The 57671-nt window shown below is 63.0% G+C and carries 51 protein-coding genes and 2 pseudogenes (1 of these 53 running past the window's edge); 32 read left to right on the top strand and 21 right to left on the bottom strand.

What is annotated here, in order from left to right; translation table 11 throughout:
• The 3 genes and pseudogenes from AC4D1W_RS13030 to AC4D1W_RS13040 all read left to right on the top strand — a co-directional run.
• Nucleotides 1-137 (top strand): annotated as a pseudogene (locus AC4D1W_RS13030) (2-dehydro-3-deoxyglucarate aldolase); the annotation flags it as partial.
• 18 nt (nucleotides 138-155) lie between these two features.
• Nucleotides 156-1661, top strand: coding sequence for an NAD-dependent succinate-semialdehyde dehydrogenase (locus AC4D1W_RS13035; protein WP_490899013.1), 1506 nt, complete (start codon nucleotides 156-158; stop codon nucleotides 1659-1661).
• Nucleotides 1662-1892: 231 nt separating this feature from the next.
• Nucleotides 1893-2873: an NAD(P)H-quinone oxidoreductase gene (locus AC4D1W_RS13040; protein WP_490899014.1), complete on the top strand. Its 981-nt coding sequence runs from the start codon at nucleotides 1893-1895 to the stop codon at nucleotides 2871-2873.
• 240 nt (nucleotides 2874-3113) lie between these two features.
• Here AC4D1W_RS13040 and AC4D1W_RS13045 read toward each other — a convergent pair whose 3' ends face one another.
• Both AC4D1W_RS13045 and AC4D1W_RS13050 read right to left on the bottom strand, forming a co-directional pair.
• Nucleotides 3114-4517 carry a carboxylesterase family protein gene (locus AC4D1W_RS13045; protein WP_490899015.1) on the bottom strand — a complete coding sequence of 468 codons (1404 nt, stop codon included), beginning with the start codon at nucleotides 4515-4517 and terminating at the stop codon, nucleotides 3114-3116.
• A complete protein-coding gene (locus AC4D1W_RS13050) occupies nucleotides 4514-6496 on the bottom strand; it encodes a flavin-containing monooxygenase (protein ID WP_490899016.1) in 1983 nt (660 codons plus the stop codon). The genes AC4D1W_RS13045 and AC4D1W_RS13050 overlap by 4 nt, the downstream gene beginning before the upstream one ends.
• A gap of 594 nt (nucleotides 6497-7090) precedes the next feature.
• Here AC4D1W_RS13050 and AC4D1W_RS13055 point away from each other — a divergent pair.
• The 9 genes from AC4D1W_RS13055 (at nucleotide 7091) to AC4D1W_RS13095 (ending at nucleotide 17947) form a co-directional block, all read left to right on the top strand.
• Nucleotides 7091-8338 (top strand): flavin reductase, encoded by a 1248-nt coding sequence (locus AC4D1W_RS13055; protein WP_490899017.1) that lies wholly within the window; start codon nucleotides 7091-7093, stop codon nucleotides 8336-8338.
• Between the two features lie 129 nt (nucleotides 8339-8467).
• Nucleotides 8468-9928 carry a 4-hydroxyphenylacetate 3-hydroxylase N-terminal domain-containing protein gene (locus AC4D1W_RS13060; RefSeq protein ID WP_490899018.1) on the top strand — a complete coding sequence of 487 codons (1461 nt, stop codon included), beginning with the start codon at nucleotides 8468-8470 and terminating at the stop codon, nucleotides 9926-9928.
• 9 nt (nucleotides 9929-9937) lie between these two features.
• Nucleotides 9938-11332, top strand: coding sequence for an MmgE/PrpD family protein (locus tag AC4D1W_RS13065; RefSeq protein WP_490899019.1), 1395 nt, complete (start codon nucleotides 9938-9940; stop codon nucleotides 11330-11332).
• A 169-nt stretch (nucleotides 11333-11501) separates the two neighbouring features.
• Nucleotides 11502-12794: an NtaA/DmoA family FMN-dependent monooxygenase gene (locus AC4D1W_RS13070; protein ID WP_490899020.1), complete on the top strand. Its 1293-nt coding sequence runs from the start codon at nucleotides 11502-11504 to the stop codon at nucleotides 12792-12794.
• An 861-nt stretch (nucleotides 12795-13655) separates the two neighbouring features.
• Entirely contained in the window at nucleotides 13656-13964 is a 309-nt protein-coding gene (locus tag AC4D1W_RS13075; protein WP_490899021.1) for a hypothetical protein, read from the top strand.
• Between the two features lie 470 nt (nucleotides 13965-14434).
• Nucleotides 14435-15430, top strand: a complete 996-nt coding sequence (locus AC4D1W_RS13080) for an ABC transporter substrate-binding protein (RefSeq protein ID WP_490899022.1) — start codon at nucleotides 14435-14437, stop codon at nucleotides 15428-15430.
• Between the two features lie 15 nt (nucleotides 15431-15445).
• A complete protein-coding gene (locus tag AC4D1W_RS13085; RefSeq protein ID WP_490899023.1) occupies nucleotides 15446-16252 on the top strand; it encodes an ABC transporter permease in 807 nt (268 codons plus the stop codon).
• A 75-nt stretch (nucleotides 16253-16327) separates the two neighbouring features.
• A complete protein-coding gene (locus AC4D1W_RS13090; protein WP_490899024.1) occupies nucleotides 16328-17089 on the top strand; it encodes an ABC transporter permease in 762 nt (253 codons plus the stop codon).
• Between the two features lie 45 nt (nucleotides 17090-17134).
• Nucleotides 17135-17947 (top strand): ABC transporter ATP-binding protein, encoded by an 813-nt coding sequence (locus AC4D1W_RS13095; RefSeq protein WP_490899025.1) that lies wholly within the window; start codon nucleotides 17135-17137, stop codon nucleotides 17945-17947.
• Nucleotides 17948-18782: 835 nt separating this feature from the next.
• Here the strand turns inward: AC4D1W_RS13095 and AC4D1W_RS13100 are convergent.
• The gene (locus AC4D1W_RS13100) at nucleotides 18783-19559 is read right to left on the bottom strand and encodes a GntR family transcriptional regulator (RefSeq protein WP_490899026.1); all 777 of its coding nucleotides are present in this window, start codon (nucleotides 19557-19559) and stop codon (nucleotides 18783-18785) included.
• A 566-nt stretch (nucleotides 19560-20125) separates the two neighbouring features.
• Nucleotides 20126-21667, bottom strand: coding sequence for an FAD-binding oxidoreductase (locus AC4D1W_RS13105; RefSeq protein WP_490899027.1), 1542 nt, complete (start codon nucleotides 21665-21667; stop codon nucleotides 20126-20128).
• 281 nt (nucleotides 21668-21948) lie between these two features.
• On the opposite strand from AC4D1W_RS13105, the pseudogene AC4D1W_RS13110 reads away from it, so the two are divergent.
• From AC4D1W_RS13110 to AC4D1W_RS13130, 5 genes and pseudogenes are all read left to right on the top strand, one after another.
• Nucleotides 21949-22977: pseudogene (locus AC4D1W_RS13110) on the top strand (FAD-dependent monooxygenase); the annotation flags it as partial.
• 126 nt (nucleotides 22978-23103) lie between these two features.
• The gene (locus tag AC4D1W_RS13115) at nucleotides 23104-23556 is read left to right on the top strand and encodes a hypothetical protein (RefSeq protein ID WP_490899145.1); all 453 of its coding nucleotides are present in this window, start codon (nucleotides 23104-23106) and stop codon (nucleotides 23554-23556) included.
• A gap of 36 nt (nucleotides 23557-23592) precedes the next feature.
• Complete coding sequence (locus AC4D1W_RS13120; RefSeq protein WP_490899028.1) at nucleotides 23593-24519, top strand: VOC family protein; 927 nt, start codon at nucleotides 23593-23595, stop codon at nucleotides 24517-24519.
• A gap of 28 nt (nucleotides 24520-24547) precedes the next feature.
• Nucleotides 24548-25375, top strand: a complete 828-nt coding sequence (locus AC4D1W_RS13125) for a fumarylacetoacetate hydrolase family protein (RefSeq protein WP_490899029.1) — start codon at nucleotides 24548-24550, stop codon at nucleotides 25373-25375.
• A gap of 119 nt (nucleotides 25376-25494) precedes the next feature.
• Nucleotides 25495-26286 (top strand): IclR family transcriptional regulator, encoded by a 792-nt coding sequence (locus AC4D1W_RS13130; RefSeq protein ID WP_490899030.1) that lies wholly within the window; start codon nucleotides 25495-25497, stop codon nucleotides 26284-26286.
• Between the two features lie 1014 nt (nucleotides 26287-27300).
• On the opposite strand, the gene AC4D1W_RS13135 is transcribed toward AC4D1W_RS13130, so the two are convergent.
• The 3 genes from AC4D1W_RS13135 to AC4D1W_RS13145 form a co-directional block, all read right to left on the bottom strand.
• Complete coding sequence (locus tag AC4D1W_RS13135) at nucleotides 27301-27570, bottom strand: hypothetical protein (protein WP_490899031.1); 270 nt, start codon at nucleotides 27568-27570, stop codon at nucleotides 27301-27303.
• A gap of 543 nt (nucleotides 27571-28113) precedes the next feature.
• Nucleotides 28114-28599 carry a hypothetical protein gene (locus AC4D1W_RS13140; protein WP_490899032.1) on the bottom strand — a complete coding sequence of 162 codons (486 nt, stop codon included), beginning with the start codon at nucleotides 28597-28599 and terminating at the stop codon, nucleotides 28114-28116.
• A 476-nt stretch (nucleotides 28600-29075) separates the two neighbouring features.
• On the bottom strand, nucleotides 29076-29678 hold the full coding sequence (locus AC4D1W_RS13145; protein WP_490899033.1) for a helix-turn-helix domain-containing protein: 603 nt from the start codon (nucleotides 29676-29678) through the stop codon (nucleotides 29076-29078).
• Nucleotides 29679-29768: 90 nt separating this feature from the next.
• Between AC4D1W_RS13145 and AC4D1W_RS13150 the strand changes: the two genes are divergently transcribed.
• The 7 genes from AC4D1W_RS13150 to AC4D1W_RS13180 all read left to right on the top strand — a co-directional run bounded on the left by AC4D1W_RS13150 (nucleotide 29769) and on the right by AC4D1W_RS13180 (nucleotide 39179).
• The gene (locus AC4D1W_RS13150; RefSeq protein WP_490899034.1) at nucleotides 29769-30698 is read left to right on the top strand and encodes an NAD(P)/FAD-dependent oxidoreductase; all 930 of its coding nucleotides are present in this window, start codon (nucleotides 29769-29771) and stop codon (nucleotides 30696-30698) included.
• Between the two features lie 57 nt (nucleotides 30699-30755).
• Nucleotides 30756-31010, top strand: coding sequence for a putative antibiotic biosynthesis monooxygenase (locus AC4D1W_RS13155; RefSeq protein ID WP_490899035.1), 255 nt, complete (start codon nucleotides 30756-30758; stop codon nucleotides 31008-31010).
• Nucleotides 31011-31383: 373 nt separating this feature from the next.
• The gene (locus AC4D1W_RS13160) at nucleotides 31384-32169 is read left to right on the top strand and encodes an oxygenase MpaB family protein (RefSeq protein WP_490899036.1); all 786 of its coding nucleotides are present in this window, start codon (nucleotides 31384-31386) and stop codon (nucleotides 32167-32169) included.
• 481 nt (nucleotides 32170-32650) lie between these two features.
• On the top strand, nucleotides 32651-33883 hold the full coding sequence (locus AC4D1W_RS13165; RefSeq protein WP_490899037.1) for a saccharopine dehydrogenase family protein: 1233 nt from the start codon (nucleotides 32651-32653) through the stop codon (nucleotides 33881-33883).
• Between the two features lie 281 nt (nucleotides 33884-34164).
• Nucleotides 34165-35811, top strand: coding sequence for a hypothetical protein (locus tag AC4D1W_RS13170; protein WP_490899038.1), 1647 nt, complete (start codon nucleotides 34165-34167; stop codon nucleotides 35809-35811).
• A 361-nt stretch (nucleotides 35812-36172) separates the two neighbouring features.
• Nucleotides 36173-36895 (top strand): potassium channel family protein, encoded by a 723-nt coding sequence (locus AC4D1W_RS13175; RefSeq protein ID WP_490899039.1) that lies wholly within the window; start codon nucleotides 36173-36175, stop codon nucleotides 36893-36895.
• Nucleotides 36896-37649: 754 nt separating this feature from the next.
• Entirely contained in the window at nucleotides 37650-39179 is a 1530-nt protein-coding gene (locus AC4D1W_RS13180; protein WP_490899040.1) for a molybdopterin-dependent oxidoreductase, read from the top strand.
• Between the two features lie 213 nt (nucleotides 39180-39392).
• Here the strand turns inward: AC4D1W_RS13180 and AC4D1W_RS13185 are convergent, their stop codons facing one another.
• Entirely contained in the window at nucleotides 39393-39533 is a 141-nt protein-coding gene (locus AC4D1W_RS13185; protein ID WP_490899041.1) for a hypothetical protein, read from the bottom strand.
• Between the two features lie 132 nt (nucleotides 39534-39665).
• Here AC4D1W_RS13185 and AC4D1W_RS13190 point away from each other — a divergent pair, with 132 nt between their 5' ends.
• Nucleotides 39666-39812, top strand: coding sequence for a hypothetical protein (locus tag AC4D1W_RS13190; protein ID WP_490892928.1), 147 nt, complete (start codon nucleotides 39666-39668; stop codon nucleotides 39810-39812).
• Nucleotides 39813-40404: 592 nt separating this feature from the next.
• Here the strand turns inward: AC4D1W_RS13190 and AC4D1W_RS13195 are convergent.
• Nucleotides 40405-40722 (bottom strand): hypothetical protein, encoded by a 318-nt coding sequence (locus AC4D1W_RS13195; RefSeq protein WP_490899042.1) that lies wholly within the window; start codon nucleotides 40720-40722, stop codon nucleotides 40405-40407.
• A gap of 53 nt (nucleotides 40723-40775) precedes the next feature.
• A complete protein-coding gene (locus AC4D1W_RS13200; protein WP_490899043.1) occupies nucleotides 40776-41897 on the bottom strand; it encodes an AI-2E family transporter in 1122 nt (373 codons plus the stop codon).
• 389 nt (nucleotides 41898-42286) lie between these two features.
• Here AC4D1W_RS13200 and AC4D1W_RS13205 point away from each other — a divergent pair, with 389 nt between their 5' ends.
• Genes AC4D1W_RS13205 through AC4D1W_RS13215 form a run of 3 tightly spaced genes read left to right on the top strand, consistent with a single transcriptional unit; the run spans nucleotide 42287 to nucleotide 44362 of the window.
• Nucleotides 42287-42847, top strand: coding sequence for a hypothetical protein (locus AC4D1W_RS13205; protein ID WP_490899044.1), 561 nt, complete (start codon nucleotides 42287-42289; stop codon nucleotides 42845-42847).
• A 58-nt stretch (nucleotides 42848-42905) separates the two neighbouring features.
• Complete coding sequence (locus AC4D1W_RS13210) at nucleotides 42906-43694, top strand: PRC and DUF2382 domain-containing protein (RefSeq protein WP_490899045.1); 789 nt, start codon at nucleotides 42906-42908, stop codon at nucleotides 43692-43694.
• Between the two features lie 41 nt (nucleotides 43695-43735).
• A complete protein-coding gene (locus AC4D1W_RS13215) occupies nucleotides 43736-44362 on the top strand; it encodes a hypothetical protein (protein WP_490899046.1) in 627 nt (208 codons plus the stop codon).
• 514 nt (nucleotides 44363-44876) lie between these two features.
• On the opposite strand, the gene AC4D1W_RS13220 is transcribed toward AC4D1W_RS13215, so the two are convergent.
• Together AC4D1W_RS13220 and AC4D1W_RS13225 are read right to left on the bottom strand one after the other, a co-directional pair.
• Nucleotides 44877-46229 (bottom strand): ATP-binding protein, encoded by a 1353-nt coding sequence (locus AC4D1W_RS13220; protein ID WP_490899048.1) that lies wholly within the window; start codon nucleotides 46227-46229, stop codon nucleotides 44877-44879.
• The gene (locus AC4D1W_RS13225; RefSeq protein ID WP_490899049.1) at nucleotides 46226-46900 is read right to left on the bottom strand and encodes a response regulator transcription factor; all 675 of its coding nucleotides are present in this window, start codon (nucleotides 46898-46900) and stop codon (nucleotides 46226-46228) included. The genes AC4D1W_RS13220 and AC4D1W_RS13225 overlap by 4 nt, the downstream gene beginning before the upstream one ends.
• 141 nt (nucleotides 46901-47041) lie before the next feature.
• Between AC4D1W_RS13225 and AC4D1W_RS13230 the strand changes: the two genes are divergently transcribed.
• Nucleotides 47042-47377 (top strand): PepSY domain-containing protein, encoded by a 336-nt coding sequence (locus AC4D1W_RS13230; protein WP_490890958.1) that lies wholly within the window; start codon nucleotides 47042-47044, stop codon nucleotides 47375-47377.
• A 166-nt stretch (nucleotides 47378-47543) separates the two neighbouring features.
• Here the strand turns inward: AC4D1W_RS13230 and AC4D1W_RS13235 are convergent, their stop codons facing one another.
• Nucleotides 47544-48491, bottom strand: a complete 948-nt coding sequence (locus AC4D1W_RS13235) for a DUF4031 domain-containing protein (protein ID WP_490899050.1) — start codon at nucleotides 48489-48491, stop codon at nucleotides 47544-47546.
• A 186-nt stretch (nucleotides 48492-48677) separates the two neighbouring features.
• Between AC4D1W_RS13235 and AC4D1W_RS13240 the strand changes: the two genes are divergently transcribed.
• On the top strand, nucleotides 48678-49787 hold the full coding sequence (locus AC4D1W_RS13240; protein WP_490899051.1) for a WD40/YVTN/BNR-like repeat-containing protein: 1110 nt from the start codon (nucleotides 48678-48680) through the stop codon (nucleotides 49785-49787).
• A complete protein-coding gene (locus AC4D1W_RS13245) occupies nucleotides 49784-50071 on the top strand; it encodes a MoaD/ThiS family protein (RefSeq protein WP_490899052.1) in 288 nt (95 codons plus the stop codon). The genes AC4D1W_RS13240 and AC4D1W_RS13245 overlap by 4 nt, the downstream gene beginning before the upstream one ends.
• 5 nt (nucleotides 50072-50076) lie before the next feature.
• On the opposite strand, the gene AC4D1W_RS13250 is transcribed toward AC4D1W_RS13245, so the two are convergent.
• Nucleotides 50077-51276 (bottom strand): CHAD domain-containing protein, encoded by a 1200-nt coding sequence (locus AC4D1W_RS13250; protein WP_490899053.1) that lies wholly within the window; start codon nucleotides 51274-51276, stop codon nucleotides 50077-50079.
• Nucleotides 51277-51372: 96 nt separating this feature from the next.
• Between AC4D1W_RS13250 and AC4D1W_RS13255 the strand changes: the two genes are divergently transcribed.
• Entirely contained in the window at nucleotides 51373-51942 is a 570-nt protein-coding gene (locus tag AC4D1W_RS13255) for an MOSC domain-containing protein (protein ID WP_490899054.1), read from the top strand.
• Nucleotides 51943-51957: 15 nt separating this feature from the next.
• On the opposite strand, the gene dnaB is transcribed toward AC4D1W_RS13255, so the two are convergent.
• The 7 genes from dnaB to AC4D1W_RS13290 all read right to left on the bottom strand — a co-directional run.
• Entirely contained in the window at nucleotides 51958-53334 is a 1377-nt protein-coding gene (dnaB, locus tag AC4D1W_RS13260; RefSeq protein ID WP_490890965.1) for a replicative DNA helicase, read from the bottom strand.
• A 644-nt stretch (nucleotides 53335-53978) separates the two neighbouring features.
• Nucleotides 53979-54428 carry a 50S ribosomal protein L9 gene (gene rplI / locus AC4D1W_RS13265; RefSeq protein WP_490899055.1) on the bottom strand — a complete coding sequence of 150 codons (450 nt, stop codon included), beginning with the start codon at nucleotides 54426-54428 and terminating at the stop codon, nucleotides 53979-53981.
• Between the two features lie 15 nt (nucleotides 54429-54443).
• Nucleotides 54444-54683 (bottom strand): 30S ribosomal protein S18, encoded by a 240-nt coding sequence (rpsR, locus tag AC4D1W_RS13270; protein WP_026543915.1) that lies wholly within the window; start codon nucleotides 54681-54683, stop codon nucleotides 54444-54446.
• A 100-nt stretch (nucleotides 54684-54783) separates the two neighbouring features.
• A complete protein-coding gene (locus AC4D1W_RS13275; protein ID WP_490899056.1) occupies nucleotides 54784-55338 on the bottom strand; it encodes a single-stranded DNA-binding protein in 555 nt (184 codons plus the stop codon).
• A 54-nt stretch (nucleotides 55339-55392) separates the two neighbouring features.
• A complete protein-coding gene (gene rpsF / locus AC4D1W_RS13280) occupies nucleotides 55393-55698 on the bottom strand; it encodes a 30S ribosomal protein S6 (protein ID WP_490890968.1) in 306 nt (101 codons plus the stop codon).
• 179 nt (nucleotides 55699-55877) lie between these two features.
• Nucleotides 55878-57158, bottom strand: coding sequence for a M18 family aminopeptidase (locus AC4D1W_RS13285; RefSeq protein ID WP_490899057.1), 1281 nt, complete (start codon nucleotides 57156-57158; stop codon nucleotides 55878-55880).
• A 32-nt stretch (nucleotides 57159-57190) separates the two neighbouring features.
• On the bottom strand, nucleotides 57191-57671 hold the 3' portion of the coding sequence (locus AC4D1W_RS13290) for a response regulator (RefSeq protein WP_490899146.1). It continues 209 nt past the right edge of the window; 481 of the gene's 690 nt are visible here — the last part of the coding sequence; its start codon lies beyond the right edge, outside the window; its stop codon occupies nucleotides 57191-57193.

Genomic DNA, 57671 nt, shown 5'->3' on the forward strand with positions numbered 1-57671 from the left:
CCGCCCGCCACTACCTGGACGCCGGGGCCGGCTTCATCCTGGTCGGTGCCGACGTCGCACTCCTGGCTCGGGGCTCCGAAGCCCTCGCCGCCCAGTACATCCCGGCACCCGACGGCGATACCCCCACCAGCTACTGACCTTCCGAAGGGCAACCCATGACAGTTTCTCCAGCGCACTCCCCCGCCATCTCCCCTGAACGCGAAGCCCAGCTTCTCTCCACCGTGCCCACCGGCCTGCTGATCAATGGCCAGTGGCGGGACGCGTCCGACGCCGGCACCTTCGACGTGCATGACCCCGCCACCGGCGAGGTACTTGCGGCTCTCGCTTCGGCGACCAGCCAGGACGCCGTGGCCGCACTCGACGCCGCCGACGCAGTTCAGACGTCCTGGGCGCGGACCGCCCCACGCGAACGCGCCGAGATCCTGCGCCGCGCATTCGACCTGGTCACCGAGCGTGCCGAGGACTTCGCACTGCTGATGACACTGGAAATGGGCAAGCCGCTGGCCGAAGCACGCGGCGAAGTGACCTACGGCGCCGAATTCCTGCGCTGGTTCTCGGAGGAGGCCGTCCGCGACCATGGCCGCTACCTCACCACCCCCGAGGGCAAGAACAAAATCCTCGTCCAGCACAAACCAGTCGGCCCGTGCCTGCTCATCACACCGTGGAACTTCCCCCTGGCAATGGCCACCCGCAAAGTTGCACCCGCCGTCGCAGCCGGCTGCACCATGGTGCTCAAGCCCGCCAAGCTCACCCCGCTCACCGCCCAGTACTTCGCCCAAACCATGCTCGACGCCGGACTGCCCGCCGGAGTGCTCAACGTCGTCGCCTCCTCCAGCGCCTCCGGCATCTCCGGGCCGCTCCTGAAAGACTCCCGGCTGCGCAAGATCTCCTTCACCGGCTCAACACCAGTAGGCAAACGCCTCATCGCCGACGCCGCACAGAACGTACTGCGCACCTCCATGGAACTGGGCGGGAATGCGCCGTTCATCGTGTTCGACGACGCCGACCTCGACAAGGCCGTCGAAGGGGCCATCGCCGCGAAAATGCGGAACATGGGCGAAGCCTGCACCGCCGCGAACCGCTTCCTCGTCCACGAATCCATCGCCAAGGAATTCACCGCCCGGTTCGCCGCCGCCATGGAGACACTGACCACCGGGCGCGGCACCGAACCCGGAACCCAAGTCGGCCCCCTCATCGACGGGAACGCCCGAGACGACATACACGCCCTCGTCAGCGCCGCCGTCGACGCCGGAGCCACCGCCGTCACCGGCGGCTCACCCCTGGACAGGGCCGGCTACTTCTACCCACCAACAGTCCTGGACAACGTACCCAACAACGCCGACATCCTCCGTCAGGAAATCTTCGGACCCGTAGCCCCCGTCACCACCTTCACCACCGAAGAAGACGCCATCCGCCTCGCCAACGCCACCGAATACGGCCTGGCCTCCTACCTCTACAGCAAAGACTTCAACCGCCTCCTGCGCGTAGCCGAACAAATCGAATTCGGCATGATCGGATTCAACGCCGGCGTCATCTCCAACGCCGCCGCACCCTTCGGCGGCGTCAAACACTCCGGCCTCGGCCGCGAAGGCGGCACCGAAGGAATCACCGAATACACCACCACCCAATACATCGGACTCGCCGACCCCTACGCCAACTAACCGGACCTTCATGGATCCACCGCAACAGTAACTGGGAATGCTGGCGCGAAGCGGGGAACTGTTTGACCTCATGAAGGCAGTTCCAACTCATGTTCGAATAATCTGCTTCGTCGCAGCTGCCGCGGCCACCACTGAAGAAGGCGGCAGATGAATCAGGATGCGCCCACATCCACTTGTTTGGGCCCGTCTGTGATGACCACCCGAAGCTTCTAAACACCAGGAATACGAATCATGAAAGCTGTTCGATTTAGAACACCCGGCGGTCCAGAAACCCTCGTTGTGGAAGAACTCCCGGACCCGAGACCACAGACCGGAGAGGTTCTCATCCGCGTAGCAGGGGCGGGTCTGAACCGGGCCGACTCACTGCAACGGCTGGGACGACACAACCTTCCCCCAGGTGCCTCAGAAATCTTCGGAATGGAAATCTCTGGAACCATCGTAGAAGCGGGCCCAGCTATTGACGGCTTCATCCCCGGCGACCAAGTCATGGCACTTCTTGCTTCCGGTGGATACGCCGAATATGTCGCCGTCAACGCGGGCCATGTCCTCCCGATCCCGAAAGGAATTGGGTTGATCGAAGCCGCTGGGGTACCAGAGGTTGCAGCCACACTGGTTTCGAATATTTGCGACACAGGGCGTTTCACTCCCGGTGAGACCGTTCTGATCCACGGAGCCACGGGGGGTATCGGAGTCTTCGGCATCCAGTTCATCAAGGCCCTAGGAGGGCGGGTAGCAGTCACCGCATCCAGCGACGCGAAGCTCGAGGTGGCCCGTCGCCTTGGCGCGGACGTCTTGATTAACTACGAGGACGAGGACTTCGCAAAAAGGATGCTTGCTGAAGGCGGCGCAGACATCGTCCTCGATACTGTCGGAGGACAGTATCTGGTCAGAAATGTTGAGGCCCTGGCGCCATTCGGACGGATCGTGACCATCGGCATGCAAGGCGGGCCCGAAGGCACTTTGAACTTCGCGGCCCTGATGAGGAAAAAGGCATCCGTGTCAGGGACCCTGCTGCGAGACCGCTCCTCCGCACAGAAGACAGCCATCATGGCAGGCGTGAAACGACTTGTCCTCCCGTTCCTGACAGCCGGGGCCATCAGGCCGGTAACAGAAAGGGTTTACCCACTTTCTGAAGTAGCCACGGCGCACGCCCATTTTGAAACCAAGTCCCACATTGGCAAGATCCTGCTTGACTGCCGACAAACTGATTAGAGCAGTGGAGGGTGTCGCATGTATTCGGTATCCGAAGACGGCCCTTGCTTGTATTTGCCGCCGGCGCCTCGGACGCTTCATCTCGACGACCGACCCCAGATCCTTGCCCTACCCGACGCGGCATGGATCATCAACCCCATCCCCAACCCTATGCCTGTCGGCGGCGTAGAAGGTCACGTAGGGTAGTCCCGGGTCTTGCCGGCTTTCGGAACTCACGGACAGGGCGGCGGGGGCCCTCTTTCAGCGACGAGCCACCAACCCCAGTTCGGAGGGAACCTCGTAGTAGGGTTGGCCGCCGTCGAACTCCAGACGGCGGGGGTCGGAGGCGGTGAAAGGATTCCCATATCCATTGCCCACCCGGATGCGGCCGTCATGGACGAACCCGGCGAACCAGCCCCTCAAGGCCTCCGAGGTGGTGGCAAATGTCTCCGGCTCCAGCCCCTCCAGCATGGGTGCGTCGGTCCACTGCCGGAGACAATCGAACAGGAATGGCATTGGCATGCAGTGGGGACTGCCTGCGCCCGGCAGCGGGCTCTGCACTGAGAATCCAGCCAGGTGCACTGTGATGCCGGCAACTGCAGCGGCCTTGGCCAGCTCCAGGTGCGCTAGCCGAAACTGGTGTAGGGTCATCAGTTCCACCATCCGGGCCTTGCCCGACGCCCCCGGGACTTTGAGGTCGACCCAGGCTCGGACCGCCGCCGGGTCCTCGAACCGGATCTGGGCGAAGCCATCGGCGGCCTCATCCGAGAAGGCCGTCTCAGGGGCAGAGAGCAGGAAAGCTGCGGATTCCTCTGACGTCGAGAGCAGCGCCAAAGACTCCACGTGTAGCTTCGATGCAGTGGCGGCGTAATTGTGCAGGTCCTCATCCAGCTCGCCGCCGACCGCCGGCATTAATGGCATCCCCCGACCGGCGTAGGCTTGAGCGATGCCGGCTTGGGCACCAAGGACCGATTCCCACGAGGCCTCAGCGAGTCCGCCGCAGTCGGACAGCGAGGTGGTCGCCAGTGCCCACCTGTCCCGGTACTGTTCGGCTGTCAACGCTGGCTCCCATGGGAGACTGATCAGTGCCGCGCGACGGAACAAGCCCCGGGTCTCCTCAAGAGTGGATAGCGCATACGCATACCATGCGCCGGCCGAGTCGCCCGCGAGAGTGATCTTTTCTGGATCCCCGCCGCACAGGATGATGTTCTTCTTTACCCAGCGCAGAGCCACGGTCAGGTCGCGCAACGGCCGCTGGGAGTCCAGCGGGTTTCCATCGATTCCCAGATGTCCCAGGATGCCGATCCGGTAGTTGACGGTTACCAACACGCACCGGTCCTCGTGGACTAGCGAAGGGGCAGTGAACCAGCGGGCGTTGCCCGTCCCCGTGGTGAACCCGCCACCGGGAATAAACACCACCACAGGCAGCCCCTCCGCCATCTCCGGAGCCTGCACGCGCAGCTGGAAGGCATCGTGCGACTGTGCGGCCTCGCTGTTGGCTTCCCCCAGCAGGGCGTTCAATCCGCCTGACAGTTGCGGGAAGGCCAGAGGCTCAACGGGAGCCGGTAGACCTTCTGCCGTCGCCAGGACAGGCTCGGCTTCGGAGAACCTGTCATCCGGGTCGGACAGCCGGGCATACTGGAGTGTCACATCCAGAGCGGTCATTTCAGGAACTCGTAGTCATCACTGTTCACATTCTCCGTAATACGCCAGTACTCATTAGTCTGGAACGGCCACACTTGGGATACCCGATTGAACCTGTTTTTATACCATGTCTTAACGTACGGCTGACCCCAGGTCATCTTCTCGCTCTCCGCGTCGACCCAGGCCATGTGCTCGTCCAGGGCTTCCTGCTTCAGATCCACGGCACGCACGTCACGTTTCAGGATCTGATGGATGGCCTCGACGGCGTACTCCGCCGCACGTTCGATCATGAAATGCAGTCCACCGGCGACCACTCCGCCGGTGTTGGGACCGAGCAGCATGAACAGGTTCGGGAAGCCGGGAACGGTGATGCCGGCGAAGCCCTTGGCGTCTCCGCCCCAGTAGTCATGGATCTCCAGGCCGCCGCGGCCCACGATTTTGATGGGGTCCAAGTAATCGGACGGACGGAACCCGGTCGCGTAGATGACAACATCGACATCGAGCTCTCGTCCGTCGCCGGTGACCACGCCGGTCTCTGTGAAGGATGCCAAACCTTCTGTGATGACCTCCGTCTGCGGCTCGCGCAGGGCTGCGGCCCACACGCCGTTGTCGCGGAGCATGCGCTTGGCCGAGGGCGGGTAATTCGGGATGGCCTTCTCCAGCAGATCAGGGCGGCCTTCATACTGCTCGCGCATCCGTTCGATGATGGCCTGCCGGAACCGCTCGTTGGCCCTTGAAACGCTCAGTGGTGCACCGTCCCAGCCCTCCTCAGCCGTTGCGATGTGGATGCGCCCTTCAATACCGCCGGCTGTGACGAAGAGACGGAACAGCTGTCCGTAGGCCGGGACCTTCTCGTGCAGCCACTGGGCAGCGTCGGACATCCGCTCGTGGTAAGTCGGTGCCGGCAACATCCAGGGAGCACTGCGTTGGAACAAGTACATCTTGTCCACATCCCCGATGACGGCCGGGACGATCTGGTAGGCGGAGGCGCCTGTGCCGATCACGGCCACCTTCTTGCCCTTCAGGTCCACCGAGTGGTCCCACTCCTGGGAGTGCATCTGGACTCCACTGAAGTCAGCCTGTCCTGGCCATTCGGGAATGAAAGGATGGTCCAGCTGCCCCACACCAGTGATGATCGCGTTGTAGCTCTCGGTGGTCTCGTGGCCGGCCTTGGTGCGCGTGGTGGCCTTCCAAGTGGCCGATTCCTCAACCCACACGGCGCGCATCAGCGACGTGTTCAGCTCGATGGACTCTGTGAAGTCGGCCTTCTCCGCCAGTGACTCCAAGTAATCCAGAACCTCCGCGCCGGTGGCGAACTGGTTTGGCCAGTCGACCCGCTGTGCGAAGGAGAAGCTGTAGCCGTAGGTGGGGGTGTCCAAACGCACGCCCGGGTAGTGGTTCTTCCACCAGGTGCCGCCTATCCGGTGGGAAGCCTCGATCCAGCGGTACGGCAGCCCGGCCTCCTGCAGGCGATAGGCGGCGGCGATGCCGGAGATGCCTGCCCCAACGATCAGGGTCGTGAATGGCGCCTCGGCCCGGTGGTCGGGGTAGTCAGCATAGTTCCACTCTGCCGAGCCGTTGCGATCAGCAGCAGGGGCGAATTCATGCTTCATTTGTCCCATCCACGACCGGTCCCGGGCGGCGCGTCCGCCGGTGAACCAGTCCAGGATCGCGGACGCGTCTTCGGCGCTCAACTGCTGCACGCTGCGGATTCCCTCATCTCTAAGCCGCTTTAGTCCGGTCAGCGCCAGATCCCGCGCACGTTGGACCTGTTCGGGGGACATCCCTCCATGGGGCAGCAGCGCCGTGCCCAGCGGGGGAAGCGGCGGGGATAGTTCGGCCGGCACATAGGACAGATCCTGCAGGGTGGTGGCCAACGCGGCCAGCAGCACGGGAGCTTCAGCCCCTGCGACGTACTCCTGCAGAAATTGATCCGACTCGGTGATTGTCGGGTACTCCTCGGTCCAGTACAGGTCACCGTTGGTGGGCTTGCTTACCATAAGATCTCCTCGAAATGAAACATGATTAGGGTCATAAAGCGCGGTCGGACGGCGCGAAGCCGTCGATTTGGGAGCCGCTCGTCGAGGAAAGTGCGTCGTCCCCGGGCAGTCTGCTCTTACTTCTCAGAACGCGGCAGGGACATAGGGATCCGGTTAAAGACTCCCGGGCCGGTGGCTTTGATCGCTGTGGTCCGGATGCCGGCATAGGCTGACCGCAGGGCTCCGTGATGGCGATCAGTGGGGTCCCGATCGCCCTCACGGAGCCCAGTTGGGATGCTGTTCACTGTGTCTCCTTGTGTCGAAAAATCCCGAGGCGCGACGTGGTGAGGAACACCGGCGCGGTAAGGCTTAGTCCTCCGCACCACATGCACGTGAACAGTATGCCATCAAGGATACATACTGTAAATGATAATGCATTATCTGGCCCCACACCGAGCGTTGATCTCCCACGAAAAAATTGGTGGTGGACTCCCCCGGGGTGGACAGTCTATTGTCATAAGGGTCAGAAATATATTCTCGGCTACGTATTGCAAACATCTTCGTCAGACCAACGGGCGAAGCCGAGAGAACCGAGCACTCTCCCAGGAGGACGCCATGAGCAATGCAACGGTGGACCAGAAACCACAATTCGACCCCCGCGCATTCCGCGAGGTTATGGGGCATTACCCGACCGGCGTCGTCGTGGTCTCCGCCATGGTCAACGACGCCCCCGTGGGTATGGTCGTGGGCACCTTCAGCTCAGTCTCACTGGAGCCGCCGCTGGTCTCGTTCATGCCCATGACCACGTCATCGACCTACCCGAAGCTGCGTGGAGCAGACCATGTCTGCATTTCCGTGTTCGCCCACGACCAGATGCAGGCCTGCCGCACTCTGGCTTCGAAGGATCCGGAGAAATTCGACAAGGTCGGATGGACTCTCTCGCCCTCTGGCGCCCCCATGATCGACGACGCCGTCGCGCACATCCATGGGCGCATCACCGAGGAAATGGAGGCCGGTGACCACTTCGTCACCCTGGTCTCGGTCGACGACTTGGCCATCGACCGAGGTGTGACGCCGCTGCTGTTCTTCCAAGGCGGCTACGGCGGCTTCTCGACCACCGGCCTGTCCGCTCACGTGGACGAGTCGTTGATTTCGGCGGTCCGGCTGGCTGAGGCCACTCGCCCGCAGCTCGATGCACTTGCCCAGAGGTTCGGCTGCTCTGCCGCAGCCCTGGTCCAGATCAGTTCCCTGGACCAGACGATCGGTGCCACATCGTACGGCGGCAACACCGACGCTGACGAGCGCATCGGCGTCCGGATCCCTTTGATCCCGCCGTTGGGCGAGGCGGCGGTGGCATGGAGCCCAGACCAGGTCGATGCCTGGCTGGGCCGGATCTTCCCACGGGACGAGGACGTCGTAACCTTTTATCGCGAGGCTCTCGCCCGCGTGCGCGAGCAGGGATACGCCATCTCCCGCATCGACCAGGATCCGGCCGGCTATGACGAACTCAGTGAGGCCTTGGCCGAGTGGGCCGACGCTGAGCTGACGCCCGCCCGTGATCGCGCGGTGCGCACCACCATCGCACAGAGCCGCCAGTACTTCGGATGCTCGGTGGACGAGGGAGACACCGATATCGACCTTGCATCTGTGGTCGTACCGGTCTTAGCCCCGGAGGCTGACGAGCCTACCAACTCCGGACTTGTTATTAGGCTCGGCAACCTGCCATCGGGTGTCGATGCGGCCACGGTCCGGGAATGGGCCTCGGCCCTTCAGGAGGCAGCGGCAGAAGTCAGTCGCACCCTGGCGGGTCCGGCTGCCAAAGACTATCGCCGGTACGCCGCAGCCGGCCTGCGCTCGGCCTGAGTCATCGCAAGGCCGGCGAGGACAGCCGGCCAGATGCCCCCAGCATCAGAACAACCACACATGAGAACGATCGGGGTGCTCGCTATGCGCTCTGTGTCTCAGTCAACGTCAGAGATGAAGGAGAGCTCAGTGGGAGCACGACGTGGATATGAATACGTAAAGGGACTGAAGGACGGACGCAAGGTCTGGTACGGAAGCGAGCAGATCGATGTCACTGAACATCCGGATTTCGCTGGGTCCCTTGCCGGAATGGCTGAGTACTTCGACTACCAGTGGGAGCATTGGGGCGACTGCCTGTTCGAGAGTCCCGACAGCGGCGACCTGATCTCGGTATCTCACCTGCGTCCCGTCAACCAAGAGGACATCGAGCGGCGGCACCGTGCCTTCGACCGGTTCGCCCGCTATTCCATGGGCATGCTGGGCCGCACTCCCGACTACGTGAACGTGGTGTTGGCTGGTCACGTCTCGCGCACAGATTTATGGGAGAAGACCGCCTCCGCCCCGGTCTACTTCGAGCGTATCAAGGCGTACCAGAAGTACGTGGCCGAGAACGATCTAGCCCTGACGCACACCATCGTCCACGCCAACATCGACAAATCGATCGGTGAGCTGGACGGGGCCAACGCCGACCTCACCCTTCAGGTAGTGGATCGCACCGATGAGGGTGTGATCGTACGCGGCGCGAAGGTCCTGGCGACCCTTGGCCCGATCGCCGATGAGATCTATGTTTACCCGGCAACTCCCATCAAGCCCGGCTACGAGAAGTACGCCTTGTCCTTCGCCATCCCCGTGGAGGCCGAGGGCATTGCAATTATCTGCCGTGATCACTACGGTGTGGATGCCTCCCGCGAGGACCGGCCGTTCTCGTCCCGGTTTGACGAGCAGGACGGAGTGGTCATATTCAACGACGTGCTGATCCCGCATGACCGCATCTTCATCGATGGCGAGCTGGATCTCTACAACTCGGTAAATCAAGGAACCGCTACCGGATGTACACAGCAGCAGACGGCGATCCGTGCCGCGGTGAAGCTGGAGTTTGCCTATGATCTGCTCGCCGAGATGGTCCGGGTCACCGGGTCGAATGCGCGTCAGGACGTGATCACCATGCTCGGTGAGGTCCACAGCTTCCTGGTGATGACCCGGGCGATCATCGACTCCGCTGAGCGTCGAGCCCATGACTGGGGCGGTGGTGCCTACTTCGTGCACGATGACATCGGTGTAGTGCGCACGATCATGCCGGAGTGGATGATCCGGGTGAACGACATCATCAAAACCATCGGTTCGCACAATCTGCTGGCCACCCCCTCCCTAGCGGCGTTCGACAATCCGGAGCTCGCTCCGATGCTTGAGAAGTACCTTCCGGGAGCGGGCGACATCAGCGCCCAGGAGCGTTCTCGGATCTTCCGAACCGCCTGGGATTTCGCCGGTTCGGCCCTGGGCTCGCGCATCGAGCTGTATGAGCGGTTCTACCTCGGTTCGGTCGGGCGTGCGCGCATGCTCGAGCACATCAAGGGACAACGCAATGGAGATAAGGGAACCGTGTGGGAGTTCCTCGATCGCCAGAAGATTCCCACCGCAGGCCAGGCGTGATCCAAGGCCATGGACAAGACACTTACGGCAGTCCTGACCGACCATCTGGCGGCAGCGGACTTCAAATCGCTGCCCTCGGAAGCGGTTGACCGGGCCAAGACACGCGTTCTGGATGCTCTGGGGCTGATCGCCGCCGGGGCGCAGGCTGAGGGCAGCTCCTCATTGATCGACCTGGTCACCGGCTGGGGTGGGCGCCCAGAGGCGACCGTGCTGACCACGGGCGCCAAGGTGCCCGCGATGCATGCCGCGCTGTCCAACGCTGCGCTGATGAGGTCATACGACTTCGAACCGGTCGGGGCCGACCACGCCGGGGGAGTGCAGATCCCCTCGCACATCACCGGCACTACCGTCTCGGTGGCGCTCGCCGTGGCGGAGGCCCGCCGACGCGGCGGCCGGGACCTGCTCGCGGCGCTGATCTATGGTGACGATCTGGCCGCCAGGCTCGGTCATGCCACCGGCTTCGACGTCTACGGCGGCGGAGACAACACCGGGACGATCAATGCTCTGGGCGGCGTGGCCACGGCCGGTCTGCTGATGAAGCAGGACGCTGCCACCTTGCACCACGGACTCGGTCTGGCCATCAACCAAGTCTCCGGGACCATCGACAACATCAGCGACAAGACCCTGGCGTTCAAGCTGCCGATCTCCCTGTCCGCTCGCAACGCCGTCTTCTCCGCTGAGCTGGCCGGAACGGGTTTCGGGGGACCAGACGACCCAATCGGGGGACGTTTCGGCTTCCTGGCCCAGTGGAGCGCCGCGCCGCAACCGGAGAAGATCACCGATGGTCTAGGTCACGAGTTCTACGCCGATGCCGTCATCAAGCCGTGGCCGACGTGCCGGGCGAGCCAGGCATCGCTGGATGCCACGGTGCAACTGGTGGAGGCCTATGGACTCACTCCCGACGACGTGGAGAGAATCGAGATCCTTGTGAATCCGCGGACCAAGGCCGGGTTCGTCGGGCAGGAGTTTACCGTTGGAAGCTGTCCGGAGGTCTCCGGCGCCTTCAGCATCAGGTTCGCTGTCGCCACGGCGCTGATGTACGGAACCGTTGGGCTGGAGCACATGAACGAGGCGCACATGCGCGATCCAGCGCTGCAGAGGATGCTGGACAAGATCGAGATCATCGACTCCCTGCCCCGGGAACAGGCTCGGACGGCTGAAGTAGAGGCGCGGCTCGTCTCAGGTGATCGCCACCGGATTCGTGTGGACCAGGTCCTTGGGGACATCCACTTCGCCCCGTTGTCCCGTGAGCGCATCGAGGCGAAGTTCCGTAGCAACATCGCGTGGAACGGAACTCTGGAGGACTCCGTTGCCGACCGCGTGCTGGAGTTGGTCCACCATTTGGAACAGCTGGAGGACATGTCCGAGTTAGTCGCGCAGCTGAAGCCGACCGGGCACCGCTGACCACGAACGAACCATGGTCAGCGAATGGTGTCCACTGATCTGAGGGTCTGCAGGACCGTTGGCGGCCCACTCCATACTGAGTACTTATCCAGGTGTTCGCCTCCTGGCAGACACCACCGACGTCAAGAGAAAGGCCTACCGCACAATGACTGCGAAGCCCACTCGCCGCATGGCGCTGACAACATTCCTCATCCCGGCAGGCCACCACAAAGACTCGTGGCGTAGGGAAGGGAGCCGAATCGAGGAGGTCCCCAATCTGGACTTCATCGTCGAGCTTGCACAGATGGCCGAGAAGGCCAAGATCGATGCCGTCTTCTTGGGTGACATCGCCAATGCCAACCCGACACTGCGCGGAGACATCAAGACCAACGGTTACTTCGAACCGATCTCCACGTTGTCCGCCATCGCCGCCCGGACCACCGACATCGGCCTGATTGGCACCATGTCGACTTCCTTCGAAAGCCCGTACACGGTGGCCCGCCAGATCGCAGGCGTTGACCACATGTCCGGGGGACGTGCCGGGTGGAACCTGGTCACCTCCTTCGACGGATTCCAGAACTATGGATTCGACGCGATCCCCGAACCGGCCGAACGCTACCGTCGAGCCCGAGAGTTTGCGGATGTTGTGAAAGCCCTATGGGACTCCTGGGGCGATTATGCCGTCATCGCGGACCGGGCCTCTGGCAACTTCATCGATCCCACCAACGTCCGTCGAATCAATCACAAGGGCGAGTACTTCCAGGTGGAGGGTCCGGCCCCCGGACCACGGTCTCCCCAAGGCCACCCGGTGATCGTCCAGGCAGGATCCTCTGGCCCTGGGTTGGAGCTGGGAAGCTCGGTTGCCGATGCGATCTACACCGCCCAGCCAGTGAAGGAACGCTCGGTCGAGTTCTACGCCCAGGTAAAGAAGATGCTGGTGGACAAGGGACGGAATCCTGACCACACCAAGATACTGCCCGGCATCCTTCCGATCATCGGAAAGACGACGAAGGAGGCAGAGGAGCTGGCCGAAGAGCTGGGCAGCTATGTCAATCTGGAGTACGGGCGACAGCAGGTCTCCTCCGGTCTCGCCGGACTGGACCTGTCCTCGTTGGACTATGACGACACGATCCCTTCCGAATGGTTGAGAGATGAGCCGGAACTGGGAAGCCGTTACCACGTGTACCGGCGCAAGGTCGTCGACCAGAATATGACCCTGCGCGAACTGATCATCGACATGGCACGTTCTGCCGGTCACCAGTGGATCATCGGCACACCCCAGACGATCGCGGACAACATGGTGGACTGGTTCGAGTCCGGAGCCTGTGACGGTTTCAATCTAAACTCGCCATACAATCCGGGAGGTATGCGTCAGATGTGCGACCTGCTGATTCCGGAGCTGCAGGACCGCGGCTACGTCCGGACTGAGTACGAGGGAACTACCTTGCGCGAGCACTTTGGCCTACCTCATCCTGCTGCCTGATTTGCTCTGATGGAAACTACCGCCCTCCAGCCACCTGGTGTCGTACTCTGTCTGTGGCCCGGGCGGGCTTATTGGTAAATGAGCAGCCTCTCCAGCAGCAGATAAGCGCTGCAGCCGTTTGTGCGTGTACCACCAGGGTTGGCCGGGCTTGAGCCACGCCGGTGTCGAGGCCTTCGACCTTCGTTTTCCTCCCAGCATCCACGTTACTAATGGTCCCGCAAGCCGTGCCTCTATCAGCGATCAACCCCCGCCGGGCCGGGCCCGGCGGCAACGCCCCAACGCCCCGTGTGAGTCTTGATATGGCTCCGGAACCCGCTGGCAGAGTAGGTACTGGCCGCCTCTTCTTGACTCTGGCTCAACACCCCTGCCCGTTGGCGGGCCTTGGATCCGAATTGCCCTTTTTGGGGATGGCCGCCGGCGCCTGCTCGGCCCACACCGACAGCTTGATCAGAAGGCTGCCCAGACCTGATTCGGGACTGTGACCCATCACAAGAGTGCCTCGGACTGACCTTCGCCCGGGAGACACCGACCGTACCGCGGCCAGAAGGATCTACCCGTTCGCGCGGAAGGAACCTTTTATCACGATGACCACTATTGCCCACAACTAGCCCACTCGTCATCGGCCTGCAGTTACGGCGCGCTGCTCGCCGGCACCGCCATACGATCCGACTACCCGGTTGTGGAGGCTCCCAGGGTCAGGGTGTACGCCAGGGCCCGGCGCGATGCCGGGAAATCTGATCCGCTGGACGTGGCTGCAATCGCTGTCGCTACCCTGCCGCTTGAGGATTCCCAGCTGCGCATCCCGCGCCAGGACGAAGGAGTTCGAGCCTCATCAGCGTTTTCGTGGCCTCCAAGGAATAGATGAAGGTGGAGCACACAGCGAAGGCCAACGCCCTCATCACCCTCCTGCGCAGTGTCGACACCCGCATGCCCTTGGCAGAAAGCCAGTTCGTGGAGAGCTCGCACTGGCGCAGACGTGAAAAGGACCCGGCTAAAGCGACCGCCCCTTCGGAGTCGGTCCGTCTCGTCAAGCACATCGTTGCCCTTGACACAGAACTCAAGGACAACGAGACACGTACCATCAAGCTCCTGGGCGCCAGTCCCGCTGCAGCCCTGCCGGAGGAAACCGGCCTCCGCCCGATCACCGGCGCAGTGGTCTGCACCACATGATCCCATCTACTAGGTCAGTTCCCAGGCCGCATTCGCCACCCTCGTCAGTCGGTGCAAATCCCATCCCCGCCTCGTCCGGGAACACGGTCCGGCACGGGCTGGATTGGGGGAGCGTCAGGCACCTCAACAGCGCTCCGCACATGGCCACCGTCGCCAGAATGGTCTACGATCCAGCAACCCGAGCCTATGCCGAGCGCCGGAAGGCCGAAGGCAAGATCTAGTGTGAGACCCGCTGCCTCAAGCGCTACCCCACCCGGCGTCTTTACCGCACGCCAAACCTCGCTCTGTCCACCGTCACGCGAAGCAGGCCGCTTCGATTACCCACTTTTTGCTATCGCCCACAGCACGCACTATGACGTGCCTCACGAAAAGTGCTGTGCAATAGGTCTCATTTACGTTATGGTGTGGTTTATGCATTCTTCCCCTTAGAGTGTCATATCGAGCCAGATTCGAATGAGGAGTAAAGGCGCATGAAGAAGATGACCCGTATGCTGCCCCGTTGGGCCGCTCTTGCCATGGCGTGCACAAGTGTCATGGCGGTCACAGCCTGCGGCGGCGGCGACGCCGCTGAGTCCGCTGAGTCCGCCGAGGCGGAGACGATCACCGTGCTGCATGCACCCATCAACTACGAGCCGCTGTACATCGCCGAACAGGAGGGCTACTTCGATGAGGTCGGCCTGGACGTGGATATCCGCCCCGGTGGCACGGCCCAGGACAACCTGAGCCAGCTCGTAGGAGGATCGGCTGACGTCAGCACGGTCTCTTGGGACGCGGCCGTGACCGCTACCGCTGAGGACCTGCCTGTCAAGCTGATCTCCGGTGCGGGTCTCATCTCGGATGCGGTCGACACCTCCGGAGTCGTTGTGCGCAAGGACAGCGGCATCACCGACCTGTCCGACTTGGAAGGCAAGACGATCGCCTTCAACTCTCTCGGTTCCGGAGGCAACGTCCCGGTACTGCAGGCTCTCACTGACGCTGGCGTGAACCTGGACAGCGTCGAGCAGGTCGCACTGCCCTATGCCTCGATGCGTACCTCGCTGTCGAGTTCCCAGGTGGATGCCATCTTCCCGTCGGACAGCTTCTACAACCAGGTCATCTCTGATGACTCGTTTCAGGTGATCGCCAATCCCTCCCGCGAGTATCGCGCCGGGCTCGGCATCACGCTGTGGGCAGTCACAGACGCATGGCTACAGGAGAATGGGGAGACCGCCGAGAAGTTCAATGAAGCCATGGCCAAGGCTGTGGAATTTTACAACGACGATGCGAACGTGGACGCCGTCTACGAGGTGCGCAGCGAGGTGACCGGAAACTCCATTGAAGATGTCAAGAGCCCGCTGGTCGAACAGCGGTCAGCGATCGACCCAGAGGTGTCACAGAACACAACTGACGCTTTGGAGGAGTTCGGCATGGTCTCCAACCCCAAGAGCGTGGACGAGATCTTGTGGGAAGGAGCTCCGCGCACCTAAGCGGAGATGTGACATATGGCTACAACGACAACCACTCCGCTGGCGCTCAGCCGCCAACCCAGGATCGACTGGACGCTGACCCTCCAGCGGGTGATCGCCCTGGCAGTGATCCTGCTCATCTGGCAGTTCGCCGTGATGAGCGGGATCCTGCCCAAGATCACCCCCGGCATCCCCGAGATCCTGACCTCCATCTTCACCGTGGTCACTACGTCGAACTTCTGGAGCGGCTTCGGCCACACGCTCTTCGCCGCGTCGGCGGGCTGGCTAATCTCCTGTGCGATCGGCATCGTCTTGGGACTGCTGATCGGCACGATCCGTCCGTTAGACCGCTCAACCTCGATGATCGTTGAGTTCGGCCGCGCCTTCCCGACCATCGCGCTTATGCCGGTGATGATGCTGTTGCTGGGTGCCACGACGAACATGGAGATCACCATGGTGGTGCTGGCCGCGGTCTGGCCCGTGTTGGTGCAGTCGATCCTCGGATCACGACGACTGGATCCTGGCATCGTTTCCACCGCGAAGATCTTCCAGATTCCGAGGGGTTTGTGGTTCCGCAGAGTGTTGCTGCCGGCAGCCATGCCGTTCATCGCCACCGGCGTGCGCATCTCAGCATCCATCGCGATCCTGGCCGCGGTCGGTGTCGAGGTCCTGACCCAGGTGCCAGGGTTGGGACGACTAATCACCCTGGCCCAAGAGGCAGAGCGCTGGGATAACGCGTTCGCCTACTTGTTCTTCGCGGGCATCTTCGGCTGGCTCGTGGCCTCTTTGCTCGGCCGGGCGGAAGATCGCCTGCTCCGATGGAACAGGCAGAGTGATGACTGATCCCTCTGCGACCTGCACATCCGTCCCCTTCGATAATCTCCGATGCATTGAGCTCGAACCGTCCGGGAGCGTCACATGAGAACTCTGACAAACACGTTGTGGTGGCTCTGGCTGCCCGTCCTACTGATCGTCCTCTGGTGGTTCGGCTCGGCGAACAGCACCAACCTCTTCATTCCCCCGCTCTCGCGGATCCTCGACGTGATGGTCCGGGATCTTACCAACGGTGTACTGCTGCAGGCCATGAGCGTGAGTCTCTCCAACCTGGCGATCGGCCTGTTCATCGCGGTGGTGGCGGGCGTGCCGCTAGGGCTCATCCTGGGCGAGACAAAACGACTACGGCTGATCCTCGACCCCTACATCCACTTCGTGCGCTCCGTGCCACAGTCAGCCTTGGTTCCGCTGATCATCGGCATCTTCGGGTTGGGCTCTACCTCAAAGATCTACGCCGTGGCCTTCGCCTGCGTCTGGCCGATCCTGCTGAACGCGATCGATGGAAGTTTGGGCGTGGAGGTCGGGGCGCGACGGGTGTCCCGCGTCTTCGGTATCCCGCGGATGCTCTACTACCGTCGCGTGGTGCTGCCCGGTGCCATGCCACAAATCATCGCCGGCATCCGCGTCGCCCTGCCAATCGGCATTGTCGTCATGGTAGTGAGCGAGCTCTTTGCCTCAAACGTCGGGCTGGGCTTCTACATCCTGAACGCCTCCAGCACTTTCCAGATCCCGGAGACTTGGAGTGGGGCACTGCTGGTGGGTGTCATCGGCTACATCCTCGTGATCGGCTTCAGCCTGATCGATAAGCAGATACTGGCCTGGTATTACAAATCCGGCGCCCACTGATGCGCCCCACGTCTTTTACGACGTCTTTTACAAGGAGTCTGAATCATGTCTAACACCGAAAGCGTCCAAACCGGTACGCTGACAAGCATCAACGGAGATGTCCTGCTGCGCGTCACAGATCTCTCATTGGGCTACGGGGAGGGTGCTGACGAGAAGCGCATTATCGATGACCTGAGCCTCACTGTCGGCAACGGGGAGTTCGTCTCGATCGTCGGCCCGTCCGGCGTCGGCAAAACCACTCTGCTCAAAGGCCTGTCTGGGCTGCTTAAGCCCAAGGCCGGTCAAGTTCTGGTGAGCGGGGGTCCCCTCGAGGGACCGCACCGTGATGTGGCAGTGGTCTTCCAAGACTACTCTCGATCCCTGATGCCCTGGATGACCACCCGCGACAACATCGCCTTCCCGCTGCAGGGGCGTGGCCAGAAGAAGCCCTCGCGCAACAAGGCTGCAGACGAGGCCCTGAATGCCGTGGGGCTGGGAGGCCAGGGGGACAAGTACCCGTGGGAGATGTCCGGTGGTATGCAGCAGCGTGTGGCCATCGCCCGGGCACTGGCGTACAACGCCAAGGTGTTGCTGATGGATGAGCCGTTCGCCTCCGTCGATGCGCAGACACGCTTCGACCTCGAAGATCTGGTGATCGACCTCCGGGAGAAGCTCGGGGTGACGATTATGCTCGTCACTCACGACGTGGACGAGGCCATCTATCTGGCTGACAGGGTGATCGTCATCGCCGAGAATCCGGCGACCATCGTGGATGTGATCGAGACCGGATTCGGCACGCACCGCGATCAAGTCGCCACCAAGGCGGACCCGCGGTTCCATGACGCCCGCGGGCGCATCCTGACCCGTCTCCGCAAGTAGCAACCTGGCTCCGGACGCTTCCGTCGGGGCGTGAGATCGGCCGTCAGAACAGGTGCGATGCGGGCAGGTGAGGAGGTTGTCTTCAGTGTGAGCAGCCATCTCACCTGACCGTGATGGCCTCGTTGACCGGACGATGCCATGCGAGCGAGACTCAGTGAGATCTAGATCGATCACTTCCTGGCCTAGGCCCGGTCGTCGGCCGGCCAGATAGATGGGCGGGGGCTCCTCGTCGTAGTCGTAGATGTGGTCCAAGTCCGTGTAGAGCTCCACGAAAGCGTCGGCGCGCTCGACTCACTGTGGGCCGATGTTGTGCATGGCACTGTGGGCATCGGACACGTCAGCAGGCAGGGTCTGTGCTTGTGCCGGCGATCACCCTAGGCGACCTAAGTCGGCAACCGACTGGACGTGACCTAATGTACATCCTGCCCTTGCCCTGATCGATTCGACCCCTTAATGCCTACGTGGCAGACAGGAAGAATGGAAGTCATCCCCGATTATGTGCCGATTCTGGGTTCAACGTATCCACGAAGGAGAGCATGGGTTGCAGGCCCTTCGCATGCGGCTTGACGTGGCCGAAGGCCCGGCGCATGGCTGCTAGGAGGGACTTCGGTGCATGCCGGATCGATGTAGAGCTCAAAGATGAAGCCTCCGCCCCAGTGACGGCGAAGCCGTGCTAGACGCCAGCATCAGCGGTGTGTCGCTGATCAGCAGATATCCGGCATCGATGGCGTGCTGACGAGCGATATTCATGCCGCGTTTCCTTCCGCCGATCACGGGTTCAGGCACGGACGGTGTCTCTCTAGAGCATGATGATGAGGATGACAAGAATGCACCATCAAGCCGAGGCCTGCGTCACATCCAACAAACTGTCAGACTGGGGTATTCGCTGTGCCTCCGGAAGGAACCCCACCTCGAGGATGTTATTCATGGACTTCGTGTAGTGCTCTCGCAGTAGCCGTCCTGCTAACTGGGCGTCCCGATCCACCACGGCCTGCAGGATGTCTCGGTGCTCCTGGTCCATGTCGCGGCTCGCCGACTTTTGTGAAGGCGCCGACCAGCGTCGGTGCAGGGAGTTCTCATCGGCCAGCACGGAGGTCAGGTCGATCAGTACGGGCAGCCCACACGCCGAAAGCATCTTCTTGTGGAAGTTGTCATGGGCCTCGACCCACTCGGGGTTTAGCTCCAGGATCCCGTCCGAGAAGCGTGGAATGCGCTCCAGCATATGATGGGCGGCGAAGACTTCAGACTCCCAGTGCAGGTCGCCGCGTTCGATGGCGAGCTGGATGCCGAACTCCTCGGCGCGGCACCTCAGCTCGTTGAAGTCCCGCAGCTCATCGAGCGAGATCTGGGGAACGAAGAAGCCACGGTTCGGCTTGAGCTCCACCAGTCGGTCTCCAGAGAGTCGAGTTAGAGCTTCCCGCACGACGGTGCTGGAGGTCTCATAATGCTTAGATAGGGGCATCAGCTGCAGGTTCTGCCCCGGGAGCCAGCGCCCGGCCAGGATGTCTTTGCGTAGCCGGTCGCGTAAGCCGGTGCTTAGTGTTTCGGAATTGCCGCTTCGAGCCATGACTGCAATATACTTCAAATTACGCAAAAGGGTTACAACTGACACGTGTGTATATTATCGCCCGGCAGTGCGTTATACCCGTGGGTGTGGCTTGGCCAATTCGACAAAGAACCCCGCGTGCTCGTAGCCACCCCCGTTACGTTCTTGGTATGCCCTGAACAATCTTCGGCTGGTATTGTCCCTCGGGTCGAGGCAGCGTCCTCGACCGAGTTCAGGCCTTGGTGACCGGCCTCGCATGCGATTCGTCGTGGGACGCACCGGGGTGTGCTGGGGCAAGAGTATGTTGCCGTCTCGGCTGAACCGCCTGTCACGTTCCCTCACCGTCTGCGACGGGCCGAACGCAGGCCGTAGATCGGCCAGGCGATCCCGCACCGGTACCGGTAGATGATACCTCAAACGATCTAACGGTGATCCGGAAAGGCCTGCCCCGCTGCCCGTCCGAAGGCGGGGGTATCGGTTCGATACGGGTCCATTGCCCCTCAGTGAAAACCTCGAAAACGTGACACGCTTCCAAGCGTTCCAGCTAACTCATCACATTTAGGAGACACACCCTAAAGCCCGACATCGAGCCTGTGCGATCGTTCAGGGTGCTCTCCTCTCGTGTCGCCGACTCAGCGCTGCTCGCGCAGCCGAGCCGGCCAAACGCCCTGTTTGCCGGGATTTACGACTCCATTGGGATCCAAGGCATCCTTCAGGGTCTCCTGGAAGCGCAGGACCGCATGGTCATTGAAGGAGAACTCGGCGGCGATGTCGTCCATATTGTCGATGTGGCCCCGGTAGGGGGTGTAACCGCGGCGAGCCGCGGCCTGCCGGACCTCCTCGTACAGTGCGCGCGCCCGAGCCAGCTGCTCCTCGTTGCCATTCTCGAAGAAAATCATGGTGACATGTACTAGATGCCTGGCATAGATATGGTAGCCGATGTAGAGATCGAAGCCGTACTTAGTGTAAAGAGCCTTGACCACGTTGTAGAACTCCATTACCGCGTCGCCGCGAGCGGGCAGAAGGGGTGCGATGTCGATGTGGCCGCCGTCCTCGGCATACCAGCCGAGGGTGTCGTAGGCCTTCAGCGACGGGACTCCGGCCATCGTGGTCTGGTCCTTCGTGTCGATGTCGTCGTAGGTGACCGGCTGGCCGTCCTTGCCTTCATAGATACGTGCCTGCACATTGAATCCGGGACCGTCGAAGGCAGCCTCGATGATACGCAGCCGTTCGCGAACCATGCCCGGATCCCCGTAGAGGGCGAAACGGGCGTTCCAGTGGCCGATGCCCATCTTGTCGCGCATCTGTTCCACGACATCGTCCGGGATGGATCCTTTGCCCTCATACCAGGAGGACCGAGGGCCCTGCATAGTCCCGGCACGAACCACGTTGCCGACCAGGCAGTTGTTCTGGAAAACCTCGCGTCGGCGTAGATCAGCGATGGTGTCAATCAGCTGGGGAAGATCCTCCACCCGGTCTACGTTGATGTCACCGGATGCGAAAACCTCGGGCCAGGGCATGAGCCAGAGGCCTGCGCGCACGACGATCCCGAGGCCGGACTGGGTGAACAGCTGGTCGATGTTGGGTCCAAAACCGCCCTTGAAGACATTGGCCAACGGGCTATCCTCCAGTGCCCACATGCCGGTGCGGAGTAGAGACCCGTCCGGCAGGACGACCTCCAGCCCGCACAGCTGCTGGACGTGGTCTCCATACGGAGACATGCCGTAGCCGCGGTCCAACGCGTTGCCGAGAACGGACCCCCAACCCAGGGCTGGCACTGAGACGAACAGGGGAAGCTTGTTCTCCTGGATGTGATCGAAGAGGTTGAAGAATGTCACGCCGGGCTCGATGACCGCGTAGGCCAACTCCGGGTCTACCTGGTGGATGGCGTCCATCCTGCTCAGGTCCAGGACGACCTGATCCTGGGTGCGGGGTGCCGACCCCCCATAGCCCAGGTTCTTGCCTCGGGAAACCGTCCATAGCAAGGTACTCGTCTCGTTGGCAAGACGGACGACCTCTTGGACCTCTTCGACGCTTCCGGGGCGCACGCCAGGGACCGCATCGCGGCCGGAGTGCAGAGGGAATGGGTCAGCGTATGCCCTCTCGCCCCCCGGTCGGACTACATTCTCTTCTCCGACGATGGATGCGGCCCTGTCAAGGAAGATGGCGGTCATGGTGCTCCTGAGAGTCCGGTCCGGCAGGTCAGTTGGACGGTGCGGAAGGGTGTGTTGGCAGGCAAAGCTGCATGCCGATGCTACTCCACAATCATGGGCGGAATGCATTCTTAAGTAAAATGTCGATTCTCTCGAGAAGCTCCGGCAAGGTGATCAACTGCAGAAGTCCTTTGAAATTTACCGCAAAGACCCGCCCGTATCCTACTTGTCAGGGCATACGCCCTTGAGAATAGGACAAATGCCTCTTATGCTGTCCTTACAGGTCGAGAGAGGACATCCAGATGAACGAACGCCACGTGGCACGCTGCACGGATGCAGTGGTAGTTGGAGCGGGGCCGGTCGGGATGACGGCGGCTGCACTGCTGGCCGCACGCGGAATCGCCGTGATGGTCCTGGAAATGCGCTCCGGTACCAGCGAGGAGCCGAAGGCAATCAGCATCGATGACGAGGCCTTGCGCACCTACCAGCAGGCAGGCATCGACCACGAAATTTCCAGCATTATTGTGCCGGGAACCGGAACCCGTTATTACGACGCCGACAACCGTCCGATGTTCCAGGCCCGCAGCGCGATCCCCTACCGTTTGGGCCACCCCTTCAAGAACCCCTTTGCGCAGCCCGACCTTGAAAGGGTTCTAGCCAAGGGCCTGATCAACCACAATCTGGTCACGTTGCAGTACAACACCAAGGTCACGCACGTAGAGCAGGACGATGCCTTCGCCTATTTGACCGCCGCAGGCCCGGCCGGTACCGAGACCATCGCCGCCCGCTATGTCCTCGGCGCAGACGGGGGCCGATCGATCGTCCGAGAACTTGTGATGGACAACGCCATGTCCGGTCGTAGCTATTCGGACGTCTGGCTGGTGGCTGACACCCTCGAGGATCCGCACACCGAGCGCTACGGGATGCACCACGGCGACCCGAACCGCCCGCACGTGATCGTTCCAGGTTTGAACGGCCGCTGCCGCTACGAATTCCGCCTCTTCGACGGCGAAGGAGAACCGGGCCATGCCCCGGACTTCGAAATGATCAAGAAGCTGGTGGCCCCGTACCGCGACATCGAACCTCAGCAAGTCCAGCGCGCCATCAACTACCGTTTCAACGCTGTCAACGCTGACCGCTACCGCGCAGGCAGGTTCTTCGTGCTGGGCGACGCGGCCCACATGATGCCGCCGTTTGCCGGCCAAGGCCTGAACTCGGGAATCCGCGACGCCGCGAACCTGACGTGGAAGGTCGCTGAGGTCATCCAAGGCAAGGCGCCGGACAGCATTCTCGACAGCTATGAGCCTGAGCGCAAGCCCCACGCCGGGGCGATCATCGCGCAGTCCGTCCGCTTGGGCAGCGTCGTGATGAGCACATCCGAGCGGCTGGCACGCCACCGTGACAAGATCATCCGTAAGTCACTCGCTAGCAATGAAGGCCGGGCCTTCTTCGAGGAAATGCGCTACCGCCCCGTCGCTCAGTTCGACTCGGAGCTGACGGTCACGGAGAACGCCGGACGCGCCATCGGCCAGCCGCTGGTCTTCGACACCAGCTCGCGGACCACCGCGCGGATGGACCGCATCGTTGGCGACGGCTGGGTGCTGTTCGGCGTCGACGTGGTCCCCGGGGACTGGACGGATGCCAACCAACTGGCGCGGCGTTTCGGCGCTTCGCGCTGGTACATCCCATTCGACGACATCCAGCCGCGTGAGGCCGACGTCGACGGCCTGCTAATCGACTTGGATGGTTCGCTCTACCGCGAATTCGAAGACTACCGGGGGTACTTTGTACTCGTCCGCCCGGACCGCTTCACCTCCGCGGTGTTCGCCCCAGCCGAGCTGCCCGCCGTCCTGGACAAAACCGCCTCGCTGCAGCTGTCTGGCCCGCTACTTCCTACCGCTGCCCGCTAGAACCTACTGAACCCACCGATTGACGAAGGAAATACCATGGAACGTCCAGCACGAGTCATCCTCGAGGAAAAGGGCGCTGCCGGCGCCCTGGGTGAAACCGCGGTCTCCCACATCGGTTTCCGTGTCCCCGACGTCGAGGCGGCCGAAGCCTTCTACGGCCGGGTCCTCGGCCTGATCCGCCACGCGGAGCTGCCCGACGGCGTCCGGCTCGGCTGGGGCAGCGGCCACCACGTCCTCGACCTTGTCGAAGGCCCCAAGGGGCTGGCCTACTACGGCTTCGAGGTCCGCGATGCGGGCGGTCTGGCCGGCATCCGCGAACGCCTCGAGACCGCAGGCCACGATTTGCGCGAGCTCGACGCCTCCTACATAACCGCCCCACTGGGCAAGCCCGAAGGCATCGCCGTTACCGATCCGGACGGCACCGAGGTCCACTTCCACACCCAAGTCCAGCGCCAGGGAGAAAACACCGCCGACACCGGCCGCCGTCCGATCAAGTTCCAGCACACCACGCTGGGCACCGGCGACGTCGCCCGCTTGGTCTCCTTTTACACCGACGTGGTTGGTTTCCGCATCTCCGACCAGCTCCAGGACGGAAAGTTCTGCTGGCTGCGCTCGGACAAAGACCACCACACCCTCGCCGTCGTGTACGTCGGCGCGGGCGGGGACATCGACCACTACTCCTACGACCTTGCGGGGTGGCAGGACTTCAAGGCCTGGTGCGACCGCCTCACCGAACTGAACGTGGACGTGGCCTGGGGCCCGGGACGCCACGGTCCGGGCAACAACCTCTTCGTATTCTTCGACGACCCAGCCGGCAACCACATCGAGCTGTCCGCCGAGATGGAGAAGTTCTACGACGACCGCGTCACCTACGTGCCGCGTCGTTGGAAATCGATCCCCAACAGCGTAAACCTCTGGGGCGGCCAACTGCCGAACTGGCGCAAGGTCAGCCAGCCCAATTGATCATTCCCACGGAAAGCAAGGAACTCTCATGGCATACGCAAACTACGAACACGACGGCCGCCTGCGGGTCGGTGAGGTCCAGGGCAACTTCCTGGTTCCACTCGACGGCATCACGGAGATCGGCCCGAACACCCCCCTCGAGGCCCTGCGCGGGGCGGCGCGGCTGGACGGCGAGCAAGTTGCCGTCCACGCGGTGCGGTTGCGGCCAGCCTCCCCCGCGGCCGCACGGATCGTCTGCGTCGGGCTGAACTACAAGGCGCATATCGAGGAAACCAGGCGGGACCTGCCCACCTACCCCGTAATGTTTCCCAAATACGCCTCCAGCTTCATCGGCCCGACCGACGACATCGTGCTGCCTCCCGAGGCGGAGCAGGCCGACTACGAAGGCGAACTCGCCGTCGTCATCGGCAGGGCCGGCCGCCGCATCAGCGAAGAGGACGCGCTGGAACACGTGCTGGGCTATGCGGTCTGCAATGACGTGACCATGCGCGACTACCAGTACAAGACGCACCAGTGGATGCAGGGCAAGGCTTGGGACAACTCCACCCCGATCGGCCCTTACGTCGTGACGCCGGAGGAGGTCGACCTCACCTCCGCGAGCATCAGCACCACGCTCAATGGTCAGGTCGTACAGAAGTCCGACCTTTCGCACTTGATTTTCAGCATCCCACGGTTGATCGCGACCGTCTCGGAGTTCACCCGCCTCGAGCCCGGCGACGTGATCCTCACCGGCACCCCCTCCGGCGTCGGCTATCGCCGCGACCCGCAGATTTTCCTGCGCAACGGCGACACGGTCACCGTCGAGATCGAGGGCATCGGTCGGGTAACCAACAAGGTCGTCGCCGAAGCCCTATAGGGACGTCCCGCGGCCTGCTAGCTGATACGAACGGCACCAGGCCGCAGGGCCGTGCCCAGTGAAACCGGGCGACGTTCACGCTTCCGATCACGGATCGGCCTATCGATAAGCTGAGGCACATGAGTTTACAGGCTTCCACCAGCGGATATCGAGATCGCAACAGCACAGCGGACCGCGCACTGACCATCCTCGAGATGTTCAACGAGGCGAAGCTCTCGGTTTCCGCCGTGGAGGTGGCCGCAGCACTGTCGGTGGCCCGGTCTACGGCCTACCGGTACCTCGAGTCACTGGTTTCGCGCGGTTTCCTCGAAGAGTCGCCCGCCGGAGGCTTCCGATTGGGACTCCGGATCCTCGAATTGGCGCGCGTGGCCCGACAAGGCTATGGGCTCTCCGAGGTGGCACTGCCTCAGATGCGTGCGCTATGCGATCGATTCGGAGAGGCGGTACTGCTCACGCGACGGGCCGGAACTTCCGTCGTATGCCTCGAGCGTGAGGCACCCCTGGGTCGGCTGCTGCGCATCTCCTATGAGCGCGGTAGCCAGCTGCCCCTGACGGCTGGCGCTTCGGCGCTGGTCCTGCTCGCATGGCTGGACGACGCCCAGGCCCGCGAGCTGTTCGACGCCATTGAACGGCCCCGATTCACCGAACGCACCCTGTCTGAGCCGGAAGATCTCTTGGCCCGGCTGCATGAGATTCGCGCGGCCGGGTACGCGATGACCCACGCAGAGGTCGACGCCGACGCCCTCGGCATTGCCGCCCCCATTTTCGATCCGCGCGGAGAGGTCGCCGCCGGTTTAAGCGTGGTGGCCCTGGGCAGCCGCGTGGACGCCGAAGAACGCCAAGAGATCATCACGGCCGTCCGGAACTCGGCCGAGCAAATCAGCAGCACCCTTCGTACCGCCGCCGGATAACAAATAGGCCACCCTCACCGCTCTGCGTCGCGCTCCCCGCCCCGTTCCATCTCAGCCCACGTATGGAGGCAACCCACGTGAGTCTCATAAGTTCACGGTATCTGTGCCCGCCCGTCGATATGCGACATCGACACCGTGCCTTACCTGCGCCGGCTACCGTGATTTGCAAGTGGCAAGTTGCTGTTGCCACATCAACTTTCGGGCGGCCGGCCGTCAACCTTTCCAAGCAACTCGTTGAACAAGACGCCAGTCAGGTCACGAAGTGCTTGATTCGTGTAAGGGATAAAAGGTACGTCGAAAATTCAGTCTGCTTCATTCAGAAATGGAAATGTAACCGCCTCAGACCCTTCGGGAATGCCACCCGATCGGCTCTTATCTCCGGAGAAGATAATGCGGAATCCCCTTCCATCTTCCGTTCTGAAGCTAACCCAGTTCGACACGGGAGCCCCTGCTGGGTGGTCTAACAACGTGCGGTACTGGCGGGCATGCTCCAGTGATTCGCAGGCAGATCCGGCGGCCGGGTAAGCCCTGGAGACAGCTTCCATAAACTTCTTCATGCTGCGAACGGGCAGACTGTTGAAGACCGCCGGAAAAACAACTGTGACGGCGGCAAGGCTAGACAAGATTTTTATACAAGCCTTGGAAGGAGCTCTCGTAGCGGTCTTACACATCATGCTGGTTCATAGCCCCATCGACCCATCCGGGTACTGGGCAACGGAAGCGGGACGACGCTTAGGACCGAGCTGACGAGCGGGGTGAACAAAATCCACCACCCAAACTCAGATCGGGATGCTCGACCGGAAAACTCTGCGTAGTTGGTGAAGCCCGTCTCGATTGCTTCGAAGAGAGTCAAGAGCGGCTCCTCTCGAGGTCGCTTTGTTGGTTGGTTGGCGGTCCACTACTCAGGTCGAGTTTTCACAGATTGGAAGGGTGCGTAGTCGATGCCGGCCAGCTCGACGCTTCTGTTCCAAAGCCGAACGGCTATGTTGCGGTCCAGCACGCGTCTAACAGGTCTTACGAGAGTGGGTGCACCACGGATCTCGCCCGGCCCGGAAGGACCGTGAAACTCCCCGCCCTGATATCCGGGTGCGTTGCGGCATACAGGGTCGACAAGGCACCGGCAGCGCCGGACTGGCTCATCAGCTTGATGAAGCCGCTGAAGAAATCGAGCATGGTTGATGGCTGCATACCCGCCGTCAGGTTCGTACTGGCCGGGCCAGGGTGGGCGGTCACGGACGTCAGGTCCGAACCAGCGGCGCGTGCCCGGCGGTCGAGCTCCATCATGAAATACAGGTTGGCGATCTTACTCTGTCCATAGGAGTCCCACCGGCGGTAGCCGCGTGTCGACTGGAGGTCGTCGAAATTAATGCGTCCGCGCTTATGGGCGAGGCTGGAGAACGTGACAACGCGGGCCCGACCCCGCCTCCTGCAGGTTGGGCAGCAAGAGACCTGTCAGGGCGAAGTGGCCGAGGTGGTTGGTACCGAGCTGGAGTTCGAACCCATCCGCAGTCGTGGCCCTCGGAGTTGCCATGACTCCGGCGTTGTTGATGAGGATGTGGATCGGCCCGGTGAGCCCGGCCGCGAAGTCCCGGGACGGATCCGAGGCTGGCAAGGTCCAGCACACGCATGTTCACCCGTCCGTTTCCCGTAGTGAGCTGACCCGCCGTTCGGCTTCGTGCCCATGCTGCTCGTTTCGACAAGCTAGGACCACGTCGCGGCCACTACCTGCCAACCCGACGGCGGCCTGCAGTCCAAATCGGCTGTTGGCACCGGTGAGGACGGCTCGTTTACCCGTTAGGTCATTTACTGCATCCACCGTGAAGTTACTCATCGTGTTCCGGCCCTGCCGGCTGGCAGCCAGCGGTCACCACGCTTGGTCACGTACTGCCGGACCAGGTACGGCCAGGGAAGGATGACGAGGACAATCACGAGCAAAGAGCAGTTGATGGCCACACTGGCGGTGGCGCCGTTGAGGTCGTCACCGGCGAGCCAGAGCGGCAGCGCTACTGTGCTTAGCCAAATCACCTTCCACACCAGCTCAAACAGCAGGAGCGGGATCATCTGCACCGGGTAGCGGACACCTAGGAAGAACAGCAGCGACAGCGCAACGAGCATGCACAACACCACACCTTCCATCAGCACCAAGGACGAGTCATGCCCGATCAGGAGCGGCCACCGGGTGACTGCCAGGCCGAGGGCCATGAACAGGTAACCCGCACGCAGCAGGTAGAGACGGGGGAGGGAAAACGTTTGGCTGGTCGACGTGGCGGATGCCGCGTCTGGGTTGGGCTCAGTTGTTGCAGGGGATGTCATGGCATTCTCCTAGTTCTATGAGCTGCACAGGTGTGAAGCTCATATACAGAGGGTGCGCTGCCGCGAAGACGCGGTTAAGTTTTGTTGCCAAAACTGGGACGGCAAGACCCGCACGATGCTCACAATCGGAAGGTGGATGGCAACGCTCTGTGGGCATCGCCAGGTACTCCCCGCCGGGCGATTCATCGCAAGCCTCAACGGGCGGGCCACGTCATCCATGCCGGAGGGATGGTAAGTGATGATCCAACACGAGCAACTATGGCCGTGCGGGAATGCTCGACCTCGGCACAGAGACTTACCAAGTCGCTGAGGTGGAATCAGTTTGCTTTGACAACCCGCACCGGGACTCGATCGCTGGACCGTCGCAAGCGAAAGGGCGGATCTAGCTTCTACAACTCATAATGATGACGTTCCTGGCGGGTCCCACGTTGGATCTGAATTTTCACGAGCGGCCTGTCGCGTTTTCGTGCGCGTTACTAGGCTTTATCTCTTGTGGACTTAGCGCGGACGTGCATCCGCTCGCCCTGCCCGCCAAACACACTGAGAACTTCCGCCGGCCGTTCCCCTGTGCTGCCGAACCAGTGAGGTACGTGAGTGTCGAATTCAGCTACCTCTCCAGGGCCTAAAACCAGGTCATGATCTCCAAGGACAAGCCGCATACGGCCCGAGAGGACGTACAGCCATTCGTATCCCTCATGGGTTTTCAGTTCCGGGGTGGATTTGGAGGTGGGAATGATGATTTTCCACGCCTGCATCCCTCCAGGCTGGCGGGTCAGCGGGATCACGGTACGTCCATTGGCGTTGGCTGGCTTCAGGCGGATGCGCGGGTCCCCGACCTCCGGGGCGCCGACCAGCTCATCCAACGGAACGTGAAACGCTAACGCCAGGGGAAGGAGGAGTTCCAGGCTCGCACGCCGCTGCCCTGTCTCAAGCCGGGAAAGCGTGCTCTTGGATATACCAGTGGCCGCGGAAAGGCTGGTCAAGGTGACACCGCGCCGGGTGCGCAGTTGCTTCAGTCGGGCGCCAATGTGGTCAAGTGTTGCCTCAATCGCAGTTGTCTGGTCATCCACAAAACCCATCCAATCACCCGCAGGACCCACCGCACCTCTGCATTCCCGGAAACAGCAACGTTCGTTGGCAGGCCCGGAGTGCGTGGGCACTCTAGGGTTATGAGCAATTATGACGCAGTAATCATTGGCGGCAGTGCCGCCGGATTGTCGGCAGCACTGGTTCTATCCCGAGCCCGCCGCAGGGTTCTAGTGGTTGATTCGGGTGCTCCGCGGAACGCCCCGGCTTCACGGATGCACGGATTCTTATCTCAAGACGGTCTACCGCCAGCCGAGCTCCTTGCCATCGGCAGGGCCGAGGTGAAGGGCTACGGTGCAGAGGTCCTTGAGGGAACTGTCACGGAACTGATCCGCTGCGGACAAGACCGGTTCCAAGTGCTGCTCTCCGGCGGCCAACGTGTTGCCGCACGGCGCCTGCTCGTGGCCACCGGCCTGCGCGATGAACTGCCCGACATTGAAGGCCTCAGCGACCGGTGGGCACGCGATGTTCTGCATTGTCCGTACTGCCATGGATACGAGGTCCGCGACCAGCAGCTTGGAGTCATTGATAGCTCCCCCGAGGCCGTACGCTACGCACAGATCGTTCGACAATGGACCCAAGATTTGGTCTTGTTCGTACCGGCCGGGTCCCTAACCGTTCCCCAGCGCTCCGAGCTGCTAGCCCGGGCCATCCGGATAGTCGAAGGCACCGTGAAGCGGGTCGTTGTAGAGAATGACCGCCTCCTCGGAGTGGAACTGGATGACGGCCGCATCGTCCGCCGTGACGCGTTGTTCGTGCCGCCGCGCTTCCTCCCGAACAACGACCTTCTGACCGGCATCGGCTGCCAGACTGACGAAACAGGCTGGCCCGTCAAGGACAGTACCGGCCTCACCACTGTTCCCGGCCTCTGGGTAGCGGGCAACGTGTCCAACCCGCGGGCCCAAGTCATCACCGCAGCCGGCGAAGGATCCGCCTCCGCCATGGCAATCAACGCCGACCTCATTGAAGCCGACGTCCGAGACGCCGTCCACAACTTCAACCTCGGCATCTGACAAGAAACTTCGACACACTGCCCGCCCATTCCGCCCATAGACACTCCTGGAGTACCGATGTCCGCATCCACCGCGACCCACCGCCCCACACCACCAACGAAACACCAGCTCGCGCTGATGATCTGGCTGGCCGTCTTCCCCACACTGACCATCATCAACCTTGCCTTCGGGCACTGGCTGGAAATGCTGCATCCTGTCCTGCGCACCTTCGTGCTCGCCACTATTGCGGTTCCCATCGTGATTTACGGCATCATGCCGCACCTTCACCGCCTGCGCGGCCGCATCCTCGCCCGAGGACATCAGAGGGCTTGATATGTGATGGCCTAGGGAGCGGATGTTCTGTCTGGTCCCTATACAGGCGGATCGGGCACCACACTTCGCCAATGTGTGGACCCCACAGGGTCAGAACCCATCCTCGCGGTCCAGAATGGCCGTAATGGTTTAGCACCTGGTTTCTGATACCAACTGAAACGACCAGCACACAAATCAACGCTGCAGGTCACAAACGGTCCTTTTTACACCTGCACAGACGCCAATAACAGCCCGGCAGCCGCGGCCGCACCGGCGGACGCCCATCCGGGTACGGGCCTTGCCGGCAGTGAACCGGGGCCAGGCATGAGAACGCCCTGCCGGGGCCATCCGGACCTGCCACAGCCCCGGAAAACCGCTCGGGTATAGTGTCTGAATGGTTCGTGGACTTGCCGACATCGGGGCGGAGGGTGTCTTGCTTGCCGGCGCGGGGCGCGCCGTGCTGCTGCAGATCGCCCATCCTGCCATCGGTCATGCCATCGCTGAACACAGCAACTTCTCCGAGCGCCCCCTGGACAGGCTCCGCAGCACGATGAGCTACGTGTACGCCGTGGTCTACGGCACCTCGGGCCAGGTGGCCGCCGTCAGGCGTGCCGTGAACCGGGCCCATGCCCGTGTCCGCCGCCAGCCGGACGCCGCCTCGAGGGGGTACAACGCCTTCGACGCCGAAACCCAGCTCTGGGTGGTGGCAACCCTGTACGACACAATGGTCACGGTCCACGAGAAGATCCACGGCCCGCTCGACGAGGCCTCGGCCGATGTTGTCTACCGCGAGTACGCCAGGATCGGCACTGCCCTGCAGCTGCCGGAGAAAATGTGGCCGGCTGACAGGGCGGCCTTCCGTGAATACTGGAACCGCACCCTGGCCGGACTGGAAGCCGACGAGGTCGCGGTGCGCGTTGCACGTGACCTGCTTTATCCGTCAGCCGGACCGGTCGTGATGCGCCTGGTCATGCCGCTGGCGCGCCTGATCACGGCAGGGCTCCTGCCGCGCCGGCTTCGGAAGGACTTCCGGCTGCCGTGGAACCAGCGGCACCGTCTGTGTTTCAAATGCACGATAAGTCTGTTGGCCAGGGTTTATCCGCTGCTTCCGCAACGGATCAGGCACTGGCCGAAGAACTATTACCTTGACCAGCTCGCTCCAGCGTCGGGCCACACATAGCAAGGCCGGCACCGTGCGGCTACCCCGGAGGCAAGGAGCCGGCAGCCCAACGCCGATAACGGCCCATTATGTTGACCAAACGGTACGAGCATTGGAGTCACTCGTCGCGGCTTGGTTCCCGAGCGGCCATCGTCGGGAGGATGCAGGACGGTGCTGATGATGTTCTTCCTGATGGCTACGGCCAAACGCTCGAGGCTCTAAAGCGCCGTGTCCGCGATGCCTGGCGTCGGACCTCTCGGCGGCCTTCGATTAGATCGACCCACTAACCGACAGGGATGAATAAGACACCACTGCCGCCGCAGATTGGCTGCTCACGGTGTACTCGACGCAACACCTGACGAGTAGATAATTGGTCAGGGCATCGGCCCTCGCGATCTAGTGATGATCTGCGATCTAGTTTCAGGGGACGGGGCGCTTCAGCTACAGGAGAGGTAGGCACTTCTCCGCGTCGGTCCGGCCGCTGCCGTGGAAGACTGCTGGTATGGAGGCCCCAGCGCGTGACCACGACCTCGTCCTCTTCGGTGCGACCGGCTTCGTCGGTGAACTGATCGCCGGATATCTTGCGGACCACGCTCCGCCGGACCTGCGCGTGGGGCTCGCCGGGAGGTCGAGAGTGAAGCTCGAGGCCGTACGGTCCAGGCTGCCCGTCGCCGCACACGACTGGGCCCTCATCGAGGCCGACTCGGATCACCCTGACTCGCTCGCTGCGCTGGCCGCGGGCACCAGGGTTCTCTTCACCACGGTGGGTCCCTACGCGAAGTACGGACTGCCCGTCGTCGAGGCGTGTGCCCGCGCCGGCACCCACTACGGGGACCTGACGGGCGAGGTGTCCTTCATCCGTGAAGCCATCGACCGTTGCGACACCCTGGCAAGGACTACCGGTGCACGGATCGTCCATGCGTGCGGCTACGACTCCGTCCCGTCGGACCTCGCAGTGCTCCTCCTACACCGTGCCGTGGAGGCCGACGGCGCGGGCAGACTGACCGAGGTGCAGCTCGTCGCCAGGGCGAAGGGTGGCTTCAGCGGCGGCACCATCGAGTCGATGCGTGGGCAGCTCGACGGCATGCGGTCGGACCCTGTGCTGCGATCGCTCGCGGGCGATCCCTACTCCCTCAGTCCGGACCGGACTGCGGAGCCCTCGACCCGGCAGCCGGCGGACCTGGGGTGGGTCGGCCGTGCGGAGGACGGCCTGCGGACCGCGCCCTTCATCATGGCGTCAACGAACACGCGGATCGTGCGTCGCAGCAATGCCCTGCAGGGTTGGGCCTACGGTCGGTCCCTGCGGTACGGCGAGGTGATGGGTATGGGGCGGGGGCCCGCCGGCGCCGTCATTGCCGGAGCGACGGCGCTCGGCCTACGGGTGTTCGGAGCCACACTGGCCCTACCTCTCACGAGGAAACTACTGGACCGCGTCCTTCCGTCGCCCGGTGCGGGCCCGAGCGAGGCCGCGCGGCGCTCAGGCTGGTTCCGTTCCCAGGTGACTGCTTCCACAGAGAGCGGCCGGCGGTACCGGGCCGTCGCAGCCGGGCCCGGCGACCCGGGATACGCCGCCACCGCCGTGATGGCCGGGGAAACAGCGCTCTCACTTGCCCTCGACGGCGACCGCCTGCCGCCCGCTGCAGGATCGCTGACCCCGGCGACCGCCCTCGGCGACGTCCTGGTTGAGAGGCTGCGCGCGGCAGGCCATACCTACGAGGTCATTCCCCTCACCTGACGGACGCCGAATCGGACCACAGTCCGCCCTAGTGCGTCTCGAAAACCAAAAGCTTTCTAAGAGCCAGCCATTCACCGAGCAGGTCCGGTTGCGCCAGGGGTCGAGCTTCGGGGCGTTGGGCATAGGCTAAGTGGAGGAACCTTTCGTGAAAGCAGGCAGTTATCGTCCTTCGTCTCCGGCGCACCAGTGTGGCCCTTGCCCTTGTGGTCCTTGTCGCAGCGACGGGCTGCACAACTGATCACCCTCCGAGACCTGGGGTGACCGATTCGGCCATATCGCCCGTGCCCACTGTTGAGTTGGCCCAGCCGGCCGCGGCAGGCAGCGAGGTCGTGACCGGCACCGGGCCCCAGGTTTCCGTGCAGATGAGCCGTGCGTTGTTTGAGCGCAGTCCGGCAGCGGTCGTGTTCGCCCGTCATGCCGAAGGCGGTTATTCCCTCACTGACGCACAATTCGGCCCCGCCGCCAGTGCGGCGGCCGGCCTACACATCCCGCTACTCGTTATTGGCCCCGGCGGTGAGGGCGTGGCGGAGATCGCTGCCGAGCTCGAGAGGTTGGGGGTTGAGACGATCGTGGGCTACGGCGATCCCGCCGCGGACTGGGCGGCGCTTCTGGGTTCGCGGGACATGCTCGCCGGACCCACCGACGCTGACGGTTTCGAATCGGTTCTGGGCTTGGAGGTCACGGAGGAGCCGGTACAGGCACCGGATGTGGTGGCCGCGGTCAGCGGCCTGGAAGGCAGCAACCCGCGGTTGATCCATATTTCCTCGGATACGGCCGGCCCACCGGCTTCGGTACCCCCGGCCGGATCGGCATCGGCGCAGCCCACCGCATCCGGTGCCGGCACGGGCTTGGCAGGTTTGGCGACGATGACGCAGCTGCCGGAGTTCCAGCCCGCAGGGCAGACGTCCCCGGCGCTGGTGCTGGCAACAGGTGCGTCCGCTCCCGCAGCCCTGGCGACCGCCCGGGGGGCAGGGGCCAACGTCGAAATCGTTACGGATGCCGATCCGCGGTCCACCCCGGCCGCGGTCGAAGCTGTCCGCAGCCACGCAGGCTCGCCCATCCTCGCGGTCGGGGACGCCTTCGGCACCCAGGCCGGATTCGCCGCACACACCGCGGTCGCCGCCACAGGCGTGCAGTTGCCCGGGGGAGGCCAGACCGTCTTTCCCGGCCGGCGCATGGTGGCCCTCTATGGACACCCGAGCGGCCCGGCACTGGGAGCCCTGGGGGAACAAGGAATTGAGGAAACCATCGCCAGAGTCAAGGGACTCGCTGCCCAATACCAGCCCTTCAGTGATGAGCCTGTCATTCCGGCCCTGGACCTTATAGCCACGATCGCCAGCGCTGAACCCGGTGACGACGGCGACTACTCGACCGAGACGACCTTGGAGGATCTTCGCCCATGGATTGACGCCGCCGAGAAGGAAGGCGTCTACGTGGTGCTGGACCTGCAATCCGGGCGAAGCGATTTCCTGTCCCAGGCGAAGCTGTACAAGGAGTTCCTTGCACGCCCCTCTGTGGGACTTGCGCTTGATCCTGAATGGCGTCTGGCACCGGGCCAGCAGCCGCTCGAGCAGATCGGCACCGTCGGTGCCGCAGAGATCAACGCGGTCTCGACCTGGCTTGCGGACCTTACGCGGGACCGCAACCTGCCGCAGAAACTCCTCATGGTCCACCAGTTCCGCATCGACATGATCAACGACCGCGCAGAATTCGACACCTCGAGGACAGAGCTGGCCATCACTCTGCACGCCGACGGTCATGGCACCCCGGACCAGAAACTCGAGACCTGGGCCGCCCTGCAGTCCGTGCCTCCCGAAGGGATCTGGCCCTCGTGGAAGAACTTCTATGATGAGGACCAGCCGATGCTCACGCCCCAGCAGACCTACACCATCGTTGATCCGAAGCCGTGGCTGGTCACCTACCAGTAGGACCGTGGTGATGCTGCTCTACTGTTCGGCAACGGCGACGTAGGAAATCCCGCAGGTCGAGATTTGCCATATGAACTCCTAACTGCCGCCCTTTCAGCGACAGACACCCCACCTGCTCTACTCATTCTCAAAGGGTCCGACACCCTGGAGGGTGCCGAGGTCCTTCTGATTAAGTGAATGCCGATAACGGCCCATTACGTTAGTCCAATCTGCACGGGCCGCGGTTGCTCAAGCATGTCCAAACGGTATTTCGGTTCATATGGCGAGGAGGGTGGTAAATCAATTCCCCTGGCTGTGGGCCTACCGCCCATGCGTGTTCACGGCTGCAGGCCCTCCCGAAGGAGGTCAATAGGATAACGCCATGACTCAAGAAGCGTGGCGTACCCGTACCGAGTGGCCGCTGGCAGGTGCCGCAGTGGTGTTCCTGATCGTGTATTCGGTCCAAGTGATTGGTCAGCCCGAGGGCCGGTCCGAAGACATCCTTACTACATTCCTGTGGGTCATATGGGCGGTGTTCCTGGTCGATTACGTCGTCATGCTGTCCCTGGCAGCGGATCGGCGCCTATGGTTCATCCGGAACATTCATGAGCTTCTGATCGTTGCCTTGCCCATGCTCCGCCCGTTGAGGCTATTGCGCCTGGTGACTCTGCTGCGGGTCCTACACCGGGCTGGCGGGCACGCTCTCCGGGGCCAGCTGCTCACCTATGTGGCTACGTCTGCAACCATCCTGTCTTATGCGGCTGCGCTGGCCGTTCTTGACGTTGAACGGGATGCGCCCGATGCGAACATCACCACGATCGGTGACGCGCTCTGGTGGGCAATGGCAACCATCACGACCGTCGGATACGGTGACCAATTCCCGGTCACCGCCCCTGGCCGTTTCATCGCTGCAGCGCTCATGATCGGCGGCATCGCCGTGCTCGGTGTCGTAACGGCGTCTCTGGCGTCCTGGCTCGTGGAGAGCGTGACCGCCGATACGGAAGCCGAGATCGAGAGTGATAATGCGCTGCGCCGAGAACTGAGCGACATCAGGGAGCAGCTGCAGCTACTCAACCAGAAGGATCCAAACTCGGACTCGAGGTAACAATTCGGTCCGTCCTTCACAGCCCACTACAACCGTCACACTCGGTGAATAGGACCGCTGGGGACCAACAGTCCAGCCTTGTGTTCGGAGCATTGGTATGTTGATGGATCCTCGCCTGAACACTATGCAGGAAATGCCAGCTAACTCGCTGGCATTTCCTCCGTCTTCCACAATCTAGCCCTTGAGTGGCCGGCTGCTGCGCCTCCTGCCCACATGGGCACGGCAAAAAGCTCCCCACGCTCCGCTGCTTTTCCCGCACACATCTGGACAGCAAGAATCAGAAGGCCCGCCTGCACACACCCACCACATCACCGACACGGGAGGACTCGCCTTGAGCAAGCGGTGGACGTGCACAGCCCCCTTCACGCTGGGCCCCTGATTACAGGCCCCTAGGCTACCGAAGGCACGGATGTCGACTGTTGATGGGTCATCCACCTGTGGGCGGGTGGAGCCCGAAGGATAGAGCTCAAAGCCGTCCATCTGTGGGTGAGCCGCCCAAACCGTTCACCCACCTCGAGAACAATGATTCACAAGTAGCGCGTCATGGGCTTCGTCGGTTCCGTGCCTGCCGATCACCTTTTCGGGTTGCCGGCAACCGTGTTGGCCACTATCGGCTGATGGCTAGGGTACCTAACGATTGCCTCACGATTGGATGGTTGGCGTCGGGGCTGAGCCCTTGCTGGTTACGCTGGCAGGATACGACGGACCAGACAGCGCCGACGCCGCTGCGTCAACGCTGGGGCAGGAACCCAAAGTGCACAGGAAATTGTGGTGGGCGGCGTTGGCCGGAGCGGTTGCGGTGGGCGTCGCCGCGGCCGCCGGTGAACTGGTTGCTCTTGTGGTCAGCCCTGCTGTGACTCCTGTGACCGCTGTCGGTTCGACCGTCATCAATGTGATGCCGCAACCGTTGAAGGAATGGGCGATCGCCACCTTCGGCACCGCCGATAAGGCCGTCCTGTTGATCGTGATGGCGGCGGTGATTAGTGTCCTTGCCGCGGTTGCCGGTGTTGCCGAGTTCCGCCGTCGTTACGTGGGAGCTGCGGTGATTGTCGTGTTTGCTCTCATCGGACTTGCCGCTGTCCTGGCCACACCGCAAGCAGAACCCGCGGCCATCGCACCACCGATCGTGGTTGGTGTAACCGGGGCGCTGATCATCGTCTCGCTCGGCCAGTTACTGCAGCGATGGAACAGCACTGAACTCGGTGACGGCAGCTCCGTGGCCCGGCGTCGTTTCCTGCAAGCCTCAGGCGCCGGCGCGGTCGTGGCAGTGGCCGGCGTCGTTGCCAGTACAACCCTGCGGGGTACGCAGACCGGAGTCGTCGAACTGCGCTCTGCCGTGACCCTTCCTCCACCGGTGAACCCCGCCGGTCCTATCCCGGCAGGCGCGACGGCGGGCCTGCCGGGAGTTCCGCCGATCGTTACTCCGAACCCCGAGTTTTACCGGATCGATACCGCTCTGGTGGTACCGCGGGTTGATCCTGCATCGTGGCGGCTCAGGGTCACCGGGATGGTGGAAAATGAAATCGAACTGACCTTCAACGAGCTGCTCGCAAAACCATTGGTCGAGAAGTACCTGACCTTGGCCTGTGTTTCGAATCCCGTCGGTGGAGATCTCATCGGCAACGCGAAATGGCTTGGCTGGCCCATCCGCGAGCTACTTGCCCAGGCGAGGCCGACCGCCGGCGCGGACATGGTGTTCTCCACCAGCGTGGACGGCTGGACCGCCGGCACCCCGCTTGAAGTTCTGACGGATGAGCGTGATTCCTTGCTGGCAGTGGGGATGAATGATGAGCCCCTTCCCTACGAGCACGGTTTCCCGGTCAGGATGGTGGTTCCGGGCCTGTATGGATATGTATCGGCAACAAAATGGGTGACGGAACTGAAGCTTTCGCGCTTTGAGAACGAAGTTGCGTACTGGACGGAGCGCGGCTGGACGGCCAGGGGACCGATCAAGACTTCCGCCAGGATCGACAGACCGCGCCCCCGTTCAGTGGTACCGGCAGGCACAGTGGTGATGGCGGGGTACGCCTGGGCGCAGAACCTTGGGATTGAGGCGGTCCAGGTCCAGGTCGACGGCGGAGCGTGGCAGCCAGCCGAGCTGCTGGCCGCGATTTCCGCGGACACGTGGCGCCAGTGGGTTGCCGAGGTAGTGCTCGAACCGGGTCTCCACGAGCTCGCCGTGCGGGCGATCGACGCAGACGGTGTCATACAGACCGCCGAGGTCGCCCCGGTCATACCAAGCGGCGCCACCGGCTACCACCGCATCACAGTGGAAGCCGAATAACCACCGGCCACCGTTTCCCTAGAACCATCACACCTCGCCTCGCCTGCCCTCGTTAGGCAGACATTCGAGAAGAAGAACGCACCGAGAAGCTAGACCGGCACGACCCTGGTTCGGAGGGACAGGACACACTTGCGCTTCGGCTCACCCCAGGTTGAACGTTTCTAGTCTGCGCCTTGCTACGCAGACCGCGACGCTAGCAGGAGCCTAGGCCACTCAGGCCGCCTCCGGCCGGTGCAAACGGTGCCACTGCAGCAACTGGGCGTGGGACTCGTCCCCCGTGTGTTTCCCGTCGCCATTGACGGTGCTGCGCCAGGCACCGAGCGTGTCGAGCCACTGGACCTGCACGGCACTCATGCGGCCGAGAATGCACGCGGAGGGTTGATCTACGACAGCAGGGGTACTTACCGTTTAACGACTGGCGCGTCCATCTGCAACCGGTGTATGGCGCCGCCGCGCCAGCGGTCCATTGCACACGAAGGAGAAGTCATGAGAAACGGACGCATGAATTCGTGGTGGAGAAAGGCGGCAGTAGCAGCAATACTGCCACTGTCCGCCCTAGGCGTCGTCGGATGCGACGATAACGCGGCGGAGGAGGAAGTCGTCGAAGAGGAAGTCGTCGAAGAGGGCGGCTAGGAACCGCTGAACAGTTCGTTGCGTTGCCTCGAAAACATACAGGGTTACCGCTGGAACCTGCCCATCCGTTGATTAGCACCTGTTTCACGCATGGATGAGAAAGGGACAGCAGACGTTGCTGTGGCGCTGGCCCGGGAGTCGTCCTGCTTCCGGCCAGCGCCTTCGTTTTGCCTGAGCACACCCCCCGGGTTTTCGTCAGCAAGCACCTTGCCAATTTCCCGTACATGTCCCGGCACGCGCGCCGGGGCCAGTTCAGGACAAAGCGCATCGGGCAAGGGTCCAGCTTGTGGTTGGCCCAGCCGTTTCCGGTGTATGGCCCTATGCCTAATTCGCTGCCTGTAATTCGATGAAGACCAGTTGGGGCGGTGCGCTGATTCTCATCGGCAGATTGCTGAACCGATCCCGCAGGTGACGAACAAGGCGTTTCCCTGCTCCCCGTATTCCTCCGGAGCGAATCCATCGGCCACCATGGTTTCCTTGGTGGTCCAGGCGAGCCAGGACCACTGCGGCTGCCCCGGGACCGCGATCTATCCGCAGCGGGTATGGCCGGCGACGGCAAGAGGTGCGCTGTCTGCAGGGATAGCTGGAAACGTTAGGGGTTGTGCATCATGACGATCCGCGGCTCCGCGTCAGGGACTCCGCTGAGGGCCTGGTCGACGTCGGCATAGCCCTTGTAGGCGGGGCCGATGCCAACGATGTGCAGAGGCTGACCCGCGCCATCGCTGCCGGTGACCGTTAGGGGCGAGGCCGCGTTCTGCAGCACCGTCACCCCGCGGGACTCCAGTGCTGCCGTGAGTTGATCGACGGCATCGACGAGGATCAGACGGGGCTCCACGAAGGTGCCATAAACGATGAGCAGTGCTAAAAACACCATCAGGCCGGCAGCCGCCGATTTGAACAGACGCTTCATTTTTCCTGTCCGAGTTTCCCGCGGATACTTCTGCGACGCGGCCGGAATTTGCTTTATCGCTGGTTTTGTTTCGGGATGACAACTTTTCGCAGCACAATGACTGCCGCAGCTGCCACGGGAACCGCGACGAGGGCCCCGATGATTCCACCCAATGTGCCTCCTGCCACCACGGCGATAACGACCAATGGTCCGGGCACCTTGACCATTGTGTCCATAATCCGGGGCGTGAGCAGGTAGGCCTCGATCTGCATGTAGATGAGGTAGTAGATGGCGGCCGCCAGCGCAGTCAGCGGTGAGGCGAACAGGCACACTCCGGTGATGATCAGGGAAGAAGCAATGGTACCCACCAGCGGTATCGCCGAACCCAGGAAGGCAACCAGTGCCAGCAGCAATGGAGTGGGAGCGTTGATGGTCGTGAGGAAAATGGCCGTGAGGACTCCGTTGATCAGCGACAACAGGAACTGTCCGGCGATATACCGGCTGATGGATTCGGAAATGTCCTCGGCGATACTCGCGAAGGGCGCCCGTACGCTGGCAGGAACGAGCTCATACAGGGTCGCTTTGGTTGCCCCCAGGGAGGAGGAGAAGTAGAGGGTGAGGATCAGGACCAGGATGACGCCCGTGACCGCTTCGGCCAGTCCCACTCCGAAGGACAGGACCCCACCTCCCACCATTGCAAGATTTCTCGGGCGACTGAGGAATACGGACAGCTGCCCGGTCACCGCACCGAGGTCCACAAAGTCGCCCAGCAGCGCCTCAGTCGTTCGGAACCAGCTCGACGCCATCACCGAGGCGATGAAGGCCGGCACCGCCCGTATCAGATCGCCCACTTCCCTGACCAGCAGCGGAATCAACCAGTACAGCACTGAGGCCAAGGCTGCGAGCAGTATGAGGAAGACCACGGCGACCGACGCCGGCCGAGGGAGTCGCCTGCTGAGGGCGCGGATTACCGGTTCAATTCCCAGCGCGGCGAAAAAAGCCAGCCCCACATAGGTCAGCAGCATGGCAAGGGATGAAACGACACCCCAAACTACAAGCCCGACACCCACACCCAGGGCGCCCGTAAGCCCGACACGAAACGCCCTGAATCTCTTCGGCTTTTTCTTCCCGCCAACGCCGGACGTCGCTGATTCCGGCGGAACTCCGTCAGGCGTGGCCGGATCAGTGGGCTGCATCCGCCCATTCTCCACCGCCCGACAGGGATTCGAAACCCGGCTCTCGGTCAACTCGATACAGCGCACCGGTGCATCACCATCGAACTTTCATGACCCCGTCTGGATCCCACCCTCCCCCGTCGTTGCCCGCCTCACATACGCGCAGCACAGATCCCGCTAAATCCTCTGGTACCGGCAGAAGAATCTGCGCTGCCCCAAGCAGCAATGTCACGCATATTAAGGGTAGATAACGCGCTGATAACGACGTCCGTAATGACGGTAACGGGTCGATCACCTCATTTTGATTCTCATTGCTAAGCCTGCTTACGGTGTTTGGGAGGCGCCGAACAAAACCCAACCACAAGACGGGCCGGACCGCGCCGCCGGACCCCAACCCTTTAGGAGCAGTCATGGGAACTATGACCAAACAGACCTGGATGAAGAAAGCAGCAGCACTGTCGATCCTGCCGATCAGCGCATTCGGACTGACGGCCTGCAACACCGAAGGACCCGAGCAGGGCACCGATGTGGAGGACATCTCCGAGGGCGAGGTCGCGGAGACTTCACCGGCACCCGAGGAGACCATGGAAGAGGTCACTGAAGACGCCGTCGATCCCGCTCTTGAGCCGTACGACGGCCCCTACGACCAGAACTTCTACGACGAAGCCGATGCCTATGTTGGCCAGGAAGTCACAATCTCCGCCGAAGTGACGGAAACCCTTTCGGATGACACCTTCGTGATCGCTGGTGCCGCTGGCACCGCCGTTGATCCGTTGCTGATTACCGAGGTGGAGGAGATCCCGCCCCTGGATGAGGGCCAGGTCGTCCAGTTGACCGGCACAGTCCAGCAGGACTTCGATATCGCTGCCGCGGAGGAGAAGCTCGGGATCGATCTGGAGGACGAGCTGTACGCCGACTATGTGGGAGAGCCCTACGTTGAGGCCATGAGCGGGGAAATCCTCGAGGACTAGTGATCACCGTCCTGCCATCCCAGTACGAAGTGCACCACAACTGGAAAAGGAGAACACCATGATTTCCCAGAACGACATCTCCCGGATCCTCGAATCCGGCGGCAAGGTCATCGGCAATGACGGCGACAAGGTCGGCTCCGTGGGCCAGATCTACGTCGATGATCAGACCGGCAATCCCAGCTGGGTCACCGTCGACACCGGGCTCTTCGGCTCCAACGAGTCCTTCGCACCCCTCGAAGGCGCAACACTTGAGGGCGACGACGTGCGCGTCGGATACTCCAAGGCCAAGATCAAGGACGCACCCAACGTTACACCTGACGGTCACTTGAGCGAACAGGAGGAGGCGGAACTCTACCGCTACTACAACATCGCGACCGGCGGCTACGCCGCCGGCGAGTACACCACCGGAACCGCCGGTGACTATGACCGTGCGACCGTCGGCCATGACACCTCCGGCCCGACCACGGACGATTCAATGACCCGTTCGGAAGAGCAGCTCCGCGTGGGCACCGAACGTCGTGAAGCCGGCCGTGCCCGGCTGCGCAAGTTCGTCGTCACGGAGAATGTCACCACGACGGTCCCGGTCCAGCGTGAAGAGGTCCGCATCGAGCGTGAACCGATCACTAACACCAACCGGGATGAAGCCCTCGCCGGCTCTGCCGCCGGCGGGGATGAGCACGAGGTCGTTCTCCACGAGGAGCGCCCCGTAATTCAGAAGGAAACCGTACCGGTCGAGCGGGTCCGCCTGGAGAAGGAAACCGTCACCGAGCAGCAGACCGTCAACGAGGAAGTCCGCAAGGAGCAGATCGACACCGAAGACGTCGACGGCACCCGGGACGGACGCTAACCAGCGCAGTCACTTGAACCAAACCGATTTCAGGAGGAACCATGAGCACCAGCGCAGGATCCGCCCACGATGGGTCAGACGACTACGACCACCGGCACGTCCGACATCATGACATCGACAGGGACCAGCGGGACCACCTGGTGGAACGGGAAGAGGAGAGGTTCGGCGGCGTCAAGATCGGCTCGGCCTTCTTCGGCTGGCTTACCGCCACCGGAACCGGTGTGCTGTTGACCGCCCTGGCCGCAGCAATATTCGGCGCAATCATCGGCAACCCCGCAACCACCAATGCAGATCCGCAGACCGCCAGTATCGTCGGGGCGATCATCCTGGCCGTGATCTTGTTCATCGCCTACTACTGCGGCGGTTACGTTGCCGGGCGAATGGCCCGGTTCGACGGTATGAAGCAGGGCATCGCGGTGTGGGTGTGGGCGATCGTCATCGCGATCATCGTCGGCATCCTCGGTGCAATAGCTGGCGCCCAGTTCAACCTCCTCGCCCAGCTCAACACCTTCCCGCAGATCCCCAACCCGGAAAACCTGACCACAGCAGGAATCATCTCGGCCATTATCGCCGCGATCGTCTCCCTCGCCGGAGCGATCCTCGGCGGCAAAGCCGGAATGCACTTCCACCGCAAGGTCGACGAAGCCAACCTCGTCGACAACCGGTAACAACCGAGCCCCACGGCTCCCAATCGGCCCACCTCCTACCCATGGAGGTGGGCCGACTACGTTCCTCTAACGGTCTGATGGACAGGTCGAAGGCCCCCTCACGGTTGTCTTTGGGATTCGGTTCCTGTCTACAGGAATTCAAGCGCAACGAGCTACCCTACGTGATCGGGGACGATTGGTGCTCTTCGATCAACGCGGCCATGGTTCCAGCGGTTGGGGCCGCTTCCGGGCAGCTCGACCGCATCGGAAACCCCATGTATGAGGCGTACGTGTCCGCCGGCCTGTGGTCACGACTGTTTCAGCCTCAGCGGCACCGTTTGTGAAGGCCCGGCCCGCTCGACACGACCGCGAAACCGATTGTCTATTCAGGTTCGATGCAGTGTGCGCCCGCCGTAGGCCGCATATTCGTGCATCGCGGCGGAAGTTGTTTCATTTGGGTTGCATGCCCATAGAGTTGGGGCGCAGAGCGGTCGCTAGAGTTCGGACCACATGCTCCGCGCAGTCCTCTGGGCGGTCAAGAGGTGGGAAGAGTCATCGTCACCGTTGTCCCGCTTCCGGCTTCTCCGCCCGTGATGCTCGCCGTTCCACCGTGCTCTTCGACGACGGCCCGCACGATCGACAGGCCGAGTCCGCGGGCGCCGACGGAGCGTGCGCCCGCAGAGCGGCTAAACCGCTCGAACGCTGAGGCCCGCAGTTCCGCGTTCATCTCCTCACCCTCGTCTGCCACCCGGATCGTCACCCCGCCCTCGTCCGCCGACGCGCCGATGCGGATCTCCCCCTCGCCGTGGCGCAGGGCGTTGTCGACGAGGTTGCTCACGGCCTGGTCGATGCGGGCTCGGTCTGCCCGCAGTGGCAGCGCATCACTGCCGGCCACGGTGATGACGCGCCCCTCGGCATTGGCCCGCGTCCCGAAGCGGTCCGCTACCGCACCCAGCACTTCGCGGAGGTCGAACTCCTCCTTCCGTAGGACGAGTCTGCCCTCATCGGAGGCCGCCAGGAGGAGCAAGTCCTCACAGAGGCGACTAAGCCGGTCGACCTCCTCGTTGACCGAGTACAGGGCCGCCGAGAGGTCCTCCGCGGAGCGGGGACGGGCGAGAGCCAACTCGACCTCCATCCGAAGCAGCGCCAGTGGGGTCCGCAGCTCATGGCCGGCCTCCGCCACGAACCGGCGTTCCCGCTCGAGGGCGACGTCGAGGCGCTCGAGCATGGCGTTGAGCGTGCTGCCCAGCCGGTGGATCTCGTCCCGGGCCGCCGGTAGCGGCAGCCTCTCGTCCAGGTTCCGCGCCGAAATACTGGCGGCCTGCTGCCGCATCCTGTCGATGGGCCGCAGGGCCGAACCGGCCACCGCGTATCCCAGCGCGGAGGCCAGGAGCAGCGCCAGCGGAACACCCACCAGGAACTGTGAGGACACGCCCTCCAGTGCGTCTTCCAGGTCCTCACGCGAAGTCCCGACCACCAGCACCTGCTCCCCTTGGCGACGGGACAGCAGCGTCGCCGGCTCCCGCTCTCCTTCGTCCGTCAGCCACACCTCACGGGTGAGCGCTACATCCCCGTCAATGGAGCGAGGGAGCTGCCCGGGAGTCAGCAGGGGTCCGGATACCTCATCGGAGGAGGCGACCACCTCCCCCGACGGCGACAGGACCTGCGCGAAAGACTCCCCGTCCATGGCCGAGGCGAGCCCGGGTCGTCGCGACGGATCCGCCTGCACCACGGACTCCAGCTGGGCCCGCAGGGACGTGCGCATCTGCTGCTCGAGAGTCGCTTCGACCCGGTAGTAGACGAAAAACGCCAGCCCGGTCAGCACCAGCGCCGCCGCCACGGCGAAGGTGGCCGCGACCTTCAGGCGCAGCGGCAGACGGTCCTTCACGAGTCGGCCTTCAGCCGGTAGCCTGCGCCGCGTAGCGTCTCCAGGGTGTCCCTCCCGAAGGGCCGGTCAATCTTCTCCCGCAGCTGGCGCACGTAAACATCGACGATATTGGAACGGGCCTCATAGCCCATGTCCCAGGCATGGTTCAGCAGCTGATCGCGCGAGAGTACCAGCCCCGGGCGCCGCATAAACGTCTCCAGCAGCGCCAGCTCCTTCGCCGACAAGTCGATCTGCTGCCCGCCGCGCCACACCCGGCGGGCAGCGGGATCGAGACGCAGGTCCCCGACCGTCAGCACAACAGGGCGCTCGACGGGCCCCCGCCGGGCAAGGGCGCGCATGCGGGCCAGCAGCTCCTCGAAAGAGAAGGGCTTGGCGAGGTAGTCATCGGCCCCCACGTCCAAACCCCGCACCCGGTCCTCGACCGCGGTACGAGCCGTTAGCATCAGCACCGGCGCCCACACGTGCTGGCTACGAAGGCGGCGGCAGACCTCGAAACCGTCCATGTCCGGGAGCATGACGTCAAGCAGGATCACATCGAAGTCGGCGAGGGCAGCAACCGCGACCGCGTCGCCGCCGGTGGCAGTAACCTCGACCGCGTCGCCCCGTTCCGTTAGCGCACGGTGTAGCAGGCTGGCCATCTTTGCCTCGTCCTCCACCACCAGAATCCGCATCCGGCACATCTTACGCCGGTCTCCCCGCCGGTCCGAGAGGGGCAGCACTCCCCACCGGAGTGGAGCGGGGCCGGTCCGGCATTCATCGTGGCCTCATCTTCGGCAGCTACCGTGGGAAACTCCAGACGAAAGGAGCACCACATGGCATTCCGTATCAACAAGAGGACCGGATCCCTGCTCGGCGCGGCAGTTCTCGTGGCCGCCTCCGGTGTCGGTGTCGCCGTCGCATACAGCGGCGGCGACGACGCCGGGGACGAGCCCATCACCGGCGCCGCTCTCCAGCAGGCCCAAGAGGCCGCCCTAGCCGAGACCGGCGGTGGCGAGGTCACCGAGACTGAGGTCGGCGACGAGGAAAGCCTCTACGAAGTGGAGGTCACTCTCGACAACGGCACCCAAGTCGACGTGCAACTCGATGAGAACTTCAACGTCGTGGGCACCGAGACCGAGGACGGCGCCGAAGAGGACGACGAGTCCTGAACCGGCCCCGCCGGAGCACCCGGTGGGAGAACCGCTCAGCCCCTGACCGCCTCGCGTGCAGTCAGGGGCTGGTCCGGCAACGTGCTGCTGAACATGATCATGAACAACGCAATGGAACGCACCGGTGCGGCCCCGTCGAACTCCACCCGGTAGCTCGCAGCCCGCTTCAGGATCGAAGCGGGCGGCCTCGGCCCGAGATGGCCCGGTAGTCGTTATCGCTGTACGTTGCCTCCGGACAGCGCAGCGTAGCCGCCTCTGCTTCCAGGTTCTGTTGAGCGTTCGAAGCCCACAGACGCCGGCCCTCCGCTGTTCGATAGAGCGGGTCCAGACTCAACAATCGGTCGACGACGGCGGCCCTCCCGCGGGTGAAGTAATCATCAGGTACGTGGGCGTACTCCTCGCGTACGGCTTCCACATAACGGCGATACCCACCCCCCGGCCGGCCCAAGACGGCCAGATCAGCGTCGCACAGGAGCTCCGCGGCCCGGTCACCGTATTCGGGGGCATGCGAAGCGGTCAGCAATACCAGCCGTCCCACCTCGGCCTGACACGCGATATAGCGCTTGAGCGACGACTCGGCCAGCGCAGCTGAAGCTTCCTCGTCCGCTCCCGCCTCACCGGCGTACACAGCGTCGTGGAACCAGGCGGCGAGCCGGACGTGCAGGCGCGTGTCGGCGTCGTCGTTCCCGTTGAAAAGGAGGTCTAATGCCTCGAGCACATCGAGCAGGTGCCCGGGGGTGTGATAGCGGCGATGTGGTTCCGACCAGCGGTCCAGAAGCTCCGCGCCCAACCTGGAGGCGCCGGGCAGGGTCTGATCCCACCGCGTCAGGAGGGAGCGGCGGAGGCGGTCGGGCCTTCGTCGGGCAGGCACCCGCAAGCCGCTCGCGATCAAAACGCGGACCAGCGTGCCGCCGTCGACCTCGTGCGCACCGAGCCCGACGAGCTGGCGGTATCGCCGGGCGGGAACGTCGTAATGGTCCACATCGAACGCGCGTTCCGGGATGCCGGCGCCGGCCGCGAACGTGTGCAGCTCATCGAGCGAGGTATCCGAGATGAGGTGCGAGAAAAGCGTGCCGTGTGCGGGCCAGAGCGGAGGATCAATATACACGGCCATGGAACCAAGCGTACCGACCGGTGGTTTCGCGCGGAGCGCCGGCGGGAGTGGACCCGGAAAAGCTCCCGGAAAACCCCTGTACAGCCGGAGGTCCCTGTGCCATTGTTTACAGTGTCTACATGCGGTGCCGTTCCTGGGAGATGCATCCACGGCGACCGCGTACGCCACTTCGCGAATCGAGTACCCATGGAAACCACCCTCCTTGCCATCGGCACGAAAAAGGGCCTATGGCTTGCAACCAGCACCGACCGGCAGAACTGGACCCTGTCGCAGCCCCACCACCTCATGTCGGAGATCCCCAGCATCGGAATAGACACCCGTGACGGGCGGACCCGGATCCTCGTGGGCATGATGGACTGGCATTGGGGCCCCACAGTCGTCTACTCCGACGACCTCGGCGCCAGCTGGTCCGAACCCGAGCAGGGCGCCATCAAATTCGACGAATCCGACGAGACCGCCCTCGGCCGGATCTGGCAGCTGCAGCCGGACTCGGCGCATCGGCCCGGCGTCGTGTGGGCGGGATGCGAACCGATCTCGGTGTGGAAATCGACCGACGGGGGCCAGCACTTCGAGCTCAACCGCGGGCTGTGGGATCATCCCCACCGCTCCGAGTGGGGTGCCGGATTCGGCGGAGCGGCGGCGCACACCGTCACTCCCAGCCCGGTCGAGGACACCGTCCACGTGGCCATGAGCACCGGCGGCGTCTACCGCTCCACTGACGGCGGCCAGTCCTGGGAGCCCCGCAACAAGGGGATCTCGGCGTACTTCATGCCCGACCCGAACCCCGAGTTCGGCCAGTGCGTCCACAAGATCGCCCGCGATTCCGAGAACCCGCAGCGCCTCTACGCCCAGAACCACCACGGCGTATACCGGTCCGACGACGGCGCCGAGACGTGGGAGTCGATTGCTGACGGGCTGCCGGCTGACTTCGGCTTCGTCATGCTGTCGCATCCCCGCCGCGGCGGCACCGCCTGGGTCATTCCGCTGAAGGCTGACGGTGAGCGCATTCCCCCGGACGCGCGCCTCGCCGTTCACCGCACGGACGACGCCGGTGCCTCCTGGACGCGTCTGGACAACGGCCTGCCGGCCAGCGAGTACAACGCCGTGCTGCGCGATGCTGCCGGGGTGGACACGGCAGAGCCGGTCGGCGTCTATTTCGGGACCCGCGGCGGTTCCGTCTATGCCAGCGCGGACGAAGGGGAAACTTTCACTGAAGTGGCAGCGCATCTGCCGGACGTACTCTGCGTCCGTGCCGCCGTCGTCGTGGGTTCCAGCGAGCCCGTTGACTCGCCATGAGCCCGGTCACGGTCCTCATTCCAACGCTGTTGCGGCCGTTCGTCGAGGACCGGTCCTCCGTCGAGGTTGTTCTGGAGGCTCCAGCGCCGGTCTCATCGGTCCTGGACACACTGGCGGATGGGAGGCCCATCCTCGCTCGACGAATCCGTGACGAGACCGGGGCGCTGCGCCGATATGTGAATATCTACGTGGACGGCGAGGATGTGCGCCGGGCCGACGGTCTTTCCACACCTGTTGAACCGCGATCCGAGGTGATGATCATCCAGTCGGTTGCCGGCGGCTAGGACGGTCACGCGTCCTTCGCCAACTGAGCGAGAAGTTCGTCGATCAGTACTTCGGAGCGACGAATCTCATCGCTGAACCTGCTGATCGCGACGCCCTGAAGGAGACCGACGTCGTAGCGGTCTCCTTCTTTCTCCAGTTCCACCGCTGTCCTTGACAGCCATTCATGCAGCACTGCCAGATCGATGATGTCGCCAAGTTCGCGCTGGTATCTCTTTGCGTCTTTGGCGGCCCGGCGGAGCTTCTTCCGCGGCCGGATCTCCGCGGCGTCCAATGCCGACGTGACGTAGCGGACGCGTTTCACCGCCTTGCGAACGTCATGGGCGTGGTGGAACGCTGCCTCTTCGCCTGCGCCCGCGTCCCGTGCCTCCGGGGACCGTGCCGCAATCCTCTCCAGCTTGCGAAGACTGCCCCGAAGCAGCCGGTTGGCGAGCTGGCGGGAGGACCGGCCGTGTACTGCGTCAGTCAGCGGAGGGCGGGAAGCGAATGCCTGTATATCCGCCAGAAGTATCAGATGCTCGTTGCGCTGCAGATGCCGCCTGACCACGCGCGAAGCACCGGTGAACTCTTCCAGCGCACGCTTCTTCAACGGGTCGAGGGCGGCGGGGTGCATGGCGCCTCCGAGCAATTCAACGCCGCCGGGCAGAAGCTCGGCGGTGACCTCGGCGTCCCGGGCCGCGCTGCACCGCCTTGCAAGGTCTCCCAGTCCCATCTCGAGGTTCTTCCTTTGGCGGACATCGAGGAATGGAGCCGCCGCCGTCAGCATGGCCCGGAAGGATCGGCAGGTCACGCGCAGTTGGTGTACGGCATCGGGAAGATCCAGTCGCACCGCGAGATCGCTTACAAGCAGCTCATCCGAGAGTCCCCGAAACATCACGGTGAGTGCTGCGGCTGCATCCCCGGGGTGTTTACGGAGGCCGTCATCGTCGACCTCGTGGGGACCGCTCTCCTGTTGGGGTTCGAGCGTGGCGTCCCCGGTAAGGCCGGCAAGGTGACGCAGCAGGGTAGCCGGGATGCCCATGGGGCGCGATTTCAGTCCGTTGAAGACTACTTCGTGGCGGTTTCCGGCGAATTGGAGCTTCACTATCCAGCGGACGTCGGAGCCCTGCCCACTTCTGACCAGCTCCACCGACCTTCGACGCAGCGCTGAACCGGCGGTGTCGTAGCTCGTCCCTGCGTGGCTTTGCCCCGGAACTTCGGCACTCATGGGTCCATCATCCCCCGGCATGGCAGTATCCGGCGTCGTGACGGGTGCGCGGTGCGGGCAGCACCTCACGGAAGGGGAACCGTTAGCTTTGAGTACATGCCTGTCTTCCGGTACGACGTCGAGATTCTGCACCTGCTCGTATCCCCTCAGCACGCCTACTTCGGCCGGGCACGTGACGGAGCGGCTGATGTTACGACGACGGACGCCGAGCAAGCCGAAGTTGTGGCAGGCAAGGGCATCGTTGGGGACCGGTTCTTCGGCAAGGCGGCGCACATGGACGCCGCAGTGACCGTATTCGCCATCGAAGCGTTGGAGTCGATCGCGGCGGAGCTGGGCGCTGGAACCTTGGATCCGATGCTGACACGGCGCAACGTGATCCTGAGGGGTGCACACCTGCCGCCGCTGGTCGGCCATGAGTTCACGCTCGAATCCGGCGGCGGCCGGGTGACGTTGCGGGGCGGCAGGCCAGCCCACCCGTGTGCATGGATGGACCGGATGCTCGCTCCGGGAGCGCACCCAGCGATGCGTGGACGTGGCGGTGTGCGGTGTCAGCCGGTCTCTTCCGGCCTGCTGCACCGAGGCCCGGCGGTGCTGGTGAGCCCCGTGGAACTCGATCCGTCGCAGGCCGGCGTTGCCCACCGGTTGAGGCCCAGCAGACTGCCCTGACGAAGTGCGGCAGCTCTAGAAACCGCCGGTGTCGGCTGCCATGTTGTTGAAGCGCGAGTAGTGACCCTGGAACCCGACCACGAGGGTCTTCGTGGGACCGTTACGGTGCTTGGCGACGATGACGTCGGCCTCACCGGCCCGCGGTGACTCCTTGTCATACACATCGTCGCGGTGGAGCAGGATGACCATATCGGCATCCTGCTCGATGGACCCGGATTCTCGCAGGTCAGAGACCATGGGCCGCTTGTCTGTGCGCTGCTCGGAACCACGGTTGAGCTGTGACAGAGCGACAACGGGAACGTTCAGTTCCTTGGCCAGGAGCTTCAGGGCTCGCGAGAACTCCGAGACTTCCTGCTGCCGCGATTCGACGCGCTTTCCGGACGACATCAGCTGCAGGTAGTCGAGGACAACAAGCTTCAGATCATGCCGCTGTTTGAGGCGGCGACATTTCGCACGGATCTCCATAAGCGACATGTTGGGGCTGTCATCAATGAAGAGCGGGGCGTCATTCATGCGGCCCATTGTGGTGGCGATCTTGCCCCACTGCTCGTCCTTCACGGTGCCCTTACGCAGATCCTGGAGCCCGATGGTGGCTTCCGCGGACAGCAGTCGCATCGCGATCTCGTTCCGGCCCATTTCCAGGGAGAAGAATACCGTGGTCATATTGTGCTTGATGGCCGCTGAGCGCGCCCAGTCAAGTGCGAACGTGGACTTACCCATCGCCGGACGGGCCGCAATCACGATCATCTGGCCGCCATGCAGACCCTGCGTGAGTTCGTCGAACTCGTAGAACCCCGTCGGCACCCCCGTCATCCCCTCACCGCGATGACCGGCAGACTCGATCTCATCGACCGTTCCCTCGATGATGTCTTTCAGAGGCACATAGTCTTCGGCTGTACGACGTTCGGCAACGGCGTAGACCTCAGCCTGCGCCGCGTTGACAATGTCATCGACCTCGCCGTCGTTGGAGTACCCGAGCTGCACAATCTTGGTACCGGCGTCCACCAGGCGGCGCAGGACAGCCCGCTCCCGGACGATCTCCGCATAAAAGCCGGCGTTCGCTGCGGTGGGCACCGACTGGATCAGTGTGTGGAGGTAGGCGGGGCCGCCGATGCGGGAGATCTCTCCGCGCTTGGTCAGCTCATCCGATACGGTGACGGCGTCAGCGGGTTCGCCGCGGCCGTAGAGATCGATGATGGATTCGTAGATGCTCTCGTGGGCCGGGCGGTAGAAATCCACGCCCCGGAGCACCTCTACGCAGTCTGCGATGGCGTCCTTGGACAGCATCATCCCGCCGAGGACGGACTGTTCTGCGACCAGATCCTGGGGAGGTGTGCGGGAGAACTCGGGCGAGCGCGTGTCTGCTGATGAATCCGCATGAGCCAAAGACACTGGTGCGGCCTTCCTTCCCGAAACTTTCCGAATCCCTACACCGGTTGCCCGAAGGCAGGCGGTGGATCCGAGCTGAATAACCATAGGTACCAGCCGCCACCGACAGTCTTTGCGGTATGGGATACCCCGCAACCGTAGTGCCCATCCAGTCCCCTGCCAAGCGAGTTATCCACAGGGGGTGTGTATAAGTTGGTGATTGTTCGGCGTGTTGTGTGCAGAGGCTGGGGATATCTATGTGGATTTGTCGGCTCATATATCGACAAAGCGGCCCTCACTAGGCGAAACGTTCCGCACAGGCTGTGGAGAAAAACTTTCTCAGAGGAACGTTCATCCCCTGCTTCCGTGTTGACAGAAGCAGAAAATAGGCCTACCGAACGGCATTTATGCACCATCTATCCACAACTGTGCAACAAGGCGGCCCCGGTGTACGTCACAACGAATAAATAGCATGACGGCCCTCTATGCCCGGGGGCTGATGTTCCGTGAATAGACGTACGGAATAGGGAATACTCCAGTCGCAGGATATATTTCCTGCGGCGCAACCAGCCACGCAGCCCGGGCACAATGTGCTCCCATGAGCGTGCATGCAAAAGGCCCCCGCTCCGAGGAGCGGGGGCCTTTCGGCAGTACTGCTAGCTACTTAGTTAGCTGGCGACGACGTCGAGGTCGATCACAGCGGCAACGTCCTCGTGAAGACGAACGTTTGCCTGGTAGCTGCCAACCGACTTGATGTGTGCCGGCAGTTCAACCTTGCGCTTGTCGATGGAGCCGAGACCTGCGGCCTCGACGGCCTTCGCGACATCATCGGCCTTGACGGTTCCGAAGAGACGACCGGACTCGCCGGCCTTGGCGGTCAGCTTGACCGGCTTTGCCTGCAGGGCTGCAGCCTGACGCTGGGCGTCCTCAAGCGAAGCGTGCTCGCGAGCGGCACGTGCAGCCTTGATGGACTCCACCTGCTTCTCGCCACCCTTGGTCCAGGTGAGAGCGAAGCCGCGGGGCAGAAGGTAGTTACGTGCGTAACCGTTCTTCACCTCGACAACATCGCCTGCGGTTCCCAGGCCGGTGACTTCCTGGGTCAGAATAAGCTTTGCCATGGTGTGTTCCTTTCCTTAGCCGCGGCCTGCGCCGGAGTAAGGCAGGAGAGCAACTTCGCGGGCATTCTTGATTGCCAGAGCGATTTTGCGCTGTTCCTGCACGGTCACGCCGGTTACACGGCGTGCACGGATCTTTCCGCGGTCGGAAATGAACTTACGCAGCAGTGCTACGTCCTTGTAGTCGATGACGGTGACGTCAGCGGCCTTCAAGGGGTTGGACTTTGGTTTGGGCTTACGAAGTTCAGCCTTAGCCATCGTGGTGCTCCTTATGTCTGATGGAGCCCGCAGAACGGTTCTGCGGGATGGGAATTACATGGTGGAGACGCCTCCATAGCGGCGACGCTTCCTGAAAGGTCTAGAAGGGCGGTTCGGATGATTCCGGGCCGCTGCCCCAACCGGACGAATTACCGCCCGCTGGTGCACCCCATGGGTCCTGCTGCGCAGGCTGGCTCTGCTGGCCGCCGCCGCCCCAACCCTGGTTGGAGCCACCGCCGCCGAAGCCGCCGCTGTCTCCCCCGCCGAAGCCGCCGCCGCCACCGCCGGAGCGCTGGGTTCGGCTTACCTTGGCGGATGCGTAGCGCAGTGATGGACCGATTTCGTCCACCTCCAGCTCCATGACGGTGCGCTTCTCGCCTTCCTTGGTTTCATACGAGCGTGACTTGAGGCGGCCCTGTGCAACAACACGGGTTCCCTTGGTGAGGGTCTCCGCGACGTTCTCAGCCGCTTCACGCCAGACCGACGCCCGGAGGAACAGCGTTTCGCCGTCCTTCCACTCGTTGGACTGACGGTCGAAGGTCCGCGGCGTCGAAGCAATGGTGAAATTAGCCACTGCAGAGCCTGAGGGCGTGAAACGAAGTTCCGGGTCGCTGGTGAGATTACCGACGACCGTAATTGTGGTCTCGCCTGCCATGGTGCCTCCTACGGTCACTGGCCCACCGGGGTGGACCTGGGTTGAAAGCCGAAACTATTCGGCAGAAACCTTCTGCTCTTCGGGGCGGATGATCTTGGTGCGCATGATGGTCTCGTTCAGACCAAGCTGGCGGTCAAGTTCAGCAGCAATTGCCGGAGTAGCGGTGAAATTGACGACGGCGTAAATGCCCTCGGACTTCTTCTTGATTTCGTAGGCCAACCGGCGACGTCCCCAGATGTCTACCTTGTCCACGGTTCCTTCACCGTTGCGTACAACGTTCAGGAACTTCTCAAGGGTTGGCTCAACGGTACGTTCCTCGACATCGGGGTCGATGATTACCATCAGTTCATATGCACGCATTTGTGAACCCACCTCCTCTGGGCTAAACGGTCGCGGTCCTTCCGCAACAGGAGGTTCTTTTGCGTTGATCCGTGAAGCTGTTGCCGCTTTACTTCCAGCGGTTCCACGTCGGCACGGACTCATCAATACTACCGGACCGAAAACGGGTCGCCGAACCGGCTGTGGACAGTCAGCGCTCCCTAGGAAACGGAGAAGAACTGCCGAACCACCCGCATCAGCTGGTACGGGTCCTCGACGCCGCAGAGCTCGCGGGCGGAGTGCATGGAGAGCAGGGGGACTCCGACGTCGACGGTACGGATTCCCAACCGGGTGGCGGTCAGCGGGCCGATGGTGGATCCGCAGGGCATCCCGTTGTTCGACACGAATTCCTGGTACGGAGCAGCGGCTTCCCTGCACAGCCGGGCCCAGTAGGCGGCACCCGGCGCGTCAGTAGTGTACCGCTGGTTGGCATTGATCTTCAGCAGCGGGCCCCCGCCGAGGACCGGGTGGTTCGCGGGGTCGTGGCGCTCGGCGTAATTGGGGTGGATGGCGTGGCCGGCGTCCGCGGAGACACAGAACGACGACGCGAAGGCCCGGCGCCGCTGCTCCTCGCTTGCGCCCAGGCCGGAGGAAATGCGGTGGAGGATGTCCTCAAGGAAAGGTCCGCTCGCCCCGGAGCGGGAGGCGCTGCCCACTTCCTCGTGATCGAAGGCTGCCAGCACCGCGATAGGTGCGCTGTCGGCGTCGTTCTTTGTGGCGTGAACGAGGGCGATGAGCCCGGCGTGCACCGAGGAGAGGTTGTCCAGCCGGCCGGACGCGAAGAATTCGCCCTCCGCACCGAAAACCCGGGGCTGCTGAGTGTCTGCGACCACGATGTCGAACCCGCCGATGTCCCTGGCCTCCAGATCAGCGTCGACGGCAAGGATCTGCAGCAGGTCGGCGCGGGCCGGATCACCAAGGCCCCAGACCGGGTTCATGTGCTGCTGCTTGTCGAGCTTCAGCCCGTCGTTGACCGAGCGGTCCAGGTGGATAGCCAGTTGGGGGAAGCGCAGAAGCGGCCCGGTGTGCACGAGGTGCTCCACGCCGTCGTGCGTCACCAGCCGGCCGGCGAGCGCCAGTTCGCGGTCCAGCCACGAGTTCAGCAAAGGTCCGCCATAGACTTCGACGCCCGCCTGCAGCCAGCCGTGGCGTCCGGTGGTCGGCTTCGGCTTCAGCTTGAAGGACGGTGAGTCGGTATGCGCACCGAGGATGTGGAAGCCGGTGGTCTCAGTTGCTGTGGACGGGGTGATCCACGCGATCAACGCGCCGTCACGAATGACGTAGAAGCGGCCCGGGCCGCCGTCCCAGGCCTCACCCTCGTGAAGTTGGGTAAAGCCTGCCGCCTGCAATCGCGCGCCGCCCTCGGAGGCTGCATGGAAGCTGGACGGTGAAGCGCTGACATAAGCGCCAAGGTCGGCAATGTGAGCGTGAGCGGCAGTCATGCCTCCAAGCGTACTGACCGAGGGGCCCGTGCCTAGAAGTCGAGTCCCTGGCTGGGCGTCACCAGACCGGTCTCGTACGCGTACACGACGGCCTGGACGCGGTCGCGCAGGTGCAGCTTGGTGAGGATGCGGCGCACGTGCGTCTTTACCGTGGCCTCGGAGAGGAAGAACCGGTGCGCCAGTTCGGCGTTGGAGAGCCCCTCGGCGATGGCGCCGAGGACTTCGAGTTCGCGGGGCGTCAGATCCCGGAGCAGGGGGTCGCGGAGGGGTTTCGGAGTGTCCGGTCGCGAGCGCACGTACTCTTCGAGCAGGCGCTGCGTCACCCGCGGAGCAACCACCGCGTCGCCGCTCGCTACCACCCGGACAGCCTGCACCAGGTCATGAGGCGCGACATCCTTGAGAAGGAACGCGGACGCGCCTGCCCGCAGCCCGGCGAACGCATATTCGTCCAGATCGAACGTGGTGAGAATGATGATCCGGGCGCACGCGCCCGACTCCGTGATGCGCCGTGTC

The sequence above is a fragment of the Arthrobacter sp. TJ-170 genome (assembly GCF_058269305.1).

Coding starts and splice junctions, on each gene's coding strand:
- AC4D1W_RS13175 (WP_490899039.1), top strand. CDS start 36,173: ATGACTCAAGAAGCGTGGCGTACCCGTACCGAGTGGCCGCTGGCAGGT.
- AC4D1W_RS13120 (WP_490899028.1), top strand. CDS start 23,593: ATGGAACGTCCAGCACGAGTCATCCTCGAGGAAAAGGGCGCTGCCGGC.
- AC4D1W_RS13185 (WP_490899041.1), bottom strand. CDS start 39,533: ATGAGTGCCGTGCAGGTCCAGTGGCTCGACACGCTCGGTGCCTGGCGC.
- AC4D1W_RS13215 (WP_490899046.1), top strand. CDS start 43,736: ATGAGCACCAGCGCAGGATCCGCCCACGATGGGTCAGACGACTACGAC.
- AC4D1W_RS13095 (WP_490899025.1), top strand. CDS start 17,135: ATGTCTAACACCGAAAGCGTCCAAACCGGTACGCTGACAAGCATCAAC.
- AC4D1W_RS13245 (WP_490899052.1), top strand. CDS start 49,784: ATGAGCCCGGTCACGGTCCTCATTCCAACGCTGTTGCGGCCGTTCGTC.
- AC4D1W_RS13105 (WP_490899027.1), bottom strand. CDS start 21,667: ATGACCGCCATCTTCCTTGACAGGGCCGCATCCATCGTCGGAGAAGAG.
- AC4D1W_RS13230 (WP_490890958.1), top strand. CDS start 47,042: ATGGCATTCCGTATCAACAAGAGGACCGGATCCCTGCTCGGCGCGGCA.
- AC4D1W_RS13155 (WP_490899035.1), top strand. CDS start 30,756: ATGTCCGCATCCACCGCGACCCACCGCCCCACACCACCAACGAAACAC.
- AC4D1W_RS13195 (WP_490899042.1), bottom strand. CDS start 40,722: ATGAAGCGTCTGTTCAAATCGGCGGCTGCCGGCCTGATGGTGTTTTTA.
- AC4D1W_RS13200 (WP_490899043.1), bottom strand. CDS start 41,897: ATGCAGCCCACTGATCCGGCCACGCCTGACGGAGTTCCGCCGGAATCA.
- AC4D1W_RS13210 (WP_490899045.1), top strand. CDS start 42,906: ATGATTTCCCAGAACGACATCTCCCGGATCCTCGAATCCGGCGGCAAG.
- AC4D1W_RS13150 (WP_490899034.1), top strand. CDS start 29,769: ATGAGCAATTATGACGCAGTAATCATTGGCGGCAGTGCCGCCGGATTG.
- AC4D1W_RS13035 (WP_490899013.1), top strand. CDS start 156: ATGACAGTTTCTCCAGCGCACTCCCCCGCCATCTCCCCTGAACGCGAA.
- AC4D1W_RS13080 (WP_490899022.1), top strand. CDS start 14,435: ATGAAGAAGATGACCCGTATGCTGCCCCGTTGGGCCGCTCTTGCCATG.
- AC4D1W_RS13255 (WP_490899054.1), top strand. CDS start 51,373: ATGCCTGTCTTCCGGTACGACGTCGAGATTCTGCACCTGCTCGTATCC.
- AC4D1W_RS13090 (WP_490899024.1), top strand. CDS start 16,328: ATGAGAACTCTGACAAACACGTTGTGGTGGCTCTGGCTGCCCGTCCTA.
- AC4D1W_RS13115 (WP_490899145.1), top strand. CDS start 23,104: ATGCGCTACCGCCCCGTCGCTCAGTTCGACTCGGAGCTGACGGTCACG.
- AC4D1W_RS13065 (WP_490899019.1), top strand. CDS start 9,938: ATGGACAAGACACTTACGGCAGTCCTGACCGACCATCTGGCGGCAGCG.
- AC4D1W_RS13235 (WP_490899050.1), bottom strand. CDS start 48,491: ATGGCCGTGTATATTGATCCTCCGCTCTGGCCCGCACACGGCACGCTT.
- AC4D1W_RS13240 (WP_490899051.1), top strand. CDS start 48,678: ATGGAAACCACCCTCCTTGCCATCGGCACGAAAAAGGGCCTATGGCTT.
- AC4D1W_RS13085 (WP_490899023.1), top strand. CDS start 15,446: ATGGCTACAACGACAACCACTCCGCTGGCGCTCAGCCGCCAACCCAGG.
- AC4D1W_RS13275 (WP_490899056.1), bottom strand. CDS start 55,338: ATGGCAGGCGAGACCACAATTACGGTCGTCGGTAATCTCACCAGCGAC.
- AC4D1W_RS13205 (WP_490899044.1), top strand. CDS start 42,287: ATGGGAACTATGACCAAACAGACCTGGATGAAGAAAGCAGCAGCACTG.
- AC4D1W_RS13075 (WP_490899021.1), top strand. CDS start 13,656: ATGAAGGTGGAGCACACAGCGAAGGCCAACGCCCTCATCACCCTCCTG.
- AC4D1W_RS13040 (WP_490899014.1), top strand. CDS start 1,893: ATGAAAGCTGTTCGATTTAGAACACCCGGCGGTCCAGAAACCCTCGTT.
- AC4D1W_RS13165 (WP_490899037.1), top strand. CDS start 32,651: ATGGAGGCCCCAGCGCGTGACCACGACCTCGTCCTCTTCGGTGCGACC.
- AC4D1W_RS13045 (WP_490899015.1), bottom strand. CDS start 4,517: ATGACCGCTCTGGATGTGACACTCCAGTATGCCCGGCTGTCCGACCCG.
- AC4D1W_RS13135 (WP_490899031.1), bottom strand. CDS start 27,570: ATGATGGAGCTCGACCGCCGGGCACGCGCCGCTGGTTCGGACCTGACG.
- rpsF (WP_490890968.1), bottom strand. CDS start 55,698: ATGCGTGCATATGAACTGATGGTAATCATCGACCCCGATGTCGAGGAA.
- AC4D1W_RS13225 (WP_490899049.1), bottom strand. CDS start 46,900: ATGCGGATTCTGGTGGTGGAGGACGAGGCAAAGATGGCCAGCCTGCTA.
- AC4D1W_RS13285 (WP_490899057.1), bottom strand. CDS start 57,158: ATGACTGCCGCTCACGCTCACATTGCCGACCTTGGCGCTTATGTCAGC.
- AC4D1W_RS13070 (WP_490899020.1), top strand. CDS start 11,502: ATGGCGCTGACAACATTCCTCATCCCGGCAGGCCACCACAAAGACTCG.
- rplI (WP_490899055.1), bottom strand. CDS start 54,428: ATGGCAAAGCTTATTCTGACCCAGGAAGTCACCGGCCTGGGAACCGCA.
- AC4D1W_RS13145 (WP_490899033.1), bottom strand. CDS start 29,678: ATGGGTTTTGTGGATGACCAGACAACTGCGATTGAGGCAACACTTGAC.
- AC4D1W_RS13160 (WP_490899036.1), top strand. CDS start 31,384: ATGGTTCGTGGACTTGCCGACATCGGGGCGGAGGGTGTCTTGCTTGCC.
- AC4D1W_RS13050 (WP_490899016.1), bottom strand. CDS start 6,496: ATGGTAAGCAAGCCCACCAACGGTGACCTGTACTGGACCGAGGAGTAC.
- AC4D1W_RS13125 (WP_490899029.1), top strand. CDS start 24,548: ATGGCATACGCAAACTACGAACACGACGGCCGCCTGCGGGTCGGTGAG.
- AC4D1W_RS13190 (WP_490892928.1), top strand. CDS start 39,666: ATGAGAAACGGACGCATGAATTCGTGGTGGAGAAAGGCGGCAGTAGCA.
- AC4D1W_RS13140 (WP_490899032.1), bottom strand. CDS start 28,599: ATGACATCCCCTGCAACAACTGAGCCCAACCCAGACGCGGCATCCGCC.
- AC4D1W_RS13250 (WP_490899053.1), bottom strand. CDS start 51,276: ATGAGTGCCGAAGTTCCGGGGCAAAGCCACGCAGGGACGAGCTACGAC.
- AC4D1W_RS13130 (WP_490899030.1), top strand. CDS start 25,495: ATGAGTTTACAGGCTTCCACCAGCGGATATCGAGATCGCAACAGCACA.
- AC4D1W_RS13055 (WP_490899017.1), top strand. CDS start 7,091: ATGAGCAATGCAACGGTGGACCAGAAACCACAATTCGACCCCCGCGCA.
- rpsR (WP_026543915.1), bottom strand. CDS start 54,683: ATGGCTAAGGCTGAACTTCGTAAGCCCAAACCAAAGTCCAACCCCTTG.